54 protein-coding genes, 1 tRNA gene and 1 rRNA gene are annotated in these 56380 nt (G+C 62.6%); 39 read left to right on the top strand and 17 right to left on the bottom strand.

Annotated elements, in window-relative coordinates; genetic code table 11:
- From rrf to rfbA, 6 genes are all read left to right on the top strand, one after another.
- A 5S ribosomal RNA gene (gene rrf, locus HPQ62_RS21305) occupies positions 1-82 on the top strand; the annotation flags it as partial.
- A gap of 289 nt (positions 83-371) precedes the next feature.
- Positions 372-448: transfer RNA gene (locus HPQ62_RS17520), tRNA-Met, on the top strand.
- 201 nt (positions 449-649) lie between these two features.
- Positions 650-1207 carry a dTDP-4-dehydrorhamnose 3,5-epimerase gene (gene rfbC / locus HPQ62_RS17525; protein WP_174803883.1) on the top strand — a complete coding sequence of 186 codons (558 nt, stop codon included), beginning with the start codon at positions 650-652 and terminating at the stop codon, positions 1205-1207.
- A 9-nt stretch (positions 1208-1216) separates the two neighbouring features.
- Entirely contained in the window at positions 1217-2260 is a 1044-nt protein-coding gene (rfbB, locus tag HPQ62_RS17530; protein ID WP_174803884.1) for a dTDP-glucose 4,6-dehydratase, read from the top strand.
- The gene (rfbD, locus tag HPQ62_RS17535; protein WP_174803885.1) at positions 2257-3105 is read left to right on the top strand and encodes a dTDP-4-dehydrorhamnose reductase; all 849 of its coding nucleotides are present in this window, start codon (positions 2257-2259) and stop codon (positions 3103-3105) included. Before rfbB ends, rfbD begins: the two co-directional genes overlap by 4 nt.
- Positions 3102-3995: a glucose-1-phosphate thymidylyltransferase RfbA gene (rfbA, locus tag HPQ62_RS17540; RefSeq protein ID WP_174803886.1), complete on the top strand. Its 894-nt coding sequence runs from the start codon at positions 3102-3104 to the stop codon at positions 3993-3995. Before rfbD ends, rfbA begins: the two co-directional genes overlap by 4 nt.
- A gap of 114 nt (positions 3996-4109) precedes the next feature.
- Here rfbA and HPQ62_RS17545 read toward each other — a convergent pair whose 3' ends face one another.
- Positions 4110-4670, bottom strand: a complete 561-nt coding sequence (locus tag HPQ62_RS17545; protein ID WP_174803887.1) for a type 1 glutamine amidotransferase domain-containing protein — start codon at positions 4668-4670, stop codon at positions 4110-4112.
- A gap of 803 nt (positions 4671-5473) precedes the next feature.
- Here HPQ62_RS17545 and HPQ62_RS17550 point away from each other — a divergent pair.
- The 10 genes from HPQ62_RS17550 to HPQ62_RS17595 all read left to right on the top strand — a co-directional run bounded on the left by HPQ62_RS17550 (position 5474) and on the right by HPQ62_RS17595 (position 16054).
- Positions 5474-6976, top strand: coding sequence for a sugar ABC transporter ATP-binding protein (locus tag HPQ62_RS17550; protein WP_342343732.1), 1503 nt, complete (start codon positions 5474-5476; stop codon positions 6974-6976).
- Entirely contained in the window at positions 6973-7992 is a 1020-nt protein-coding gene (locus HPQ62_RS17555; protein WP_174803889.1) for an ABC transporter permease, read from the top strand. Before HPQ62_RS17550 ends, HPQ62_RS17555 begins: the two co-directional genes overlap by 4 nt.
- Positions 7989-9002 (top strand): ABC transporter permease, encoded by a 1014-nt coding sequence (locus tag HPQ62_RS17560; RefSeq protein WP_174803890.1) that lies wholly within the window; start codon positions 7989-7991, stop codon positions 9000-9002. Before HPQ62_RS17555 ends, HPQ62_RS17560 begins: the two co-directional genes overlap by 4 nt.
- A 46-nt stretch (positions 9003-9048) precedes the next feature.
- Positions 9049-10269, top strand: coding sequence for a sugar ABC transporter substrate-binding protein (locus HPQ62_RS17565; RefSeq protein ID WP_174803891.1), 1221 nt, complete (start codon positions 9049-9051; stop codon positions 10267-10269).
- A gap of 175 nt (positions 10270-10444) precedes the next feature.
- Positions 10445-11455 carry a substrate-binding domain-containing protein gene (locus HPQ62_RS17570; protein WP_174803892.1) on the top strand — a complete coding sequence of 337 codons (1011 nt, stop codon included), beginning with the start codon at positions 10445-10447 and terminating at the stop codon, positions 11453-11455.
- A complete protein-coding gene (locus HPQ62_RS17575; RefSeq protein ID WP_174803893.1) occupies positions 11452-12015 on the top strand; it encodes a hypothetical protein in 564 nt (187 codons plus the stop codon). The genes HPQ62_RS17570 and HPQ62_RS17575 overlap by 4 nt, the downstream gene beginning before the upstream one ends.
- Before the next feature lie 42 nt (positions 12016-12057).
- Positions 12058-12948, top strand: coding sequence for an N-acyl homoserine lactonase family protein (locus tag HPQ62_RS17580; protein ID WP_174803894.1), 891 nt, complete (start codon positions 12058-12060; stop codon positions 12946-12948).
- Positions 12948-13898, top strand: coding sequence for a 3-hydroxyacyl-CoA dehydrogenase (locus HPQ62_RS17585; protein ID WP_174803895.1), 951 nt, complete (start codon positions 12948-12950; stop codon positions 13896-13898). Before HPQ62_RS17580 ends, HPQ62_RS17585 begins: the two co-directional genes overlap by 1 nt.
- Positions 13899-13988: 90 nt before the next feature.
- Positions 13989-15299, top strand: a complete 1311-nt coding sequence (gene hisD / locus HPQ62_RS17590; RefSeq protein WP_174803896.1) for a histidinol dehydrogenase — start codon at positions 13989-13991, stop codon at positions 15297-15299.
- On the top strand, positions 15296-16054 hold the full coding sequence (locus tag HPQ62_RS17595) for an SDR family NAD(P)-dependent oxidoreductase (RefSeq protein WP_174803897.1): 759 nt from the start codon (positions 15296-15298) through the stop codon (positions 16052-16054). Before hisD ends, HPQ62_RS17595 begins: the two co-directional genes overlap by 4 nt.
- A gap of 225 nt (positions 16055-16279) precedes the next feature.
- On the opposite strand, the gene pdxY is transcribed toward HPQ62_RS17595, so the two are convergent.
- From pdxY to HPQ62_RS17610, 3 genes are all read right to left on the bottom strand, one after another.
- A complete protein-coding gene (gene pdxY / locus HPQ62_RS17600; RefSeq protein WP_174803898.1) occupies positions 16280-17125 on the bottom strand; it encodes a pyridoxal kinase in 846 nt (281 codons plus the stop codon).
- Positions 17122-17802: an MOSC domain-containing protein gene (locus HPQ62_RS17605; protein WP_174803899.1), complete on the bottom strand. Its 681-nt coding sequence runs from the start codon at positions 17800-17802 to the stop codon at positions 17122-17124. The genes pdxY and HPQ62_RS17605 overlap by 4 nt, the downstream gene beginning before the upstream one ends.
- A 244-nt stretch (positions 17803-18046) precedes the next feature.
- On the bottom strand, positions 18047-18595 hold the full coding sequence (locus HPQ62_RS17610; RefSeq protein WP_174803900.1) for a DUF4334 domain-containing protein: 549 nt from the start codon (positions 18593-18595) through the stop codon (positions 18047-18049).
- A gap of 322 nt (positions 18596-18917) precedes the next feature.
- Between HPQ62_RS17610 and tal the strand changes: the two genes are divergently transcribed.
- The 7 genes from tal (at position 18918) to mbfA (ending at position 23047) form a co-directional block, all read left to right on the top strand.
- On the top strand, positions 18918-19874 hold the full coding sequence (gene tal / locus HPQ62_RS17615) for a transaldolase (RefSeq protein WP_174803901.1): 957 nt from the start codon (positions 18918-18920) through the stop codon (positions 19872-19874).
- A 315-nt stretch (positions 19875-20189) separates the two neighbouring features.
- Positions 20190-20426 carry a hypothetical protein gene (locus HPQ62_RS17620; RefSeq protein ID WP_174803902.1) on the top strand — a complete coding sequence of 79 codons (237 nt, stop codon included), beginning with the start codon at positions 20190-20192 and terminating at the stop codon, positions 20424-20426.
- A gap of 64 nt (positions 20427-20490) precedes the next feature.
- Entirely contained in the window at positions 20491-20721 is a 231-nt protein-coding gene (locus HPQ62_RS17625) for a hypothetical protein (protein ID WP_174803903.1), read from the top strand.
- A gap of 117 nt (positions 20722-20838) precedes the next feature.
- A complete protein-coding gene (locus tag HPQ62_RS17630) occupies positions 20839-21069 on the top strand; it encodes a hypothetical protein (protein ID WP_174803904.1) in 231 nt (76 codons plus the stop codon).
- A gap of 117 nt (positions 21070-21186) precedes the next feature.
- Positions 21187-21417 carry a hypothetical protein gene (locus HPQ62_RS17635; RefSeq protein WP_174803905.1) on the top strand — a complete coding sequence of 77 codons (231 nt, stop codon included), beginning with the start codon at positions 21187-21189 and terminating at the stop codon, positions 21415-21417.
- A 55-nt stretch (positions 21418-21472) separates the two neighbouring features.
- The gene (locus HPQ62_RS17640; protein WP_174803906.1) at positions 21473-21691 is read left to right on the top strand and encodes a hypothetical protein; all 219 of its coding nucleotides are present in this window, start codon (positions 21473-21475) and stop codon (positions 21689-21691) included.
- Between the two features lie 372 nt (positions 21692-22063).
- Complete coding sequence (gene mbfA / locus HPQ62_RS17645) at positions 22064-23047, top strand: iron exporter MbfA (RefSeq protein WP_174803907.1); 984 nt, start codon at positions 22064-22066, stop codon at positions 23045-23047.
- Positions 23048-23049: 2 nt separating this feature from the next.
- On the opposite strand, the gene rocF is transcribed toward mbfA, so the two are convergent.
- Positions 23050-23973 (bottom strand): arginase, encoded by a 924-nt coding sequence (rocF, locus tag HPQ62_RS17650; RefSeq protein ID WP_174803908.1) that lies wholly within the window; start codon positions 23971-23973, stop codon positions 23050-23052.
- A gap of 311 nt (positions 23974-24284) precedes the next feature.
- Between rocF and HPQ62_RS17655 the strand changes: the two genes are divergently transcribed.
- On the top strand, positions 24285-27254 hold the full coding sequence (locus tag HPQ62_RS17655) for a transporter substrate-binding domain-containing diguanylate cyclase (RefSeq protein WP_244629757.1): 2970 nt from the start codon (positions 24285-24287) through the stop codon (positions 27252-27254).
- A gap of 7 nt (positions 27255-27261) precedes the next feature.
- On the opposite strand, the gene HPQ62_RS17660 is transcribed toward HPQ62_RS17655, so the two are convergent.
- Complete coding sequence (locus tag HPQ62_RS17660) at positions 27262-28170, bottom strand: polyprenyl synthetase family protein (protein WP_174803909.1); 909 nt, start codon at positions 28168-28170, stop codon at positions 27262-27264.
- 91 nt (positions 28171-28261) lie between these two features.
- Here HPQ62_RS17660 and HPQ62_RS17665 point away from each other — a divergent pair, with 91 nt between their 5' ends.
- The 8 genes from HPQ62_RS17665 (at position 28262) to HPQ62_RS17700 (ending at position 34638) form a co-directional block, all read left to right on the top strand.
- Positions 28262-29041, top strand: coding sequence for a biosynthetic peptidoglycan transglycosylase (locus HPQ62_RS17665; RefSeq protein WP_425312645.1), 780 nt, complete (start codon positions 28262-28264; stop codon positions 29039-29041).
- A gap of 77 nt (positions 29042-29118) precedes the next feature.
- On the top strand, positions 29119-29766 hold the full coding sequence (locus tag HPQ62_RS17670) for a glutathione S-transferase family protein (RefSeq protein WP_174803910.1): 648 nt from the start codon (positions 29119-29121) through the stop codon (positions 29764-29766).
- 157 nt (positions 29767-29923) lie between these two features.
- Entirely contained in the window at positions 29924-30109 is a 186-nt protein-coding gene (rpmF, locus tag HPQ62_RS17675; protein ID WP_174803911.1) for a 50S ribosomal protein L32, read from the top strand.
- A gap of 96 nt (positions 30110-30205) precedes the next feature.
- Complete coding sequence (locus HPQ62_RS17680) at positions 30206-30781, top strand: DUF3291 domain-containing protein (RefSeq protein ID WP_206678101.1); 576 nt, start codon at positions 30206-30208, stop codon at positions 30779-30781.
- Positions 30782-30978: 197 nt separating this feature from the next.
- Positions 30979-32367: an amidohydrolase family protein gene (locus HPQ62_RS17685; protein WP_174803912.1), complete on the top strand. Its 1389-nt coding sequence runs from the start codon at positions 30979-30981 to the stop codon at positions 32365-32367.
- Positions 32368-32369: 2 nt separating this feature from the next.
- Positions 32370-33344: a GTP-binding protein gene (locus HPQ62_RS17690; protein ID WP_174803913.1), complete on the top strand. Its 975-nt coding sequence runs from the start codon at positions 32370-32372 to the stop codon at positions 33342-33344.
- 5 nt (positions 33345-33349) lie between these two features.
- Positions 33350-33637: a YciI family protein gene (locus tag HPQ62_RS17695; protein WP_174803914.1), complete on the top strand. Its 288-nt coding sequence runs from the start codon at positions 33350-33352 to the stop codon at positions 33635-33637.
- Positions 33634-34638 carry a Gfo/Idh/MocA family protein gene (locus tag HPQ62_RS17700; RefSeq protein ID WP_174803915.1) on the top strand — a complete coding sequence of 335 codons (1005 nt, stop codon included), beginning with the start codon at positions 33634-33636 and terminating at the stop codon, positions 34636-34638. Before HPQ62_RS17695 ends, HPQ62_RS17700 begins: the two co-directional genes overlap by 4 nt.
- Positions 34639-34957: 319 nt before the next feature.
- Here the strand turns inward: HPQ62_RS17700 and HPQ62_RS17705 are convergent, their stop codons facing one another.
- The 4 genes from HPQ62_RS17705 to HPQ62_RS17720 all read right to left on the bottom strand — a co-directional run bounded on the left by HPQ62_RS17705 (position 34958) and on the right by HPQ62_RS17720 (position 40781).
- Positions 34958-36007 (bottom strand): ABC transporter permease, encoded by a 1050-nt coding sequence (locus HPQ62_RS17705; protein ID WP_174803916.1) that lies wholly within the window; start codon positions 36005-36007, stop codon positions 34958-34960.
- Positions 36007-38553 (bottom strand): ATP-binding cassette domain-containing protein, encoded by a 2547-nt coding sequence (locus HPQ62_RS17710; protein WP_174803917.1) that lies wholly within the window; start codon positions 38551-38553, stop codon positions 36007-36009. Before HPQ62_RS17710 ends, HPQ62_RS17705 begins: the two co-directional genes overlap by 1 nt.
- Before the next feature lie 62 nt (positions 38554-38615).
- Entirely contained in the window at positions 38616-39794 is a 1179-nt protein-coding gene (locus tag HPQ62_RS17715) for a substrate-binding domain-containing protein (protein ID WP_174803918.1), read from the bottom strand.
- A gap of 267 nt (positions 39795-40061) precedes the next feature.
- Positions 40062-40781, bottom strand: a complete 720-nt coding sequence (locus HPQ62_RS17720) for an SDR family NAD(P)-dependent oxidoreductase (protein ID WP_174803919.1) — start codon at positions 40779-40781, stop codon at positions 40062-40064.
- Between the two features lie 211 nt (positions 40782-40992).
- Between HPQ62_RS17720 and HPQ62_RS17725 the strand changes: the two genes are divergently transcribed.
- Genes HPQ62_RS17725 through HPQ62_RS17740 form a run of 4 tightly spaced genes read left to right on the top strand, consistent with a single transcriptional unit; the run spans position 40993 to position 45616 of the window.
- The gene (locus HPQ62_RS17725; protein WP_174803920.1) at positions 40993-41868 is read left to right on the top strand and encodes an NAD(P)-dependent oxidoreductase; all 876 of its coding nucleotides are present in this window, start codon (positions 40993-40995) and stop codon (positions 41866-41868) included.
- A 29-nt stretch (positions 41869-41897) separates the two neighbouring features.
- A complete protein-coding gene (locus HPQ62_RS17730; protein ID WP_174803921.1) occupies positions 41898-43616 on the top strand; it encodes an extracellular solute-binding protein in 1719 nt (572 codons plus the stop codon).
- Positions 43617-43637: 21 nt separating this feature from the next.
- The gene (locus HPQ62_RS17735) at positions 43638-44708 is read left to right on the top strand and encodes a maleylacetate reductase (RefSeq protein WP_174803922.1); all 1071 of its coding nucleotides are present in this window, start codon (positions 43638-43640) and stop codon (positions 44706-44708) included.
- Positions 44709-44719: 11 nt separating this feature from the next.
- Positions 44720-45616: an intradiol ring-cleavage dioxygenase gene (locus HPQ62_RS17740; protein ID WP_174803923.1), complete on the top strand. Its 897-nt coding sequence runs from the start codon at positions 44720-44722 to the stop codon at positions 45614-45616.
- 92 nt (positions 45617-45708) lie between these two features.
- On the opposite strand, the gene HPQ62_RS17745 is transcribed toward HPQ62_RS17740, so the two are convergent.
- Together HPQ62_RS17745 and HPQ62_RS17750 are read right to left on the bottom strand one after the other, a co-directional pair.
- Complete coding sequence (locus HPQ62_RS17745) at positions 45709-46431, bottom strand: SDR family NAD(P)-dependent oxidoreductase (RefSeq protein WP_174803924.1); 723 nt, start codon at positions 46429-46431, stop codon at positions 45709-45711.
- A gap of 9 nt (positions 46432-46440) precedes the next feature.
- Positions 46441-47349: an MBL fold metallo-hydrolase gene (locus HPQ62_RS17750; protein WP_174803925.1), complete on the bottom strand. Its 909-nt coding sequence runs from the start codon at positions 47347-47349 to the stop codon at positions 46441-46443.
- A gap of 319 nt (positions 47350-47668) precedes the next feature.
- Here HPQ62_RS17750 and HPQ62_RS17755 point away from each other — a divergent pair, with 319 nt between their 5' ends.
- Positions 47669-48364: a GntR family transcriptional regulator gene (locus HPQ62_RS17755; RefSeq protein WP_174803926.1), complete on the top strand. Its 696-nt coding sequence runs from the start codon at positions 47669-47671 to the stop codon at positions 48362-48364.
- Between the two features lie 243 nt (positions 48365-48607).
- On the opposite strand, the gene HPQ62_RS17760 is transcribed toward HPQ62_RS17755, so the two are convergent.
- Both HPQ62_RS17760 and HPQ62_RS17765 read right to left on the bottom strand, forming a co-directional pair.
- On the bottom strand, positions 48608-49840 hold the full coding sequence (locus HPQ62_RS17760; RefSeq protein ID WP_174803927.1) for an iron-containing alcohol dehydrogenase: 1233 nt from the start codon (positions 49838-49840) through the stop codon (positions 48608-48610).
- Positions 49840-51324 carry an NAD-dependent succinate-semialdehyde dehydrogenase gene (locus HPQ62_RS17765; protein WP_174803928.1) on the bottom strand — a complete coding sequence of 495 codons (1485 nt, stop codon included), beginning with the start codon at positions 51322-51324 and terminating at the stop codon, positions 49840-49842. Before HPQ62_RS17765 ends, HPQ62_RS17760 begins: the two co-directional genes overlap by 1 nt.
- A 246-nt stretch (positions 51325-51570) precedes the next feature.
- Here HPQ62_RS17765 and HPQ62_RS17770 point away from each other — a divergent pair, with 246 nt between their 5' ends.
- The gene (locus HPQ62_RS17770) at positions 51571-53175 is read left to right on the top strand and encodes a flavin-containing monooxygenase (RefSeq protein ID WP_174803929.1); all 1605 of its coding nucleotides are present in this window, start codon (positions 51571-51573) and stop codon (positions 53173-53175) included.
- Between the two features lie 101 nt (positions 53176-53276).
- On the opposite strand, the gene phaR is transcribed toward HPQ62_RS17770, so the two are convergent.
- Positions 53277-53819, bottom strand: coding sequence for a polyhydroxyalkanoate synthesis repressor PhaR (gene phaR, locus HPQ62_RS17775; RefSeq protein WP_174803930.1), 543 nt, complete (start codon positions 53817-53819; stop codon positions 53277-53279).
- A 201-nt stretch (positions 53820-54020) separates the two neighbouring features.
- Between phaR and HPQ62_RS17780 the strand changes: the two genes are divergently transcribed.
- Positions 54021-55202: an acetyl-CoA C-acetyltransferase gene (locus HPQ62_RS17780; protein ID WP_174803931.1), complete on the top strand. Its 1182-nt coding sequence runs from the start codon at positions 54021-54023 to the stop codon at positions 55200-55202.
- A gap of 173 nt (positions 55203-55375) precedes the next feature.
- Here HPQ62_RS17780 and HPQ62_RS17785 read toward each other — a convergent pair whose 3' ends face one another.
- Complete coding sequence (locus HPQ62_RS17785; protein WP_174803932.1) at positions 55376-55558, bottom strand: hypothetical protein; 183 nt, start codon at positions 55556-55558, stop codon at positions 55376-55378.
- Between the two features lie 22 nt (positions 55559-55580).
- A complete protein-coding gene (locus HPQ62_RS17790; RefSeq protein ID WP_174803933.1) occupies positions 55581-55736 on the bottom strand; it encodes a DUF3309 family protein in 156 nt (51 codons plus the stop codon).
- Between the last annotated feature and the right edge of the window lie 644 nt (positions 55737-56380).

Genomic DNA, 56380 nt, shown 5'->3' on the forward strand with positions numbered 1-56380 from the left:
CCCATTCCGAACACGGCCGTGAAATACCCCAGCGCCAATGGTACTTTGTCTTAAGACACGGGAGAGTAGGTCGCTGCCAGGTCTGCCAAATGCAACACAATCTTCTCAAATCATGCATCAGCGGCGACTGCCGATCAAAAGCCGCCATCAAGGCGGCTTTCTTCGTTCAGCCATAAAACGTCGCTCAGACATAACGCGGGGTGGAGCAGCCCCCGTCGAACCGCAGAAGGCGAAGCCTTCGAGGACCGACAAAACAAAGATGTCGAACCGCAGAAGGCCTAAGCCTTCGAGGACCGACAAAATACAAAATACCGGGCAACCCAATGGACAATCCGTCCAACGCAGGTCCCCCCCGGTCGCTCAAAGCATAACGCGGGGTGGAGCAGCCCGGTAGCTCGTCAGGCTCATAACCTGAAGGCCGCAGGTTCAAATCCTGCCCCCGCAACCAAATCAAAAAATATAGCCCCCTGACAAAGTCAGGGGGCTTTTTTGTGCAAGGAATAGCGGCACATTGCACGAAAACCTATGCTTTGCCCCCTGAAAACTGCAGGGAAGTCGGGGTTCAGCTCAGAAGGGCTCCCTTGTAGCAGCGCGCGAGGTCGTGTACTCCAATTTCGGTATAATTAACGCATCCGACGGAGACCAGCACGTGGATATTAAAAACCCTGGAATCGAGGGCCTTCTCCTCATCACGCCGAAGCGGTTCGGCGACGAGCGTGGGTTTTTCAGTGAGAGCTGGAGCCGGAAGGCGCTTGCCGGTCACGGCGTCGATATCGATTTCGTGCAGGACAATCATTCGCTGTCGAAGACGGTTGGCACCGTGCGTGGCCTGCATTTCCAGGCGCCGCCGCATGCGCAGGCAAAGCTTGTCCGCTGTGGCCGCGGCCGGCTTTTCGATGTGGCGGTCGATGCCCGCAAGGGATCGCCCACCTTCGGCAAATGGTACGGCGTCGAGCTCTCCTTCGAAAACGGCAAGCAGCTGCTGATCCCGGAAGGGTTCCTGCATGGCTTCATGACCCTCGAACCGGATACCGAGATCGTCTACAAGTGCTCGGATTATTATGCGCCCGAATGCGATGGCGGCGTGCGTTTCGATGATGCCGATATCGGCATCGACTGGCCGCTCAAGGATATCGATCCGGTGGTCTCGGCAAAAGACAGGGATGCGCCGTCCTTCGCGGCCTTCTCGAACCCCTTTACCTACTGAGGATCACACATGAAACTTCTGGTCACGGGTGGCGCAGGCTTCATTGGTTCGGCCGTCGTTCGTCTTGCGGTTCAGCGCGGTTTCGACGTCGTCAATGTCGATGCGCTCACCTATGCAGCCTGCCTCGACAACGTCGCAAGCGTAGCAGACAGCCCCCTCTACAGCTTTGAACAGGCCGATATCCGGAACCGCGCCGCGCTCGATGCGGTGTTCTCAAAGCACCAGCCCGACGCGGTCATGCATCTGGCCGCGGAAAGCCATGTCGACCGCTCGATCGACGGGCCGGGTGATTTCATCGAGACCAATATCAACGGCACCTACAACATGCTGGAGGCTGCGCGCGCCTACTGGGTCGCCCGCGGCCGGCCGGAGAGCTTCCGCTTCCACCATATCTCGACGGACGAGGTGTTCGGCTCGCTCGGGCCGGAGGGGATGTTCACCGAGGACACGCCCTACGATCCGCGTTCGCCCTATTCCTCGTCCAAGGCTGCCTCGGACCATCTGGTGCGCGCCTGGCACGAGACCTACGGCCTGCCGGTTCTGGTCACCAATTGCTCGAACAATTACGGGCCCTATCATTTCCCGGAAAAGCTCATTCCGGTGGTGATCCTGAACGCGCTCGCGGGCAAGGCCATCCCGGTCTATGGCAAGGGCGAGAATATTCGGGACTGGCTTTATGTCGAAGACCATGCCGAAGCGCTCCTGACCGTCATTACAAAGGGCGAGGTCGGCCGCAGCTACAATGTCGGCGGCGAAAACGAGCGCACCAATCTGGAGCTGGTGAAGACCATCTGCGCGATCCTCGACGAGAAGCGCCCGCGCGAAAGCGGCAGCTATGGCGACCTCATCACCTTCGTCACCGATCGGCCCGGCCATGACCTGCGCTATGCGATCGATCCGTCGCGCATCAGCGCGGAGCTTGGCTGGCGGCCTTCCGTGAGCGTCGAGGAGGGGCTTGCCAAGACCGTGCAGTGGTATCTCGACAATGAGGCCTGGTGGCAGGCGCTGCAGAACCGCAAGGGCGTCGGCGAGCGGCTTGGGGTGAAGGCATGATCCTGGTTTTCGGCCGTTCCGGCCAGGTGGCGACGGAGCTTCAACGGATATTGCCCGACGCGGTCTTCCTGTCGCGCGAAGAGGTGGATCTTTCCGATCCGCAAGCCTGCGCATCAGCCATTGCCGTGCACGCGCCCGATGCCGTCATCAATGCGGCCGCATATACGGCGGTCGACAAGGCGGAGAGTGACGAGGAGGCGGCGTTCAGGGTCAACGCCGCCGCGCCAGGTGCGATCGCGCAAGCTGCGGCAGAGCGCGGCGTGCCGTTTGTGCATATCTCTACCGATTACGTGTTTTCCGGCGATGGCGAAACGCCGTTCTCGCCGGGCGATGACACCGCTCCGCTGGGTGCCTACGGCCGCACCAAGCTCGAAGGCGAGAAGCGTGTGGCGGGCGCCGGCGGCGCCTATGCCATTCTCAGGACAAGCTGGGTGTTTTCCGCCCATGGCGGAAACTTCGTCAAGACCATGTTGCGGCTTTCCGAAAGCCGGGACAGCCTCAATGTCGTTGCCGATCAGATCGGCGGACCGACATCGGCGCGCGCCATTGCGCTTGCCTGTTATGTGATTTCAGGCCAGCTACGGGCTCATCCGGAAAAATCGGGCATTTATCATTTCTCCGGCGGGCCGGACACGAGCTGGGCGGATTTTGCCCGCACGATCTTCGATCTTGCCGGGAAGTCGGTCAGGGTCGAGGATATACCGACGTCCGCCTATCCGACACCGGCATCGCGACCGCTGAATTCGCGGCTCGACTGTTCATCGCTTGCCAATTTCGGTCTCGCGCGACCGGACTGGCGGGCAGATCTACTGGACGTATTGAAGGAATTGGGGGCGCAATCGTGAAGGCACGCAAGGGTATCATTCTGGCCGGCGGCTCCGGCACGCGGCTTTATCCGCTGACGATGGCGATCTCCAAGCAGCTGATGCCGATCTATGACAAGCCGATGATCTATTATCCGCTTTCGGTGCTGATGCTGACGGGGATCCGCGAAATCGCGATCATCACCACGCCGACCGATCAGGATCAGTTCAAGCGGCTTCTGGGCGATGGCAGCCAGTGGGGGATCGAACTCACCTTCATCACCCAGCCTTCGCCGGATGGGCTGGCCCAGGCCTATATTCTCGCAGAGGATTTCCTCGACGGGGCGCCGTCCGCGATGACCCTCGGCGACAACATCTTCTTCGGCCATGGCCTGCCGGAACTGCTGGCGGCCGCCGACGCGAAGACAAAGGGAGGCACCGTGTTCGGCTATCATGTTGCTGACCCGGAGCGCTACGGGGTTGTGGCGTTCGACAAGGATGGCAAGGCCAAGCAGATCATCGAAAAGCCCGAGGTTCCGCCGTCGCACTACGCTGTCACAGGTCTCTATTTTCTCGACAGCGAGGCGCCGCAGCGCGCGCGCGCGGTCAAACCATCGCATCGCGGCGAGCTTGAAATCGTGACCCTACTTGAAACCTATCTCGACGAAGGCAAGCTTGCGGTGGAGCGGATGGGGCGCGGTTATGCCTGGCTCGACACCGGAACCCATTCAAGCCTGCTCGACGCCGGCAATTTCGTGCGGACGTTGTCTGTCCGGCAAGGGATGCAGTCTGGTTGTCCGGAGGAGATCGCCTATCGTAGCGGCTGGATCGATGCTGCGATGCTGCGCCGGCATGCCGAAACCTTCCGGAAGACGGATTACGGCAGGTACCTCTCCGAACTTCTGGTCTCCACGCCCGAACACCCGGCTTAAACCCGACCCTGACCGGTCCCGCTCAATATCAGACTAAAAACCCGGGCATTGCCCGGGTTTTGCGTCAAGCGCTCACGCTTGCGCTTGTTCAGGAGCTCTGATCATGCGTCCAGATCAGGCAGCCTTGCGCGGATGGCGGCCCTCCTCGACTTCCTCGACGATCTTGTCGACGAAGGCCGGCAGATCGTTGGGGTTGCGCGAGGTGATGATGCCATTGTCGGTGACGACTTCCTGATCGACCCATTTAGCGCCGGCATTCTTCATGTCGGTGCTGATCGAAGGATAGGACGTCGCCTCGCGCCCCTTCAGAACGTCGGCTTCGACAAGCATCCACGGACCGTGGCAGATGGCTGCAACGATGCGGCCCGAGCTCACGAATTCCTTGACGATCGAGACAGCCTTCTTGTTGGTGCGCAGAATGTCCGGGTTGATCTGGCCGCCCGGAAGCACGATCGCATCGTAATCGGATACGGTCACGTCATCGACGGAAAGCTCCGCTTCGACGCTGTCACCCCAGTCCTTGTCGTCCCAGCTCTTGATCGGGCCCTTTTCGATCGAAGCGATCGTGACGGCCGCACCCTTTTCCTTGAGCTTGTCGAGCGGCACGCGCAGTTCGGAACGTTCGTAGCCATTGGTGGCGAGAATCAGAATCTTGGATTGAGCGATACCTGGCATGGTGTCCTCCTGTTCAATCTGTTTCGGCGGCGCGAGAAGCGCGCCGCCATTCCCCCGAATAACGCTCGGCCGGGATCAGCGTTCCCAAAAAAACGAACGATAGGAGCTGGCGCGCTAACGCGGGCTTTTCCTCTCGCGAAACCAGGCGACGGTCATCCTTTCCGTTTTGACCGGGGTCAGCGGTAGAGATCACGCAGCCCATTTTAGGTCTCAGAGCGGGTAAGATACCGCCAATGCAATGCTGGACTTTCGTGATTGTCAAAAGACACGCGGTAGTGATTTCCTGCATCTCCGTCTGTCAGCACAGGGCGCAAACCCACGTCTTCTGCACCATCATAAGCCCAAGCAACAGATCGGCGATGCTGCCGTTGTAGCCGCTGCGATGAGGCTCATCCCGATAAAAATTCTGGCTGACGCCAAACGCCTTGCATCAAAGCGCGATTTGCAGACTGGTCGCAGCGTTAGTGCTCTGACAGAACGATGAGCAAGCCATTGAACGATCTAGGGTCGTCGATGTCATTCCGCGACAAGACTTCATCCGAGCCTCGGCTCTCAAGCGCAAGCCTATGCATTATCGGTTCCGCGCGGAGGCCAGACCAACGCCGGCAAGGCAACCATCCCCAAGTGGCTGATATATCACGGATCTCCCACCAGAACGCGTTATTTTCCTGCTCGCCTCTTGACGGATAAGAAGAATTGCCGTGTTATGAGAACGTTCTCAGAGAACGTTCTCACTAAAGTTTTCTGGGCGGGAGGAGACTGTGCAGATTTCGAATATACAAACGGCGCCTGCAAGGGCGCTGGTGGCTGAGTCTGTCCGCAAGGCATATGGCGCAACGGTTGCGCTGGAGCATGCGGACATTGCGCTCGAGGGCGGTGAAGTTCATGCCGTGCTCGGCGAGAACGGTGCAGGCAAGTCGACGCTGGTGCGGATTCTCACCGGTGCGGTCGCGCCGGACGCGGGCACCATCCATGTCCACGGAAAGCCCTGCCGGGCGCAATCCATCGAGGATGCGCGGATGCAGGGCATCGCGACCGCCTTTCAGGAACTGAGCCTCGTTCCGAACCTGACCGTGGCACAGAACCTTCTGCTGCCGCATCTCAGCCGTGGCTTTGCCGGCATGGTCTCGGGTCGCCGCAATGTCGAGCGTGCCGCCCAGATCCTCGCCGAGCACGGGCTCGGCCGGCTCGATCCTCGCGTCGACGTCTCCACCTTGCCGCTCGCTGACCGCCAACGGCTGGAGATCGTGCGGGCGCTCAGCTACGCCGGCAGCGTGCTCATCCTTGACGAGCCGACCGCATCGCTTGCGGAGACGGACTGGCTCTTCGAGCAGATCGATCGGGCGACCGGGCGGAATGTGGCTGTGCTCTATATCTCCCATCGCCTTTCCGAAGTGCGCGAGATTTGCCGCTCGGCGACGGTGCTGCGCAACGGCGCGACGATCGCAAGCGTCAGCCTGGCAGAGGCGACCGATGGCGACATCTTCGAATTGATGGTCGGCAAGAAAGTGCGCGACGGCATCACCGGCGAGGGGCGGACGCCCACCGCCGGCGCTACAAGGCTGAAGGTGCGCAATCTCTCCGGCGGCGCGGTGAAGAAGGTCAGTTTCGAGCTGAATGCCGGTGAAGTGGTCGGCATTGCCGCGCTGGAAGGGCAGGGGCAGCGGGATGTCTTCCGCATGCTCGCCGGGCTGGAACAGGTCGCGGAAGGTTCGGTCGAACTCGACGGCAAACCCTACACCGCGCGCTCGCCGCGCGCCGCGCTGAAGGCCGGAAGCGGCGTCGCCTATCTTCCGGAGGAGCGCAAGACGGAGGGCATTCTTTCTGGCATGACGGCGGCATCCAACGTCGCCTTGCCGATCCTCGGCACCGTCGGCTTCCCGGCTTTCGTCAACGACCGCGTCGAGTTCGGGATGGCGAAGGCGGCCGGCGAACGCGTCGACATGGCGCCGCGCTATCTCGGTTTTGCAATCGGCGACCTGTCCGGCGGCAATCAGCAAAAGGCGCTCATCGCACGGGTGCTTGCCACCGGCGCGCGCACGCTCCTGCTCTTCGATCCGACGCGCGGGGTGGATGTCGGCACCAAAGCCTCGATCTATGCCGCGATCCGCGCCTTTACCGACGAAGGAGGCTCCGTGCTCTTCTATTCCTCGGAACTTCCCGAACTCGTTCAACTCGTTGACCGGTGCATGGTGCTCTACGGCGGAGAAATCGCAAAGACCTATTCGCGCCAAGAGATCGACGAGCGGCGTCTGGTGGCCGCGATGACGGGGCATGTCGATGCCCTGGAAGGGGCTGCCTCATGACCGGACTGAACCAGATCGCCACACGAACCGAGGTCGATCCGCCTCAGGGACGGCTTGCCGGACAGATGTTCGCGCGTCTGCTCCAGGGCGGCCTCATCATCGTCATTCTCTATTTCGCGCTCTACGCGCTCTATTTCTACCTGCAGCCGCGGGCATTGTCGTCATCATCGATCGCGGCGCTGATGAACAACACCGTGCCTCTGGCATTGGCAGCGGCCGGACAAACCTTCGTCATCATCAGCCGCGGGTTCGATCTGTCGGTCGCCGGCGTCATCTCGGTCTGCAACGTGGTCATGGCGGTCTATCCGCTCGATGGTCCCGGCGGCGCCGTGATGTCGATCCTCATTTGCGTGGCAATCGGCGGTTCTGTCGGCGCGATCAACGGGTTCCTCGTCGCCTATCTCCGGCTTCAGTCCATCGCCGCAACCCTTGCGACCATGATCATCTGCCAGGGGGTGGCGCTCGTCATTCTCAACGCGCCGGGCGGACGCGTCGCCGACTGGCTGTCCTACGAACTCACGGACCGCCTGTTCAAGACGATCCCGATCTCCGGGCTCTTCGTGCTCGCCGTGGTTCTCGCCTGGCTCTACATCCGGCGGACATCGTTCGGCATTTCAATCTACGCGATCGGCGCAGACGAGCATGCGTCGGGCCTGTCGGGCATCAACGTCAGGAAGGTGCGCTTCTTCACCTTCGTCAGCGCGGGCGTTTTATACGGGCTGGCCGGCTTCATGCTCTCGGCCCAAACCGCCACCGGCAATCCGACCTCCGGCACCCCCTTGCTGCTTCTCTCCTTCGCCGCCGTGGCGCTGGGCGGCACCTCCCTGTCGGGCGGCAAGGGCAGTCTCTTTGGCTCGGTGATGGGCGCCGCCACGCTGATGCTCCTCCAGAAGGTGCTGTTTTCGAGCGGTGTCTCGTCCTTTTACACCGGCGTTTTCCAGGGCTCGGTGCTCGTGATCGCCGTCGTCTTCAGCGGACTGATCGAAAAACTGGGTGAAAGGGCCGCAAAGCTATGAGCAACGAAAACGCCACCCTGTCGCAGACCGCCGACACACGCAAGGCCGCGCGCATCAGGCGCGAGACGGTTTCGACGATCGCCATCGCCATCATCTGCGTCGTCCTGTTGTTCCTGTCGCGCTTCATTTCGCCCGCGCTCGGTTCGTGGTCGCAGGTCGAAACGGTGCTGATCCTCGGCTCGTTCCTGGTCGTGGTTGCCTTCGGTCAGGGGCTGGTCATCCTCACCGGCGGTCTCGATCTTTCGATCCCCGCGCTCATCACGCTCGGCGGGGTGCTTTCCACGGCAATGGTGGGCGCCGGAAACCCCGACGCCTGGTTCCTGCTGCCTGCGGCACTTCTGGCCTGCGGCCTTGTCGGCCTGCTCTCGGCCGTCGGTGTCGTCTGGATGCGGGTGCCGCCCTTCATCATGACGATGGCAACATCGATCATCGTGACCTCGGCCGCGCTCGGCATCACCAAGGGCACGCCGCGCGGCTATGCGCCCGAGATTGCTGTGGCGCTGATGAAGTCTCACATCCTGGGGCTGCCGTCGCCGATCGTCTTTGTCATCGGGTTCGTCCTTCTGGGCTGGCTGCTGCAGGAGCGTTCGCCGCTCGGGCGCTACCTCTATGCGATCGGCACCAATCCGGAAGCCTCGCGGATCGCCGGCGTGCCGGTGGTCGCCATGCAGATCTTTCCCTATGTGATCAGCGCCATGTGCGCGGGCTTCGCCGGCTTCATGCTGGTGGGCTATTCCAGCGGCGCGACCCTTCGCATGGGCGACGACTATCTCCTGCCCTCCATTGCTGCCGTGGTCATCGGCGGATCCTCGATCCTTGGCGGGCAGGGCAGCTTTCTCGGCACCGTCGGCGGCGCGTTCCTGCTGACCATCCTGGGCACCATCATCTCCGCGATCGGCCTGGAGTTCGGTCTTCGGACCATCATCGAAGGCACCATCATCCTGATCGCGCTGCTGCTGCTTCGGGAGGAACTTTTCAACCGCATTCGCTCGATTCGGCGCAAGGCCTAGCGTCCCGAATGGAAATAATCTGGCCAATCTTGGAGGAGAAACGACAATGCTGAAACACAGACTGAAACTCGCAGCTTCGGCGATGGTCCTGGCCGCTGCCGCGCTTGGGGCAACGGCTCCGGCAAAGGCGCAGGGCGAAGACGGCAAGTACAAGATCTATCTGAGCCTGTCCTATTCCGGCAACGCCTGGCAGTCGGAAGCCGCAAATATCGTCAAGGCGCTGGCCGCGACACCGCCCTATGACGAAATGGTCGATCTCGTCGAGGTCATCTCCGGCACCGACCCGCAGGCCCAGATCTCGGCCTATGAAAGCATGATCGAGGACGGCGCCGATGGCATCGTCAGCTTCCCGATCTCTTCGTCCGCGCTCAACCGCACCATCCGTCGCGGCTGCGACGATGGCGTTCTGTTCTTCATGTACGATGCGACAGTGACAGAAAGCTGCGCCTATAATGTCAGCTACCTGTCATCGGGCTTCGGCGAGAACAGCGCCCAGGCGCTCGTCAACGAACTGGGCGGCAAGGGCAAGATCTTCCTGTCGCGCGGCGTGCCGGGCAACTCGGTCGACCAGCGTCATACCGACGGCGCCATGCACATCTTCAACCAGTATCCGGGCATCGAAATTGCTGGCGAGTATTATTCCTACTGGGATGATCGTACCACGCAGCAGGAAACCGCAAAGGCGCTCGCTGCGCATCCGGATGTCGACGGCATCTGGGCACAGGCTGGCGAATACGGCGCCGTCCAGGCCCTTCTCGACGCGGGCGACCGTCTCGTGCCGATGACGGGTGAGAACTCCGCCGGCTTCCGCCTCGCGCTCGCCGATCCCGCCATGCAGGAAAAAGGCCTGCGCGGTGTGTCTTCCGGTTCGCCGCCCGCCCAGGCCGGCTATGCGTTCAAGCTGATGATGGAAATCCTCACCGGCAAACGCGAACTCGAGCCGATGAACATCGAGTACCCGCTTCCATGGGTTCCCGCCGCCGACGTCAAGGTCTGCGAAGGCGACAGCTACGAAAACGGTTGCAACGTGTTCCCGGCAAGCCGGGTGCCGTCTTCCTTCGTCTCGGAAGTGCTGAATCCGGAACTGCTGCCGGAGATCAACGTCGATTCTGCCCTGGACGGCACACCGGTTGCCGGCGCAACCATCCAGCCGCTGCCGGAGGCCGTGCCGGAAGCCTCCAATCTTCCGGGCATCAACTGCGATGACTGCGAAGCGCCTGCAACGCTCTACAAGCTGACCAAGGTGGAAGCGACCGTTCAGCCTTAAGTGAGATCGAACCGGGACGCCGCGGTAAAATGTGGACTGCGGCGTTCCAAATCTGCGTTGTCTGTTGCGCAATGGACATTAGGATTGTCCATTGGCTTTGATCGAGCAAGTAACGCGAACAGTGGAATACGGGAACATGTCCTCGAAAACCAAGATACAAGCCGGCCGTAACCGAGTGACAGTCAAGGATCTCGCACGCGATCTCGGCATGTCCGTTTCGACGGTATCGAGGGCCTTCTATCCGGATGCGGTGATCGCTTCGGAAACCCGGCGCACAGTGCTCAAGCGCGCGGAGGAAATCGGCTACAGGGCCAATCCATTTGCCAAGAGCCTGGTGACCAAGAAGACGCAGATCGTGGGCATGGTCGTCTCCGATCTCGCCAACCCCTATTATCCCGAAGTGATGACGAACCTGACGGGCCTGCTGCAGGGCCACGGCATGAACACCATGCTCGTCGCGCCCGGACGGCCCGAGGAAATCGACCCGGCCGTCGACCTGTTGCTGACCTATCAGCCCGACCTCGTGATCATCCTGGCGACCAATTTCAAATCCTCGGCGCGCGAGAAATGCGAGGCCGCCGGCGCGCCCTGCATCTTCTTCAACCGGCTTTCTGCCGATGGTCTCGGCTTCGGGGTGACGTGCGACAATATCGAAGGGGGACGGAAGGCCGCCGATTTCCTGATCGACAGCGGCCATACCAAACTCGCCTATGTCTCGGCCTTTCCCGGCGCCTCGACTAATGTCGAGCGAGGCAAGGGCTTTTGCGACCGCGCCGTCGAGCGCGGCCTTTCGCCGCCTCGCATATTCGAGGCGGGCACCTTCAGCTACACGGATGGCTACAAAGCCTGGCGGCAGGTCTCGGAGGGAGAGGCGCCTGACGGGGTCTTTTGCGCCAACGACATCGTCGCAATCGGCTTCATCGAGGGCATTCAGGAAAACCTTGGCCTGAAGGTGCCGGACGATGTCTCTGTCGTGGGATATGACGACATCGCCATGGCCGGCTGGCCCTCGCATCGTCTGACGACGGTCGCCCAGCCGACCAGGGAGATGATGGAGACAACCGTCGAACTCGCCCGTGAGCTTGCCGGCCATCATAACCATTCAGACCATGAACCCCGCATCGTGCGCATACCGCCCGGCCCGATGGTGGAGCGTCAGACAACAATGAGGAGGAGTAAGCAATGAGCGCCCATGCCGAAAGCCAGACCTTCAACCGCATCGTCGGCATCCACAAGCCCGATTGCGCGATGCTGATGCGATGCGATCCGGTGCCGGAAGCCCTTCCGCCCGGCGAAGCCGAGCTCGTTGCCGCTCTCGGTTCGGAGCAGACCGGCGATTATGCGATGGCCTGCCGTGGCATCTACGAGGATCTGCGCCGGGTGATCGGCCAGCTTGCGGGTCTCATGATCCTGGCGCGCGTCACGCGCAAGATCGAGTTTGTCGAACTCGAGCAGGTCGACAACTGCACCAAGCGGTGGACGGATGCCGCTGACCGCATCGCGGCGCTAAAGGCGCCTGGGCCGCTCGCGCGGCACAAGCAGCAGATCCAGGCTGCGCATGATTTTTGCGGCAAGATTCTGAGAACGTTCCCACAGCTGAACGCTCGGACAGATCTCGACGTCACCTTCGATGAAATGGGGGAACATCTCGAACAGGCCTACCGCAGCCTTTCGCAGGCGAGTTCCCACGAGGCCGGACTGGTCATGGTCGACTTTTCAAACGCGTGCTGCAGCTGCGGCCGGTAATTCCGGTCATCACATTCAATCCGAACGGGAGGAGAAAGAAAGATGTCAGACTATTCGATCTGGGTTTGCGAATATTCCTATGTGAAGGACTATCACAAGAGCGGCGTGCTGTATGGCGCACACAACCAGGGCCATGTGAAGCTTCCCTATTGCTACGTCGTCATCAAGGGCCGCGATCATATCGCCATGGTCGATGTCGGTTACAACGACAAGGAGTACGGCAAGCATCTCGGCGACAAGTTCGGCGTGGAGAACTGGCGCAGCCCCAAGACGGTGCTCGGCGCGATCGGGATCACGCCGGAAGAGGTCGATACCTGCTTCATCACCCATGCGCATTTCGATCATTTCGGCAATGTCGAGGACTTTCCGAATGCGAAGTTCTACATCCAGGAACGCGAGATTGCGAAATGGGTCTGGGCCATGTCGCTGCCCGACCGCATGCGGTGGATGATGATCGCCGTTGATCCGGGCGACATCGTTCGCGGGGTCGGTCTGGCGCGCGACAAGCGTCTCGTCACCGTCGACGGCTCGGTGGAAAACGTTCTTCCGGGCATCGATCTGCATGCCGCCTTCGACAGCCACACCTACGGTTCGATGTGGGTCACGGTGCGCAACGACGGCAAGGAACAGTCCGACGACACATGGGTGCTGGCTGGCGACCTCGTCTACGTCTTCGAAAACATCTCCGGCCCGGGCGGGGCGGTCGATCTCGACAAGATCTACACGCCGGTCGGTCTGGCGGTCGGCAGCCAGACCAATCTCGTCATGGCCACGGAGGAGATGATGAAGCAGGCAAACTATGAAGCCAAGCGCGTCATTCCGGTCCATGAGGAGCGCATCAAGGACGTATTTCCGTCGTGCACCACGAGCGAGGGGCTGCGGATCACGGAAATCTGCCTCGCCGATGGCGAAACCTCGAAGGTGTCGGGCTGATGAGCACACGCGTCGTAGCCATTGTCGGAGCCGGTCTGGTCGGCTCGGGATGGGCGATCGTCTTTGCACGGGCCGGTCTGACGGTGCGCGTCTACGATCCCCAGCCGAAGATCCGTGACGGCTTTCATGCCTGGGCAGAGACCTCGCTGAAGGAACTGGAGGTCGCCTCCCTGGTCGTCAACGCCGCCGATACGCTCGCCCGCCTCAAGGTCTTCGACACGCTGGAAGAAGCGCTCGAAGGCGCGACCTACATCCAGGAATCGGTCTTCGAGCGCGTCGACGTGAAGACGGAGGCGTGTCTCGCCATCGACAAGGCGATGGATCCGTCGGCAATGGTCGGCTCGTCCTCGTCCGGCATTCCGGCCTCCGCCTTCACGCAGGCATGCGTCAACCGTGCGCGCTTCATGATCAACCATCCGGTCAATCCGCCTCATCTGGTGCCGGTGGTGGAGCTCGTGCCCGCCCCCTGGACCGATCCCGACTGTGTGGCAACAGTCCGCGAGCTGATGAAGGAAGTCGGTCAGGTGCCGGTTTCGCTCACCCGCGAGGTGGATGGTTTCGTGCTGAACCGGCTCCAGGGCGCGCTCCTCAATGAGGCCTGGGCGCTCTACGAGGAGGGCTACGCCTCGATCAAGGACATCGATGCGACCGTCCGCGAGGGGCTCGGTCTGCGCTGGTCCTTCATGGGACCTTTCGAGACGATCGATCTCAATGCCCCCGGCGGGATCGCCGACTATGCCGAACGGCTTGGCCCGCTCTATTTCGGGATGGGCAACGGCCGGATGGACCATCCCTGGCCGCACGACGTCATTGCCCGCGCGGAGGCCGAGCGCCGTTTGGAACTTCCCGCCGGATCGCTCGCCGACCGCCGAGCCTGGCGCGACGGCCAGCTGATGAAGCTCGCGGCATTCCGGCAGACCCATAAACCCAAACGTAGCCCGTCTTCCTGAGGCCGGGCTGATCCAGAAAGCTTCCGGCGCGCGGCCGCCAGACATGTCGCCACGGTGCCGGAACGAACCTGCAATGATCGGAGAAATATCGTGTCCATTACCCACCTCAAGCGCGGCAAGCCCGCAGATGAACGTTCTGAAGACGACGTGAAGGTCCGCACCATCGTCGAGGGCATTCTCGACGACATCCAGAAGGGCGGCGACACGGCTGTGCGTAGCCTGTCCGAGAAGTTCGACAAGTACTCGCCCCCTTCCTTCAAGCTGTCTAAGGGCGATATCGAAGGCCTGATGTCGCGGGTCTCCGATCGTGACATGGAAGACATCAAGTTTGCGCAGGCGCAGGTGCGCAACTTCGCCCGCGAACAGCGCAAGTCCATGCTCGACATCGAGGTCGAACCGATTCCCGGCGTGATCCTGGGCCACAAGAACATTCCGGTCCAGTCGGTGGGCTGCTACGTGCCCGCCGGCAAGTTCCCGATGGTGGCATCCGCGCACATGTCGGTGGCGACTGCCTCGGTTGCAGAAGTGCCGCGGATCATCGCCGCGACCCCGCCATTCAAGGGTGAACCCAACCCGGCTGTCGTCGCTGCCATGCATCTGGGCGGCGCCCATGACATCTACGTGCTGGGCGGGGTCCAGGCGATCGGCGCCATGGCGCTCGGGACGGAGACGATCAAGCCCGTCGACATGCTGGTGGGTCCGGGCAATGCCTATGTCGCGGAAGCCAAGCGCCAGCTCTATGGCCGCGTCGGCATCGATCTCTTCGCCGGCCCCACCGAAACCATGGTGATCGCCGATGATACGGTGGATGCGGAGATGTGCGCGACCGACCTGCTTGGCCAGGCCGAGCACGGCTACAACTCACCGGCGGTTCTGGTGACCAACAGCCGCAAGCTGGCCGAGGATACGCTTTCAGAGATCGCGAGGATCCTCGAAATCCTGCCGACGGCCGAGACGGCTTCCGTGTCGTGGCGCGACTATGGCGAGGTGATCCTGTGTGACACCCATGAGGAGATGCTTGCGGTTGCAAACGACATCGCCTCCGAGCATGTTCAGGTGATGACCGACCGTGACGACTGGTACCTCGAAAACATGCACAGCTACGGGGCCCTGTTCCTGGGGCCGCGCACGAATGTGGCCAATGGCGACAAGGTGATCGGCACCAACCATACGCTGCCGACCAAAAAGGCCGGCCGCTATACCGGCGGTCTCTGGGTGGGCAAATTCCTCAAGACCCACAGCTACCAGAAGGTCTTGACCGACGAGGCGGCCGCAATGATCGGCGCCTATGGTTCGCGGCTCTGCATGCTGGAAGGCTTCGTCGGCCATGCCGAGCAGTGCAACCTGCGTGTGCGCCGCTACGGCGGCAGAAATGTCGCCTACGGAGCGGCCGCAGAATGAGCGTGCTCGACCGTTTCTCGCTTGCCGGCAAGCGGGCCCTGGTCACGGGAGCGGGGCGCGGCATCGGCCGCGCCATCGCGATCGCCTTCGCCGAGGCCGGCGCGGACCTCGTCCTGTGTGCCCGCACCGCGGCCGATCTCAAAGCCGTTGCTTCCGACATTGAAGCCCTCGGCCGCAGGGCCGAGATCATGGTCTGCGACGTCACGGACATTGCCGATTTCGAGGCGAAGGTCCAGCACCTGCCGGATATCGACATCTTTTGCAACAATGCCGGTATCAACCGCCCCAAGCCGATCTTCGATGTGACGCCCGACGATTACGATGCCGTCATGGGGATCAATCTGCGCGCCGCCTTCTTCGCCGCGCGGGCAATGGCGATGCATATGCGGGATCGCAAGATCAAGGGATCGATCATCAACATGTCCTCCCAGATGGGGCATACGGGGGCGGCCAACAGAACGCTCTACTGCGCTTCCAAATGGGGTATCGAGGGATTGACCAAGTCGCTTTCGATCGAACTCGGCAGCTACGGAATAAGGATCAACACGATCTGCCCGACGTTTATCGAGACACCGATGACCGAACCCTATTTCAGGGATCCGGGTTTCAAGGACTATGCGTTGAGCAAGATCCAGCTCGGCCGCATCGGAAAGGTCGATGATCTCACCGGCGCCGCCGTCTATCTCGCCTCGGAAGCCTCGTCGCTGGTGACCGGAAGCGCCGTGATGATCGACGGCGGCTGGACCGCAAGCTGACGGGCTCGGAGAGGCCTGCACCTGCAGCATCCGGCGCACTGCGGATGGCTGGGGTTCTTGAAAAACGATGCGCAGACTTCTTCGCCTACGGGCAGGTTCGAGCGCTTGGCGGACGATAGCCGGGATGGCAATTCCGGGTGAGGTGGCCCCCCGTTTCACCTTCCGGAATTGCCTCGGAAGACGAGGGGCTGAGCCGTTTCGTGGCTCACGGAAACCGGACTGCCCTCACTGCCCGAGCGTCAGAAGCGCGCGGCGGAACGCGGGCTCGCTCAATACCACTTCGCCTGCGCCAAGCGCGCCTGCGTGGCGGAGGGCGCGGAGCGTGAGCAGTTGCGCGTTTTCAACGGCTTCCTCCAGCGGCATGCCGCGGGCGAAGCCCGCGACCACGAGGCCTGCGAAGAGGTCGCCGGTGCCTGGCAGCGCGAACGGCAGGTGCTCCACCGGATGGCGGCTCGTCTTGCCGGTGCCGAGAATGACGCTTTCGATGTGACCCGCAGGACTGTCGGAAAGCGCGCAGCCGGTGACGATCAGTCTTGCGTCCCCGGCCATCCGCAGCTCGGCCTTGGCCGCTTCCAGATCCTTGAGCGTCTCGATCTTGCTGCCGGTCAGCCAGCCGAGTTCGAAAGGGTTCGGCGTCGCGATGTCGGCCAGCGGCAGAAGACGGTCGCGCATGACATCGGCGATGGTCTCCGGCACGTAAAGGCCGGGACCGGCATCGCCCATGACCGGATCGCAGAGATAGACAAGGCGCGGATTGACGGCCTTCGCCTCGGCGACGAAATCGGCAACCATCAGCGCCACGTCGAGCGAGCCGATATAGCCGGTCATGATGACGTCCGCGCGTTCCGGCAGGCCGCGCTCGCGGGCGCCCTTCAGGAGATCGAGGAAGAAGTCCGGCGGCAGCGCCCGGCCGCGCAGGGTCGGATAGTCGGGCGTATTGGAAAAGACAACAGTCGGGATCGCCGCCACTTCGAGCCCCGCCGCCTGCATCGGAAACAGCGCCGCGGAATTGCCGACATGGCCGAAAACCACCTGGCTCTGGATCGATATCACGAAGGGAGGTCGGGTCATGTCTTGCCATCCAGTCTGTTGCGCCAGTCTTCCACGCGTCCGCTCTCAAGCCGCCGGACCGCATATTTGCGCCAGCCTTCGGCGAGAACGTCAAGCGCCGCCATGGCCCCAAGTTCATCGCGGTTCATCCGGTCGACATAAAGCGCATGCCACAGCCGGTGGAGCGTCCATGACGGCTGAAGGCGGTCGACAAGTTCAAGCCCGTCGCCGGCGTTGACGATGCCGGGCTCCAGCACGCGATAGTACCAGCCGGTCCGCCCTGTCGTTTGAACCTGCCGGGCCATGTCTTTCACGCCGAAGCGGTGGTTGAGCTTCCAGCAGGGCTGACGGCCCTGCGAGACCTGAAGGAGCGCGGTGCCAAGGCGAAAGATGTCGCCAACGGCGACGGTCTTCTCGGTAAGCCCGGATGCGGAGATGTTCTCGCCGAAGCCGCCCGGCGCCCGAAGCGCCTCGAGATTGCCGAGTTCGCTCAGCCAGATCGGGTAATGGTCAAAAGGGTAGTGATGCACTGCCTTTTCGGCGCCGCCATGGACGCGGCGATCGGCCTGTTCGTCGCCCGCCAAGCTTTCCGTGCCAAGCGCGATGGGCAGAGTGGCGGGGGTCTTGGCGATCCCGCTCAGGGCATCGCTTCCCGCAAGCGTGCAGGCTCGGCCGGTCAGAAGCGCGATCGCGGTCATTGCGGTCTGACCTGCAGCCCGCCGGTCGGGCGGTCGCGGGGGGTGCAGGCGCCGTATGCCGGGGGAATGGAAAATGTCGGCATTGGTGGTCTCTCCTCCCGTCCCCTGCCGATGCGTGCACTGCGAGCGATATGGCGAAACAGGGACAAACGTGCTTGCCAGTGCTGCCCGCGCGCCCCGCCTTCGGGAAAGGTTCGGCTTCACCTCGTCCCTACAGCCATTCGCGGCGCAAGGCAACGGAGGCTCAGGAGGGCTCGCGCCTCAAGGTGAACATGAAGGGCTGTTCCATGCCGCGCATATCCATGGCTCCGATCAGCGTGTCCGGCCCGACGGAGCGGAACACATCAATGATCGGAAGGCCGTCGTAGATCATCGAGGCCGAGACCACGCCGCGATATTCGGTCATCCGAAGGCGCGCCTGCGGCTTGCTGGTCGAGAGCACGGACGAGGAAGCCCGGAAAAGCGCGGCGGATATCGTGGAGCGGGCAAGGGCCGCATGGTCGAGAACCATGCCGATCGGCAGCCGCGACGGATTGACGCAAAACAGCGTACCGTCCTGTTGTTCGAAGACCAGGGGATGGCCGTCTTCCGCGCTCTCGAAGCGTTTGCCGTGCCAGCCGATCTGCTCCAGCATCCCGTCAAGCGCGTGACCCGTTGGAACGCCCGCTCCCCGCCAGGCGCCGATCATCTGGGCGATGGTTGCCGGCGGAAGGCCATCATAGAAGGCCAGTACCTCGGTGATCGGGGCGCCCGCTTCGAGCGTCCTCAGCCGCATTTCCTGATCGTCGGTCATTCTGATCTCCGTGGGTGTCCATCGGTGGCTGTCTTTGTAAACGCAGCAACCGTGCGAAAGGCGCGTCGCCGCGCGGAAAAAATCGGCTATGTTCAAAATGCGATCGGTGGCGACCAGAAACGGCATATCCTTCCTTGACTTTGAAAAACCGGTCTTGCGATAGTCACCGGAAAGCTGCCGCCCTTGCGCGGCGGGGCGATGTCTGCGAACAGTCGTCAACGCATGAGAGCGACCCGCAATCAGCGGTGAGCGCCCGCATGACATCGGCGGAACGGAATTGGGCGGGCCTTATGGCTGCGCCACAGAAGGAAGGATGAGGATAATGGCTTCCAAGCTGGATCAACTGCGCGAAATGACCACGGTCGTGGCCGACACCGGCGACATTCACGCGGTCGAAAAACTGAAACCGGTGGACTGCACGACCAACCCCTCGATCGTGCTGAAGGCGCTTTCGACGGACATGTTCGACGCGCAATTCGAAGAAGCGATCAAGTGGGGCAAGGAACAGGGCGGCGCCACGGACGAGGTGGTCGCAAAGATCGCCAGCCGTCTTGCCATCGATGTCGGCGCAGCGCTGGTGAACCTCGTGCCGGGCCGGGTCTCGACCGAAGTCGATGCCGACCTCTCCTTCGATACCGAGGCATCGGTTGCCAAGGCGCATGAAATCATCAAGGCGTATGAGGAGCGCGGCATCGGCCGGGATCGTATCCTGATCAAGCTCGCCTCCACCTGGGAAGGCATCCGCGCCTGCGAGATCCTGCAGAAGGAAGGCATTGACTGCAATCTGACGCTGCTGTTTGCCAAGTGCCAGGCCATCGCCTGCGCCGATGCCGGCGCTTTCCTGATCTCGCCCTTCGTCGGTCGCATTCTCGACTGGTACAAGAACGACACCGGCGAGACCTACACGTCCGAAACCGATCCGGGCGTTCTGTCCGTGCGCTCGATCTACAATTACTACAAGGCCAATGGCATCAAGACGGTGGTCATGGGCGCTTCGTTCCGCAACATCGGCGAAATCGAAGGCCTTGCCGGCTGCGACCGTCTGACGATCGCGCCGAACCTTCTCGAAGAGCTCGATGCCGATCAGGGCACGCTCGAGCGCAAGCTGACGCCCGACAGCTTCGAGGCCGAAGACAAGATCGAGATGGACGAAAAGACGTTCCGCTGGATGATGAACGAAGACCCGATGGCGACCGAAAAGCTTGCCGAAGGCATCCGCAATTTCGCCAAGGACCTCGGAAAACTGCGTAGCCTGATCGCGAAAAAGCTCGAAGCATAATTTTTTTTCGTCACGAATGAAAAAAATGACCCGGCCTTCTGGCCGGGTTTTTTGTTGCAATTCACGCCCCCGGCGGGTGTTGGAGCGATACTCCCTTCCTGTTTTAATCACTTGATTTATAATTGAAATTTGCTTCTTTTCTGCTGGTTTCGGCCATAAAAAATAAGTCGGATCAAAGGCTTCTGGAAATGGTTCCAGTATTGCCGTCAACGGATTCGCAACGCTGCGGGTCCAAAATGGATACTTGTTAATCATTCGATTAAACTCCATTTCCAGGTCATCGAACGACACTGTGATGACCAAAGGAGTTTCATCATGACCAAGTTTGCAGCAATGACCGCGCTGGTAGCAGCGCTTGCAACCGCACCTGCCGCTTTTGCAATCCAGCCCTCCGCTCTTCCGGACACCGGCACGCTGACCAAGGCTCCGGCCGGCAGCACCGTACAGATCGAGAGCACGGACAATTTCGGCGATCGCTACGTCAACTTCTACCGCGTTTCAAACGACGGTTCGCTGACATTCGTCGACCAGGTTCGCCAGAGCGACGACTAAGAAACACAAACAAGATGAAGCGCTTTCAAACAGCGCCAACGGAAACACCCCAGGAGTATTTGAAATGACCAAGATTGCAGTAACCGCAGCCCTCGCAGCCATCCTCGCCGCCCCGGCCGCCTTCGCCATCCAGCCGTCCGCCATCCCGGAAACCGGCTCGCTTTCCAAGGCACCCGCCGGCAGCACGGTCGAGATCCGCACCTCCGACAAAGGCGACAGCTTCGTGAACTATTACCGTGTTGGCGAAAATGGATCGCTCAACTTCGTCGATCAGGTTCGCCAGAGCAACGACTAACGATTTCCGGTCCGGACGAGACCGTCCGGACGCCGCCGGAGGCGGCAGCGAAATCAGACAAATAACAATATGCGCGCCCCAGACCGGCGCTGCACCCCAAGGAAGAGAGAAACCAAAATGAACAAGATCGCAGCAACCGCAGCCCTCGCAGCCATCCTCGCCGCCCCGGCCGCCTTCGCCATCCAGCCGTCCGCCATCCCGGAAACCGGCTCGCTCTCCAAGGCACCCGCCGGAAGCACGGTTGAAATCCGCACCTCCGACAAGGGCGACAGCTTCGTGAACTATTACCGTGTTGGCGAAAATGGATCGCTCAACTTCGTCGATCAGGTTCGCCAGAGCAACGACTAACGATTTCCGGTCCGGACGAGACCGTCCGGACGCCGCCGAAGGCGGCAGGGAAATCAGACAATCAATCATATGCGCGCCCCAGACCGGCGCTGCACCCCAAGGAAGAGAGAAACCAAAATGAACAAGATCGCAGCAACCGCAGCCCTCGCCGCCATCCTCGCCGCCCCGGCCGCCTTCGCCATCCAGCCGTCCGCTGTTCCGGAAACCGGCAAGCTCACCAAGGCCCCGGCCGGCAGCACGGTTGAAATCCGCACCTCCGACAAGGGCGACAGCTTCGTGAACTACTACCGCGTCGGCAATGACGGTTCGCTGAACCTCGTCGACCAGGTCCGCCAGAGCAACAACTGATTTCGGATTCGCGCTGCGGGCGCCGGCCTCCGGCGCCACACAGGGAGTGTTTGATATGACCCGGATTGCATCCTTCTCTGCCCTGCTGCTTTTCTTGGCGGCAGCACCCGCAGCGCTTGCGCTGCAGCCGTCGACAGTGATGGCAACCGGGCTCAAGGCAAGCCTTTCGCTGTACAGTCAGCTCGGAAACGGCGCCGGGTTCAATGCGGCGACCGACAGCAGCGCTGCCGGTGAAAACCGGGATGGCGCTGATGCGGGTGACCGCACCGATTGATCTTCCCGGGCGAATGCGGCGCATGATCGCTTGACGCAAGATACGTCGCTCCCATCGTCAAAGGCCCCGGCTCGTCCGGGGCTTTTTTGTGTGCACCATCCCATATTGCCTGGTTTGTCGGTGACGTGCCTTCAGCGGTCCAGGCTGCCGGGCCGCGACGACTGTCCCGCCGGTTTCGGATGCCGGTCTGAGGTCAACGTCGCGCCAACTGTAATACGCCTGTCACCAGCGGCATTGATGCTTCCCATGTCTGCCGGATCTGGCGCCGCCTCGATCCTCATGGAAGCGCTGCCGGTTTTCCCAGGCTTTGCAATTGACCATCCCGGAATGTTGATTTAGAATAATTCTAAATTAAATTTCGGAAATCGGGTCATGGTGCTGAAACTCTTTGGCCGCTCCAAGCGTGCCTTTTCCTCATTGAGCGAGCCGGAAATGCTCGCCCTCGCCATCTCTTCGGAAGAGGATGATGCGCGTATTTACAAGGCTTATGCCGCGCATCTGCGCGCCGACTATCCGGCGAGCGCGAAGATATTCGACGATATGGCCGAGATCGAGGACGGGCACAGGCGCGTGCTGATCGACATGTTCAAGCGCCGCTTCGGAGATGACATCCCGCTGATCCGGCGCGAGCATGTGCGCGAATTCATCGAGCGCCGGCCGGACTGGCTGATGCAGTCGCTGTCGCTCGACAGGATCCGCGAGCAGACCGTTCTGATGGAGGAGCAGGCGCAGCGCTTCTACCGGGCGGCGATGGCTGAAGTCTCCGATGCCGATACCCGCAAGCTTCTGGGCGATCTCGCCATGGCCGAAGAGGCGCATGAGGAGATGGCCGAAACGCTCGGGGAAAAGCACGCGCCCGAAGATGTGCGCTCCGAAGAGGCGCAGAAGGAGCATCGCCAGTTCATCCTGACATGGGTGCAGCCGGGTCTTGCCGGGCTGATGGACGGCTCGGTCTCGACGCTTGCGCCGATCTTTGCCGCGGCCTTTGCCACCCAGGACACCTGGCAGACCTTTCTGATCGGCCTGTCCGCTGCCGTCGGCGCCGGCATCTCGATGGGCTTCACCGAGGCCGCCCATGACGACGGCAAGCTGTCAGGCCGCGGCTCGCCAATCAAGCGCGGCATTGCATCGGGCGTCATGACCATGCTTGGTGGCCTTGGCCACGCGCTGCCCTATCTGATCCCCGAATTCTGGACCGCCACGGTGATTGCCATCATCGTTGTGTTCTTCGAACTCTGGGCGATCGCCTTCATCCAGAACAAATACATGGAAACGCCGTTCATGCGCGCCGCCTTCCAGGTCGTGCTCGGCGGCGGCCTTGTTCTGGCGGCTGGCATGATCATCGGCAGCGGCTGATGTCAGCCATAGCTGCGGGTCGGGCGGTCCATCACCCGCCTGCCGAACAGGCTTGCCGTCAGATCCGTCATCAAGGTCGCGGCCTTGCCGCGCTCATCGAGAAACGGATTGAGCTCGACGAGGTCGAGACTGGTCACGCGCCCGCTGTCATGCAGCATTTCCATGACGAGATGCGCCTCCCGGAATGTTGCGCCGCCGGGAACCGTGGTGCCGACGCCGGGGGCGACGGAAGGGTCTAGAAAGTCGACGTCGAAGCTGACATGCAGCATGCCGTCTGCCGCCTCCACCCGCTCCAGAAAGGCCTTCAGCAGCACCGCGATCCCGTTCTCGTCGATCGCGCGCATATCGTGAACCGTGACGCCGGTGGCGCCGATCGTCTCGCGCTCGGCGGGGTCGACGCTGCGGATGCCGATCATGCAGACATTTGCCGGGTCCACCGGTGCCTGAAGCGGCGGGAACACGCCCTCAAAACCCGGCTGGCCGGTAAAATAGGCGGCGGGCGTTCCGTGCAGATTGCCGCTTTCGGTGCTGTCGAGCGTATGAAAGTCGGTATGGGCATCGAGCCAGAGCACGAATAGCGGCCGCCCGTCTTCCCGAGAGCGCCGCGAAACGCCCGCCACGCTTGCCGCCGCCATCACATGGTCGCCGCCCATGAAGATCGGCAGGCCCTTTCCGGCGATGTCGTAGGCGGCATCCACCAGCGCATCGAGCCAGGAGACGGTTTCGCCGAGCGCTTTCAGCTTGGCATTGGGATGCGACACCGACCGCTGCGGAGCGGGGCTGAGGTCTCCGAGATCCAGCACCCTATGGCCAAGGCCCGTCAGCGCCTCGGCAAGGCCCGCTGCCCTCAGACCGTTCGGCCCCATGTTGCAGCCCCGGCGCCCCGAGCCGCACTCGACCGGAACACCCAGCAATACACAATCCATCTTCGTCTCCATAAGGCGGCTTGATCAAAGCATCGGGCGAAAACGGAGATCCCGCTTATCGACCACCCAATGCGGCAAAACGAGACGCCCGGGCGGGCGCGGCAACCATGCAAGCACGAATAGCGGCAAAAGAGAACCTGCGTCTGCGCATGATTTCTGGCGGACGCTGTTTGCAGAGCGCAGATTTTTCGCCGATCGACAAGCAAAGGGTGTTTTTTACGTCCATGGAATGCAAGAAAGACTGGTCACAACTTGATCTCTTGCTATGGGCTTGGGAAGCTGGAACGATACAAGAAAGATGGACAGGCAGAATGGCCGAGGCGCAACAGGCTGTCATATGCATTCCGGCAGGGCTGACCGGCACCATGCGCAAGGTGACGGCTCTGCTGGTCGGCTTGATGTTGCTGCTGGCTCTCGCAGCACCGCTCAGGGCGAAGCCGCTTGAGCTGACCGAGGAAGAGCGCGCCTTCATCGCCGCGCATCCCGCTGTTACCATCGGACTTGTCTCCGATAACGAGCCCTACTCCTTCTTCCTCAATGGCAGGATCATGGGCTGGTCCGTGGATGTCATGAAAGCGCTATCCTCGCTGACAGGCCTGGACTTCGATATCCGTCTCGGCTCGTGGCCTGAGATCTATGGACGGTTCAGGGCAGGCGGTCTCGATGCGATCGGCGACATTTCCTATACCGAGGAACGGGCGCGCTTCATCGATTTCAGCGAACCCTATCATCTGCGCCGGACCATGCTGTTTGAAAACATCGATCATCCGGCAAATGACCCCGAGGATCTCGCGGCGTTGAAAGCGCGGCGGATCGGCGTTATCCGCGACATCTATTACGCCAATGCGCTAAGTGCGCAGGGTTTTGAACTTCAGGACTATGCGACCTATCGCGATCTGATGGCCGCGGTGGCGTTCGGCTGGGTCGATGCGGCGCTCGCCGCCGAACTGACCGGCAATTTCTTCATTCGCGAAAATGGTTTCACCAATGTAGTCTCGACCGGCGCATTGCCGCTTTCGGCGGTGCCGCTCGAAGATTTCCGGCTGGGCGTACTCAAGGCCCCGGACGGCGATGCGGATGCGGCTCTTCTTGCCTCTATCCTGGAAAAGGGCGTGGAGGCCCTTCCCGAGGCGACGCTCGACGAGATCACCGGGCGCTGGCTTGCCTATCGCACCGGACGCGCCGTGAATGCCGGGCCGCTGAGGCTGTCACCGGAAGAGCAGCTGTTCGTCGAGGAGGCGCCGCCGCTTTCGATCGGCTTCATCATCGACTACCAACCCTTCAGCTCCCTCGAAAACGGGCGCGGGCAGGGGCTTGCGGTCGATCTCACCCAATATGTCGCCTCCAGCACCGGCCTCGTGTTCGAGCCGGTCTACGACAATTGGGCAAGGCTCCTGCAGCGCTTCAGAGCGGGCGAACTCGACGTCATCACCAATATCTCCCGCACCGATGAACGCGCCGATTTCACGCTGTTTTCCGAGGAATACCACCGCATCCCGAATGCGGTCTTCATGCGCTCCGGTTTCGGGCCTTACCGCGAGCTTGCCGATCTCGATGGCAAACGCATAGGGATCGGGCGTGATATCTATTATGCCGATGCGGTATCGGCGCGGTTTGACGATGTGCGTCAGTATGATGGGCAGGAGGCGCTGATCCATGCGCTTGCCGATGGCGAGATCGACGCCGCCATCGCCTCGCTCAGCAACGGCAATGCCATTATCCGCCGGGACGGGCTGATCAATATCGAGATCGGCGGCGAATTCCTGATGGATGGCGTCGAGCGCGAGGACCTGCGCTTCGGGGTCTCGCCGCGCTATCCCTATCTTGCAAAGATCATCGACCACGCGCTGGAATCGATCCCGGTTTCGCGCTGGCAGGAAATGGAAAGCCGCTGGCTCGGTCCGCCGGTCGCCGATATCAGCCGCCAACGGCTGGTTCTGGATGCGGCCGAGCGCGCCTATCTGCGTGATCGTGGACCACTTCGTGTGTGCGTGGACCCGATGTCGCCCCCCTATACCGTGATCGGGCGGGATGGCGATTTTTCCGGCGCGGTCGCCGATCTGATCGGGCTCTTGAGCCGGAACGGAAAGTTTTCCTGGCAGATCCAGCCCGTGCCGCTCACCGGCGACAGCGAACAGGATGCAGCCAGCGCGGACTGCGACGTGCTTCCCTTCGTGGTCGAAAGCGAATTTACAGAAAACCTGTTCGAGTTCGCGCCCTCCTATCTCGAAATGGCGCTTGCCGTGGCAAGCCCGCTGCAGGCACCCTTCGTGGAGAGCATGCGGTCGCTTTCCGGCCAGCGGGTCGGCGTGGTGGCGAGCCATGTGCCTTTTCAGCTTTTGCAGACGCGCTACCGCGATGTGACGCTCATTCCCATCGAAGGCGAAAAGCAGGGGCTGGAGGCCGTGCTGGACGGCACGCTGGATGCCGTGGTCGGACCGCTCGACACGCTTGCCTATCTGATTGCCGTCATGGATACCAATGACGTCAAGATATCGGGCCGTATCGCGGAGAACGTGCAGGTTGTTGCCGCCACGGCAGCCGATGAACCGGCGCTCGGCGACATATTCGAGAAGCTGATCGCCACGCTCGATCCCGCCGAGATCCAGACGATCCTCAGCCGTCAGAAACTCGCTCCCTTCAAGCGGACCATCGACTACCGGGTGCTGATTGTCACGGCCGTCGTGATTGTGGTCGTGCTGCTGATCTTTCTTTACTGGGTGCGCAAGCTCCGCCTGCTCAATCTGGCGCTCAACCGGGCCAACGAACTTCTGCACGAATCATCGATTACCGACGGCCTGACGGGGCTCTACAACCGCACCCATTTCATCGCGCTTGCGGAAACCGCCTTCGAGACGTGCCGGCACAGCGGCGAACGCTTCACGCTTTCGATGCTGGATGTCGATCATTTCAAGCCGATCAATGACGAGATGGGCCATGTCTTCGGCGATGCCTGCCTGAAGCAGCTGGCCGCCATCCTGCAGGCTCATTTCACCCGTGCCACAGATGTCGTGGCGCGGTATGGCGGGGAGGAGTTCATCGCCTTCCACGTGGCCGGAACGCCTCAGGATGCGCGCGCCTTCAACGATGCGCTCAGGGAAAAGGTCGCGAACGCGCCGGTGCCGCATGCCAATGGCAAGAAGCCGGTCACGGTGAGCATAGGATTTTATTCCGCCGTGCCGGGCCCGGGCGATACGCTCGACCGCTTCATAGCCGAGGCCGATGCGCGCCTCTATGCGGCCAAGGACAGCGGCCGGAACCGCGTGGTCGGCAATGATTGAGGTCCGTTCAGCTGTCGCGCGAGGCGACGAAGCGGGCGGCGGCGATCAGCGTTTCCGCCCTTCCGGCGAAGGGCGCCAGCAGGGTCTCCGCTTCCGATACAAGGTCTGACAGGCGTCTTTCCGCCCACGCCTCGCCGTGAAGCGAAACCAGCGTGCCCTTGCCGCGGCCCGCATCCTTGCCGGTGGCCTTGCCCATCGTTTCTGCATCCGCTCTCAGGTCCAGCAGGTCGTCTGCAAGCTGGAAGGCAAGCCCGATCACCGCGCCGAAGCGTGAAAGGCGTGCGCGTTCCTCGTTGCCGGCGCCTGCGATGATCGGACCCGCCTCGCAGGCGAACCGGATCAGCGCGCCGGTCTTCATGGCCTGAAGCGTGACGATCCCGCCCTCGTCGGGGGGCGTTTTTTCGGCTGCAAGATCAAGCGCCTGTCCGCCCGCCATGCCGCCAAGGCCGGCCGCGCGCGCCAAGGTGCTGATGAGGGTGAGCCGGGCGGTTGCATCAAGCGGGGTGGCATCGTCGGCGATGATGTCGAAGGCAAGCGTCAGCAGGCTGTCCCCGGCCAGAATGGCGGCCGCCTCGTCGAAGGCCTTGTGCACCGTCGGCCGTCCGCGGCGCAGATCGTCGTCATCCATGGCCGGCAGGTCGTCATGGATCAGCGAGTAGCAATGGATGCATTCAAGCGCTGCGCCGACCCTTTGCGCGGCCTTGTCCGAGCCGTCGAAAAGCCTTGTGCTCTCGATCACGAGAAACGGGCGGAACCGCTTGCCACCGTTCAGCACGCCGTGGCGGATCGCCGCCATCAGCGCGTCGGGGCGTGCAGTCTCGCCTGGAAGCGGTTCGGGACCGAGAAGCCCGTCAAGGCAGGCCTCGACGTCCTGTCTGGCGTTTGAAAGGCGTGTGGAGAATTCGGCATCTGACATGGGCCTGTCTTGGCATGGGGGATGAGCCGGTTCAAGCTGATTTTATGCCCGGTGGCGGCCGGTATTCGGCGGCGGCGCTGGTGGCTTTCCAATGAGGCCGCTTCAGGCTATGGATGGGGCCCGTTTCAACAGAGCCTATGGATCGATGCGCGACGACGAACTGCCGGACGAGGATGAGGATGACACCCCGCGCCGGTCGCTGTTTCGCCGCCTCGTCCGCTACGGGCTCCTTGCGGTCGCGGTGATCGTCGTCCTGCCCTATGTGCTGCTGCCCTTCTACAGGCCATCCTTCGTCCATCCCGTCTCGGTGCCGATGATGGCGCGGTTCTTTACCGGCTATGAGCGCCAATGGGTGCCGTTCGAGGAGATCGCGCCGGTGCTGGTGCAGTCGGTGATGATGTCGGAAGACGGACAGTTCTGCCGCCATGACGGCGTCGACTGGGGCGAGTACAAGGCGGTGGTCGAGGATGCGCTTGCCGGCAAGCCCGCGCGTGGGGCGAGCACGATCCCGATGCAGACGGTCAAGAACCTCTATCTCTGGAACAGCCGCTCCTATCTGCGCAAGGGGCTCGAACTGCCGCTTGCCATCAGCGCCGATGTCGTCTGGCCGAAGAAGCGGATCATGGAGATCTATCTCAATATTGCCCAGTGGGGTCCCGAAACCTTCGGTATCGAGGCGGCGGCGCAGGAGCAGTTCGGCGTGTCGGCCGCAAAGCTCTCCGCGCGCCAGGCGGCGCTCCTTGCCGTCTCCCTGCCGGACCCGGTGGGCCGTCAGGCTGCGGCCCCCAGCCGCCACATGCAGAACCTCGCCGCACGGGTGGAGCGGCTTGCCGCGCGCTCCGGCGCTTACATCACCTGCCTTTATGAATGACATTCGACAATTGTGTTGGTGCTCGCAGGCGAAATCGGGTTAAATCGCGCGCGGCAAATGACCGGAAAGGATCGGGCATGAGTGATCTGACGCTTTACATCGGCAACAAGAAATATTCCTCCTGGTCACTGCGGCCATGGCTTGCAATGGAAGCCGCGGGCATTCCGTTCAAGGAAGTTCTGATCCCGTTCGATTTTCCCGCCGGCAATCCGCGGTTCCGCGAAGTGTCGCCCGTCGGTCTTGTTCCGGTCCTGCATCACGGCAAGTTCCGGGTCTGGGAATCGCTTGCGATCATCGAATATGTCGCAGAGCTTTACCCTGAAGCGAAGCTCTGGCCGGCCGACCGCATCGAGCGCGCCGAAGCCCGTGCGATTTCGGCGGAAATGCATGCCGGTTTCAGGGCGCTGCGGGCTGCCTGCCCGATGAATTTCGGACGCAAGCCTGCCCCGCTTGCCGTCGATGATGCGGTCAGGGCCGATGTGCGGCGGATCGAAACGATCTGGGCCGAAGCGCTCGAAACCTCCGGCGGGCCGTTCCTGTTCGGCAGCTTTTCGGCGGCGGATGCGATGTATGCGCCGGTGGTCAACCGCTTCGAAATCTACCAGTTGACCGACAACGAACGGTCGCTTGCCTATATGAACGCGATCAGGAGCGTTCCGGCCTTCCAGCGCTGGCGCGATGGCGCGCTGGCTGAAAGCTGGGTGGTGCCGGAAGACGAAGTTTGAGACGGAATCGCCGTATCGGACAAAAAAATGCCCGGGGGACTGGTCAAGTCCCGGTTTCCCCTGTATAAGCGCGCCAAATTTCAAGCATTCCAAGGGCAATCTTGCGGTGGTATCACCCGCCGATGATTGAGCCTTGCGCCCTAAGTGGAGTAGTCCAATGGCTGTACCGAAAAGAAAAACGACCCCGTCCAAGCGCGGTATGCGCCGTGCTGCCGACGCTCTCAGCGCTCCGACCTATGTCGAAGACAAGAACTCCGGCGAACTGCGCCGTCCGCACCATATCGATCTGAAGACCGGTATGTATCGCGGCCGCCAGGTTCTGACGCCGAAGGAAAACGCCTGATCCTTCAGGCGCTTCTCCGCTGAACTTCAAAAAGCCGTCCCTCGGGGCGGTTTTTTGTGTTTTGGTGGTGACAGGCGGCACCCACAGGATCATCCTTTGAGGCGACTGAAGGGAACCGTCTGCTGCGATCAGGCTTTTCAGGCGATGCTTCTTGCCCTTTACACATTTGGCCAGTTCATCAGGCCTGCGGATGATCCCTCCAATGACGGTTTCCGGGCGCCGAACGATCCGGTCTTTTCGACGGCCGATGCCGCCGTGGGGCTGGTCGCGCGGTCCGGATATGCTTCGGATCCCGGTCCGCTTCCCTGGGGAGCGGAAGTCTATCCGCGGTTTTACGATGAGCGCGGCGATGGCTGGTCGCCGGCGACGCTGTCTCTCTGGACGGATATCGAGGCGCTGTTTGCCTTCACCTATTCCGGACTGCACGCCGACGCTGTCCGGCGTGGCCGGGAGTGGTTCAGGCAGGGCGACTGGCCGCCGCTGGTGATGTGGTGGCATGCGGAGACCGCCCGCCGGCCGACCTGGGCGGAGGGCGTCGAACGATACGAGTTTCTCCATGATCACGGCCCGTCGCCATTCGGCTTCACCTTCAGGGATGCCTTCGATCATCACGGCGAACGCAAGACGCTGGACAGGTCAAGGATCACGCAGTTGCGCGCTGCGGCCACTTGAAAAGGCAAAGGCGGGTCGCCCGCTTTAGTGCCGCGTGCATCTGCGAAACCGTGCTTTCTCCATCAAATTTTCATTTCGGGAATTTTTTCGGGCAGTATCGCCGCCGGAGACGCCATTGATGGTGGGAGAGAGGCTGGCCGTTGCGAAGAGGATCGCGGCGGCGGCTCAAGAAAGATTCGGCTATGGAGGAGGCCACCATGTCACGCAAGATCATCAGGAATGCCCATATCATCTCGATCGACCCCAGGATCGGCGTGATTCCGCGCGGCGATATCCTGATCGAGGGTTCGAAGATTGCCGCGATCGGCCCGGCGCTCGATGCAGGCGACGCAGAGGTGATCGAGGGCGAAGGCCGGATCGCGATTCCCGGTTTCGTCGATACCCACCGCCATACCTGGCAGGCGCTGTTGCGCGCGACCGGCGCCGACTGGACGCTCGCCCAGTATTTTGCCGGCGTGCGCGGCGTCATGGGTGACCTCTACACGCCCGACGACATGAAGATCGGCAATCATCTTGGCGCGATTGCAGCGCTCGATGCCGGCATCACCACGCTTTACGACTGGTCGCACAACAACAATACGCCCGATCATGCCTCCGCCGCCGTCGAGGGCCTGATGGCTGCCGGCATGCGCGCCGTGTTCGGCTATGGCAACTCAAACGCCGAATGGGTGCCGGTCAGCGACAAGCCGAGTGATTTCGAAGATGTCGCGCGCATCCGCCGCGAATATTTCTCCTCCGAAGACCAGCTCGTCACCATGGGCTTTGCTGCGCGCGGCAACCAGTTTGCCACCATGCGGGTCACGCGGGAGGACTTCATCAAGGCCCGCGATCTGGGCCTCAGGATCAGCGTCCACATGGGCGATGGGCTGTGGGGCATGAACAAGCCGGTGGTCGAACTCCACGGCGAGGGGCTTGCCGGTCCCGACGTTACCTATGTCCATTGCAACTCGCTGCATCCGGAAGATTTCCGCATCATCGGCGATACCGGCGGAACGGCGTCGATCGCGCCGGAACTCGAGCTCCACATGGGCCACGGCTTCCCGCCGACGCTCGCGCTCCTTGCCGTCGGCGTCCGCCCGTCGATCTCGATCGATGTGGTGACGACCGTGCCGGACGACATGTTCTCCGCCATGCGCGCGCTGCTTTCGGGCACGCGCGCCGTCGTCAACAACCAGGCGCTGATCGACAAGGTGATCGTCGACCCGCTGCCGCTGATGGCGACCGATGTCTTGGAATTCGCAACGCTCCAGGGGGCGATTGCCTGTGGGCTCGGCGATCGGACCGGCTCGCTCACCGTCGGCAAGGAAGCCGATATCGTGCTGGTCAACTGCAATGCGCTCAACACCATGCCGATGAACAATGCCTATGGCATCGTCGTCGAGGCCGCCCATGCCGGCAATGTCGAAACCGTGCTGGTCGGCGGCAAGGTCAGAAAGCGCGATTTCAAGCTGGTCGATTTCGACCACGCGGCGTTCAAGACCAAGGTTGAAGCTGCCCGCGACCGCCTGTTCGAGCGCGCCGGCATTCCCGCAGACGGCTCCTGGCTGCCGCGCCCGTTCGAGGCTTCAACCGACAGCGAGTTCTAGCCGTGACGCGCGATCGTCCCGCGCTCTCCGTCATCGGCGGCGGGCTCGGCGCCGGCAAGACCACACTGATCGCCGGTCTCGTTTCCCGCCCCGACATGGCGGGAACGGGCGTGGTGGTGAACGAGTTCGGCGCGCTCGGCATCGATGATCTGCTGATCTCGGAGGCAGCGCCCGGCGCCCGTGTGGCACTCCTCAAGAATGGCTGCGTCTGCTGCCGGCCGGGCAATGATCTTTCGGAGGCCGTCAGGGCGATGATCGCGGCGCAGTCGACACCGCTGCAGCGCATCCTGGTGGAGACCTCCGGCGTTGCCGATCTCTCCGCCGTCATCGCCCGGATCGGCGCCGATCACGTGTTGCGCGCGCTGGTGCGCCTTGATGCGGCGATTGCCGTGGTGGATGCCACCGCGCCCGGCGAAGCGCGCCCGGAACATATCGCCTGCGCCGACCGGATCGTGATCTCCAAGGCCGATCTCGTCGGCCAGGCGGCGGCAGAACGCATCCGCCGCCAGCTTGCCGACATGAACCCGACCGCCCCGATCTTCGACGCGCAGGCCTTGCCGGACCCCGACGCGCTCTTCAATGCCGGCCTGATTGATTCCAGGAGCGGTGCCGCCCAGCCGAACCGCTGGCTGCGCGCCACCGGCACGCTGCATGTCAGCGACGATGAAGCGATCCGTTCCTTCGTGATCGCCTTCGGCCCACAGCGCTGGACGGCGCTCAGCGAGCAGATCGCCCGCATGAGCCGCTCCGCCGGCAGCGCGCTTCTGCGCCTCAAGGGGATTGTCGAGGATATCGACGATCCGCGCCCGCTCGCCATCCAGATGGTGCGCGACCAGATCTACCGGCCCGTTCGGCTCGCGCCGGCGGCCAGCGGCGGAAAGAGCCGCATCGTCGTCATCGCCCGCGCGACCGCTGCACCGGCGGTCGAAGCCTTTGCCGCCCGTCTCGGCGCGGCCGATCTTCATGAAAGGGAGTGATCTACATGCACTACATCGTCCATTGTCTCGATTATGAGGGCAAGGTCCAGGACCGGCTGGATCATTACGAAGCCCACAAGGCCTATCTCTCCAGCAATCCGATCAAGATGGTGATCTCCGGTCCGCTTCTCGCCGAAGACGAGACCACCATGATCGGCTCCTGTTTCCTGGTGGAAGCCGACAGTATCGAAGAGGTGGTGAAGTACCACGAGAACGACCCGTTCTACCGGGCCGGCATCTGGGAAAAGGTCTCGATCCATCCCTTCAACAAGCGTGTGGACAACCGCTCATGAGTGGCCCTGTCCGCGTTGCACTTGTCGGGCTCGGCTGGTGGGGACAGAAGATCGCGGCAGTGCTGAAGGCCGCGCCCGAAGACGTTACCATCGTCCGCGCTGTCGAGCCGAACGGCGAAATCGCGCGCAGCTTTGCCGACGCCAACGGCGTGCCGGTGACCGCCGATCTCGAGACGGCGCTTGCCGATCCGGATGTCGAGGCGGTGCTGCTGGTCACCCCGCACAAGCTCCATGCCCGCCAGATCGAAGCGGCTGCTGGCGCCGGCAAACATGTGTTCTGCGAAAAGCCCGTGGCGATGACCCGCGCCGGTGCGGAGGCCGCCGTCAAGGCGGTGACATCTGCAGGGCTGATCCTCGCCACCGGTCACGAACGGCGTTACGAGCCGCCGATCGCGGAGATGATCGCCGCGGCCGATTCCGGCGCGCTCGGGCGATTGATGCAGTTCGATGCCACGTTCAGCCATGACAAGTTCCTGAGCCTTGATCCGACCAATTGGCGGCTCGGTGCAGAGGACGCGCCGGCGGCCGGCATGACGGCGACGGGCATCCATCTCCTCGATCTTGCCGTGCGCCTGATGGGGCCTGCGAAAAGCGTGGTTTCCGCCTGCGAGACGCTCGCCTCGAACCTGCCGCAGGGCGATACGATCGCAAGCTTCGTCTGCTTCGAAGGCGGCGGCACGGCGACGATTTCCGCCAATCTCGCCATGCCCTTCGTGTCGCGCGCCTCGCTGTTCGGATCGGCCGGCTGGGTGGATGTCCGCGACAAGGCCCATGTCGAGGCGCCGGATGGCTGGATCGTCACCCGTGCCAGCACCGGCAGCAAGATCTCGGTCGAGGAAGTGGCGCCCGCCGAACCGGTGCGCGACAATATCGTCGCCTTTGCCCGCGCCATTCGCGGAGAGGCCGCCTATCCGATCACGCCGACCGAGATGATCCACACCGCAGCCCTGCTGGAGGCGGTGATCGAGAGCAGCCGAACCGGCGAACGGGTGATGCTGTAAGGGCAAGCCTGCAAAGCTTCGAGACGATGAAAGGGGCGCCACGAGCGCCCCTTTGGCTTGGGAGAGCCCCGGCTTCAGAGCCCTTCTTGCGCGCCAAGCTCACCCACAGGTGTCAGACTTGGACGTAATCAGGGCATCGAGGCGCGCGATCGCATTTTCCGGGTCCTATTGCGGGCCTTTCCATGTTGCCTGGATCCTCGGATCAAGTCCGAGGATGACACCGAATTGAAGGACAGGGTTTTCAACAAACCAAGGGGCGCTCACGGCGCCCCTTTCCACTTTGCTGGTATTGACCGGGTGCCGGTAGGACCGCGCTACCTCAACCGCCCCGGCGCTTTCTGCTCTGGACTTCCGAGAGGAACATGCCGAGCGCGATGGCGACGCCCTGGAACATCATCTGCCACGAGGTTTCGAGCCCCAGCACCTTCAGCGCCTGGCCGAGCTGGGTCAGGAACAGGGCCGCCCCCGCCACGGCAATCATCGAGCCGATGCCGCCGGAGATCGCCGTGCCGCCCAGAACGGCGGCGGCGATTGGTGCCAGCAGATAGGGGTTGCCGACATCGAGCGTCGGGTTGCGGATGAAGGCTGAGAGCAGCACGCCGACAATGCCGTAAAGCAGCGAGGCGGCGACAAAGGCGCCCGCCTGGTAGCGGCGGATCTCGACGCCGGTCGCATAGGCCGCGCGCGGATTGGCGCCCACCGCTTCGAACCGCCGGCCGAGCTGGGTGCGCCGCAGCAGCACAGTCAGCACGATGGTCAGCGCGATGGTGATCCAGACCGTGGTGTTGAGGCCGAGGAAGCGGGCTTCGCCGAATTCCGCAAGCACGGTCGGCACGCCGGATTCGGCCGGCAGCGAGCCGCGATACCAGAGCGTGAGGCCGGCAACGATGGCGCCGGTTGCAAGCGTCACGATCAGCGCGTTGAGCTTCAGCCAGGCAACCAGTATGCCATTGACGAGGCCGACGGACATGGCAAAGGCGAGCGCCATCGCCGTGCCGATGACGGCAGAGCCGTCCGCGCCGCCGGAAGTGCCGAGCAGCACCGTGCTCGAGAGCGTCACGATTGCCGGTACCGACAGGTCGATGCCGCGCGCCATCAGCACCAGCGCCTGCCCCATGGCCGCAATTGCGAGGAAGCTTGCGAAGGGCAGTATGCTGGTGATCGAGGTGCCGGAAATGCTGCGGGGCAGGAACAGCGCGCACAGTGCCACGAGCACGCCAAGCGCAATCCAGATGGCCGCGAACTGCATCTGGATCACCGGCACGCGGCCCTTGCCGCCCCGGCCCTTCCGCGAGGTGGGGGTGTAGGTTGCGATGGCGCTTGTCTCGGTCATGTTGCCCTCGTCGCTGTTGGAGATACGGGCCGGCATCACGCCGCCCTCCTGGCGCCCGGCGTCATCACCCGGCGCCGGCGCATGGCGGAAAGAAGCAGAGCCTCAAGCTCGCCGAGACCCGAATAAAGGAAGATCGCAAGCAGCGTCATGACCCCGCCGGCGATGATGCCGAAAGCGGTCGAGAGCCCGAGCAGGGTGATCACATTGACCATCAGCGCGAAGAACAGCGCGCCGCAGAGTGCGCCGACGAACGAGCCGCGCCCGCCCGAAAGGGCCGCACCGCCGAGCACGGCCGCCGCGATCGAGGTGAGGGCATAATTGGCGCCAACTGTCGGCGCGCCGACGCCCACTTCCGAACCGAGGAAGAAGCCCGCCACCGTCGCCATCAGCGCCGCAAACACATAGGCGCGGATATGCACGAGATTGACCCGCACGCCGTTCCTCTGGGCCGCCACCTCGCGGAAGCCCACGGCCTTGGCCTCGAGCCCCGAGCGGGTGCGGTGCAGCCAGTAGTCGAGCGCGATGGCAACGGCGACCAGCACGAAGATCGAGGCCGGCAGGACGCCGATGCGTTCCTTCATCAGCCCGGTGAACTCCTGCGAGATCATGCCGCCGGGGATCGGACGCGCCAGAAGGGCAGCGCCCTGCAGCACGGAGAGCATGGCGATGGTGGTGATCACCGCGTTGATATTGGCAAAGCGGATCAGGCTGCCATTCACGAGCCCGACAACGACGCCGATGGCAAGGCAGGCGCCTACGCCGATGATCTGCGTCGAGATCGGCATCTGGAATGCGATCATGTAGGAGGCGGCGACCACGGTGACGCTCATCATCGAGCCCACCGAAACATCGAGCCCGCGCACCAGCAGGACGTGGAGCTGCGCCATCGCAGCCAGGGCGGCCGGTGCGGTGGCAAGCAGGATGTATCGGATATTGACGCTGCGCAGGAAGACCTTGCTTTCCATCGCCGCGTAGGTGCCGACGATCAGGGTGAGGGCGGCGAGAAAGAGAAGCGGCACCCACCAGATGTTCGAGCCGGAAATCAGCGTGCGGAAGACCTGCGCGATCGCGCCCGGGGCTTCCTCGCTCGCCTGCTTGGCATCGCGCGCGCGCAGGAAGCCGGAGACGATGTTTTCCTCGGTCACGTCGGCGCCCGAAAGCTCGGCGACGATCCGCCCGCGTGAAAAGACCAGCACCCGGTCGCAAATGCCGGCCAGTTCCTGCGCATCGGAGGAGTTGACGACGAGCGTGCCGCTGTTCTTCAGATTGGAGCGGATGGCCTGATAGATGTCATGGCGCGCGCCGGCATCCACCCCTTGGGTCGGCTCGTCGATCAGCACGGCGTCGGCCTCGGCGCTGAATGAGCGCGCCAGCACCGCCTTCTGCTGGTTGCCGCCGGAAAGGCCGCTGATGGGGGTCTCGAGCGTTGCCGCGACGACGCCGAAGCCATCGCGCATGTCTTCCGCCCGGCGCTGTTCCTCGGCTTTCGACACCAGCCCGTTGCGGACGAAATCCTTGAGGCGCGGCAGCGTCATGTTCTTGCGCACGCCGAGATCGGGGAAGATGGATTCGCCGGCGCGGTCGGCCGACAGGCAGAGCACGCCGGATTTCAATGCATGGCGGGGTTCGGTCACATCCACGGGCCGCCCGAGACAGGTCACGGTTCCGGCATGGCTTGCGTTGAGGCCGGCAATGGCGCGCAGCGCCTCGCGCTGGCCGTTGCCCTCGGCACCCGCAAAGCCGATGATTTCGCCGCGATGGGCGGTGAAGGAAATGTCGTCGAAACCGGCGCCGCTCAGCCCTTCAACGACCAGTACCGGTTCATGCACGTTTGCGCCTGTTTTCGCCGGATATTCGCTTTCGACATCGCGGCCGATCATCCGCGAAACCAGCTCGTGCTCGGAGGTTTCGGGGGTTACTTCGAAGGTGCCCTCATGCACGCCGTCGCGCAGGATGGTGACCCGGTCGGCGAGATCGAGGATTTCCGGCAGGCGATGGCTGACATAGACGATCCCGGTGCCCTGGCTTGCGAGGTCGCGCACGATGCGGCTGAGATGCACGACGCCGTCATGGTCGAGCGTGGAGGTCGGCTCGTCGAGGAGCAGCACCCGCGGGCGCGACAGCAGCGCCTTGACGATCTCTACGAACTGGCGATGGGCGGGCGTGAGATCGCCGACCAGGCTTTTCGGGGAAATGGAAAGGCCGAAGGGCGCAAGCTTTTCCTCCGCCCAGCGGGTCATGTCGCCATAGGCGACCGTTCCTGGGGCAGTTGCGAGATAAAGGTTCTGGGCAACCGTCAGTTCGCGCACAAGGCTGTCGTCCTGGTAGACGGTGGCAAGGCCGAAGGTCAGCGCCTTGCGGGGATCGGCGCGGTCGAGCTTCTGACCCGCGATCTCGACAGTGCCCTCGTTCTGGGCGATCGCGCCGGAGGCGATCTTCATCAGGGTGGACTTGCCTGAACCGTTTTCCCCGAGAATGGCGTGAACCTCGCCCGCGCGGCAATCAAAGCTGAACCGATCCAGCGCCTTGACGCCCGGATAGGTCTTGGAGACGTCGCGCATCGCCAGAACGATTTCGGACATGAATTTCCCTCCTCCCGATAAAAGAGGCATGGCGGACGCGCCGCCATGCCGGTAGCGCGAAATCAGTTGAACATTGCGCGCAGCGTGTCAGGATCGACCATGGTCGAGACCGAAACCTCGTCCGGCAGGGTCGGGTCGCACTGGTCGACGGAGGCCTGCTTCATCGAGAACGGCACGTCGAGATTGGCGGGGATGTCCTCGCCCGCAAGCGACATCATCGCCGCCGTCAGCGCCAGGCGTGCCTGGTAGTTCTGGCCGGAGGAGTAGAAGATCTTGAAGTTCGGATTGTTGGCCGCCTTCATGTCGCAGAACAGACCCTGTTCGTCGGTGCGTAGCGCCACGACGATGTCGAGCGGCTTGTTTGCCGACTGATAGGCACGCACGCCGCCGCGGAAGCCGTCGGCATAATCGTAGATGTAGCCGTCGATATTGTCGAAGCGCGACAGGATCGCGGAAACGGCCGAGAACGTGCCTTCCTGGGTCCAGTTTGTGTCTTCCGTCGCAACGATGTCGAGACCGCCGATTGCGGCGGCTTCTTCCTTGGCGCAGCCCTGCCAGGTGGAAGACAGCGGGTTGCCGGGCGTGCCGCCGAGCGCTGCGATATTGGCAGCATCGGGATTGCCGGTGCGGATCGCCTTGACGAATTCCTTGCCCAGCTCGCAGATGTTTTCCGAGATATTGGTGACGTAGTCCTCGCCCGGCGTGCCGGCGACGGTGCCGTTATGGAGCACGACGGTGATGCCGGATTCGGTGGCTTCGCGGATCGACGGCGCGAGCGCCTCGCCATGGTCGGCAAAGGTCACGATCACGTCGACGCCCTGGGCGATATAGGCGCGGAAATCCGAGAGTGCCTTGGCGGCGTCACCGCGCGCCGAGGTGTAGGAAATCTTGCCGATTTCCGGATAGGTGAGCGCCTGCATGATGAATTCCATCTTGGTGACTTCACGCCAGACATTCTCGCCGAAGCCATCGGCATAGGCGACCGTCAGTTCGCCGCCGGTGCCGGTGTCGCACTGGTTGTTCTTCCAGCATTCGATCGCCTTGGCGCGCATCTCGTCGCTGACGGGAAGCGCTGCCCGGTCGAAGGTCTCGATGAAGACCGGACCGACATCGGTGGTGCCGAGGCGCGATTGCAGCAGCTCTTCCGCCGTCTGGGCGCTTGCCGCCATCGGTGCGCCAAATGAAAGCAGAGCGAGCGCCGTTGCGCAGGCAGGCCCCTTCAGGCCGTTGAAAATGGTCATTGCAGTTCCTCTCCCTTGTTTGCAGGCCGGCTCGAACCGGCCGGACGGATCGCCACCCGCTTTGCCTGTCTGGCATCAGCGGACAATCGATCCCGCGGCCGCGTTCCTCCGTCGGCCGCTCGTGATCACGAATACTATATTATGGTATTACGGTCATACGTCAATATGATTCAGATCCTCCCGCCCATGGCGATGGTCTGAATGTGCCAACGCCGCCGGCATTGCGGCGGCGTAAGATTCCCATTCCGGAAATTTTTGCCTCCGGCGCTACTGCGCCAGATAGCCGCCATCGATCACGAGTTCGGAACCGGTGATGAAACTCGCCTCGTCGGATGCCAGGAACAGGCAGCCATTGGCGATCTCGCGTGGCGTGCCGGCCCGGCCCATCGGCGTCAAGCCGATCACATAGGCATTGATTTCCGGGGCCTGCGCCTGGGTCAGCGGGGTATCGATGAAGCCCGGATGCACCGAATTGACGCGGATGCCGTCACCGACATAGGTGATCGCGGCATTCTTGGTCATCATGATCACGGCACCCTTGGAGGCGTGATAGGCGTGCGCCCCCGGCACGGCGCCCTTGCCCCAGATCGAGGAGATATTGATGATCGAGCCGGATTTCTTCTCCTGCATGTGCGGAATGACCGCCCGCATGCCGAAGAACACGCCGTCCTGGTTGACGCCCAGCACCTTGCGCCAGTTCTCGGTCGAGCCGTCCGCGACCCCGTCATAAACGGCAATCCCGGCATTGTTCACCAGGCAGTCGATCCTGCCGTGCTCGGCGATGATCTGCCCCACCACCGACGTCCAGTCGTCTTCGTTCGCCACATCGAGCTTCACGCCGGAAACGCCTTCAGGATAAACCCCCTCAGGATTGCTGGTGCTCCCGGCATAGACGATGGCGCCTTCCTCGTGGAACCGCTCGACAATGCCGAGCCCGATCCCGCGTGAGGCGCCGGTCACCAGCGCAACTTTTCCTTCAAGCCTCATATCTTTTCCTCCCAATGAAATAATCCGCGCCCTCCGCGCCATAATCCGGTATTACAGTATTATGATCGCATGCGAAAGCCCTGCCCGTGAGGAGTTCAGCCGAAGTTTGGAAGCTGCTGTGACGAAAATTTTCCAGAATGGTCGAAACTGCTTGCCCCGCGATTTCGGCAAGGTCCTAGGGTCTGAGAAAATCAATCCTGGGAGGAAAGCCATGTCTGCCAAAATCGGCTGGATCGGTGTGGGGAAAATGGGCGCGCCGATGGCGGGCCATCTGCTTGCGGCCGGCCACGACCTCACCGTCTTCGATACCAATGCCGTCAATGTCGCCGTCATGGAACACGCGGGTGCGCAGGTCGGCGATACGATCGAGGCGGTCGGACAAGCCTCTGAACTGGTGTTTACCTCAATCCCGGACGACAACGCCCTTCAGGGCGTGATCAAGGCACTGGCCCCGGCGATGGCAAGTGGCACGATCCTGATCGATACCAGCACCGTCAGCCCGGACGCCTCGCGCAGCGCGGCGGAGGTGTTATCGGCACATGGCATTCGTTATCTGCGCGCGCCGGTTTCAGGCAGCACCACCATTGCCGCCGCAGCAGGCCTGACCGTGCTGGCCTCGGGCGACCGCAGCGCCTGGGAGGAAGCGGAGCCGCTGATCGCCCGCTTCTCCGGCGAGCGCTTCTATCTCGGTCCCGCCGATGAGGCGCGGTTCATGAAGCTGGTGCTGAACACGCTGGTGGGCGGAGCTGCGTCGCTGCTGGGCGAGGCGATCCTGCTCGGCGAGCGCGGCGGGCTTGACCGCGCCGCCATGATGGACGTCATACTGAAAAGCGCCGTTGCCTCGCCTTTGCTCGGCTACAAGCGCGAGACCGTGGTGGTGGATGCGACCGTGCCTGCCTTCAGGCTCGACCAGATGGTCAAGGACTTCTCGCTGATCCTCGATGCGGCGCATACCGAGAAGATTGATATGGACGTGAGCGCCCTTATCCTGAAACAGTACCGGGCGGCGGTGGAAGCAGGCTGGCAGGGGCGCGATTTCTTCGCGCTGGTCGACTGGATCAGGGATACGTCGTCGCAACCCGGCTGATACGCCGGTCTTTGGGAGGAGACCGCGGAATGACCGAATATGAGATGCTGCGCATCATCGATTTCCTGAACAGCCTCACCAGGCCGTTCGGAACGGTCGTGGCCGACAGCAGGGGCGACCCGGTCTTCCAGCTGACGCTTTCCCTGATGCAGGCGCATCTGACCGGCCGCGACATCACCAAGAGCGCGCTTGCCGAAAGCGGCGGCGTGCCGTTCGTCACCGCCATGCGCCATGTCACCCAGATGATCGAGGACGGAAACATCGTGCTCGATCCGCGCACGGCCACGGGCCGCAGCTTCTATGTCCGTCCGAGCGAGCAGTTGCAGCAGCGCTTCATGGATTACTGCCGCAGCGTCAAGGCCACGATCGGGCGTACCTTCGGCACCATCACCTCGGATGAGGACGTCGACGAGTTCTATTTCGGCGGCTCCAACTTCTCGCGCGTGGTGATCCCGCCGCCGCGGCTGCAGAGCCACCACGCCTCCGGCGCCAAGGAATTGCGGTTCCTGTTCCGGAAGGACAATTATTTCGAGGCGCTGCGCAACACCTGGGCGGATCTGCGCGCCAATATCGGCTCGATCCAGAATGTCGACCTGTTGCCGCTGCCGCAACTTTACGACCGGATCATCGAAAACGGCGCCCGCAAGAGCTCCGAATTCGATGTCATCTGCGTCAACAAGCCATGGGTCGGCGATCTGGTCGATCGCGGTCTGGTGCGCCCACTCGATCCGCTGATTGCCGAAAGCCGGATCCAGCCGCTCGATTTCTCGCCGATGGTGTGGGATTCGGGCGCCTGGCAGGGCACGCAATATGGCGTGCCGATCTACACCACGGTCGAGCTGTTCCTGGCGCGACAGGACATTTTCGAACGCGCCGGCCATGCCTATCCGCGCACCTTCGACCAGGTCATCGATGCGGCGAAGGCGCTGCAGCGCCCGTCCGAGGGGCTTTATGGCGTCGCCTGGAATGCGGCGAAGGGGATGCCGATCGCCAGCACCTTCATGGTTCTGCTCGGCTCCTGCAACACCGCCTGCCTCAACCTGCCGCGCCGGCGCATCCACATGCCGATGCATGATCTGGTCTCCGACAGGCTGCGCGGCCAGGTGCTGACCGATCAGGCCTTCGAGGTGCTGGACTACATGCACCGCCTCGTCGGCGTGTCGGAGCCGAACATTCTGACCATGGACTGGGACCGCCGCGTGGACGCGCTTCTGACCGGCAAGGCGGTCATGGGCTATTGCTGGTCGATGCATGCAGCCCTGATGGAATATCACGTCAAATCCGTGGTGTCCCGGCGCATGCGCTATCTCGAACAGCCGAAGGGCAGGGCCGGCATGCACGCGAACCCCGTTGGCGGCTTCCATCTGATGATCCCGTCCAATCTCGATGAAGAGCGCGTGGCGCTCGCCTTCGATGCGATCAGCTGGATGTGTTCTCCGGAAGTGATGAAGGAGCATGTCTCGGAAGGCTTTCCGGTGGCGCCGCGCTTTTCGGTCGCAGCCGACCCGGAAGCGGCGGCAAGCTCGCCGGTCATGGGCGTCGTCGCAAGGCTGCTCAAATCCAACTCGGTCTGCACCTGGTCGCGCCCGGCCGTGCCCGAATATCACGGGATCGAGGCCGTGCTCGGCCGCGAGATCCATGCCGCATTGCGCGGCGACATATCCGACCGCGAGGCGCTGGAGCGCGCCCAGCGCGCGATCGATGGCCTGCTTTCGACCCGTCAGCTCGCCGCCGAAAACTATGCCTGATCACCTGCTGAAAGAGATACAATGACCATCAATGATGACTTCGTCTTCAAGGGAATTCCGACCCGCGTGCTGTTCGGCGCCGGCACGCTCGCCCGCGCCCGCGACGAGGTGGAAAAGCTCGGCGGCAAGGCCGCGCTCGTGCTCTCCACGGAACATCAGAGTGCCGAAGCCGAACGCATGGTGGACGATCTCGGCGCTCTTGCCGCCGGCCGTTTCTGCGAGGCGGCGATGCACACGCCGACGGATGTGACGGAAAAGGCGCTCGGCGTCGCCACATCGGTTGGCGCCGATTGCGTGGTCTCGATCGGCGGCGGCTCCACGATTGGTCTCGGCAAGGCGATCGCGATCCGCACCGGCATGCCGCATCTTGCGATCCCCACCACCTATGCCGGATCGGAAATGACCGACATTCTCGGCGAGACCAAGGATGGCAGAAAGACGACGCGGCGCGATCCGGCGATCCGGCCGAACACCGTGATCTATGACGTGTCGCTGACGCTTTCGCTGCCGAAGGCGCTCACCGTCACCTCGGCGCTGAATGCCGCCGCCCATGCGGTGGAAGCCCTTTATGCGCCGGATGGCAATCCGATCGTCTCCCAGATGGCGGCTTCGGCACTGGAGGCCCTCAATCGCGGCCTGCCGCTGATCATGAAGGACGGAGCTGACCTCGAGGGCCGGCGCCAGACATTCTACGGCGCCTGGCTCTCGGCGATCGTGCTGGGTCAGGCGGCCATGGGCCTTCACCACAAGCTCTGCCATGTGCTCGGCGGCTCGTTCAACCTGCCCCATTCCGAAACCCATGCAATCCTGCTGCCGCATACGGCCGGCTTCAATGCCGGCGCGGCGCGCGCGGCGCTCGCTCCCGCAACCGATCTCTTTGGCGATGATCTCGGCGGCGGTCTCTGGGATTTCGCGCAATCTGTCGGCGCGCCACTCCGGCTGGCCGATTACGGCTTTACCGAGGCCGATATTCCCCGCGCTGCCGAGATCGCCGGAACCGACCGCTACGACAATCCCCGCGATTTCGATGCCGCCGACATGACACGCATCCTGACGGCGGCGCTCAATGGCGACCGCCCCGAGACATTCTGAAAGGCCGAGACATGCACGACCAGACAAGCGAAAGCGGATATTTCACCGAGGCGGAATCCGCCGATGTGGTGATTGCCCGCAATCAGAAAGCCACGGACCAGCGCCTTGCCGAGGTGATGGCGGTGATCACCCGCCACCTCCACGCGGCGGTCAAGGAGATCGAACCCACGGAAGAGGAGTGGATGAAGGCGATCCAGTTCCTGACGGCGACGGGACAGATCTGCAATGAATGGCGACAGGAATATATTCTCCTGTCCGATATTCTCGGCGTCTCCATGCTCGTCGATGCCATCAACAACCGCAAGCCATCGGGGGCGAGCGAATCGACCGTTCTCGGCCCCTTCCATGTCGACGATGCACCGCTGATGGAGATGGGCGCGGATATCTGCCTTGATGGCAAGGGCGAGCAGATGGAGGTGCGCGGCACGATCCGCGATCTCGACGGAAATCCGCTGCCGAACGTGCTGATCGATGTCTGGCAGGCCAATGACGAGGGGTTCTACGACGTCCAGCAGCAGGGCATACAGCCGGAATTCAACCTGCGCGGCCGGTTTCGCACCGGACCGGATGGCACCTACCGCTTCTGGGGCGTCCGGCCGAAATATTACGCGATCCCCGATGACGGGCCGGTGGGCAAGCTTCTCGGCGCGCTCGGCCGTCATCCCTATCGTCCGGCCCATCTCCACTACATTCTGTCGGCTGCGGGCTACAAGACGCTGACCACCCATATCTTCGATCCCGATGATCCCTACATCCATTCCGATGCGGTGTTCGGGGTGAAGGAAAGTCTGATGGCAGCCTTTCAGAAGGTCGACAGTCCGGATGAGATGGCCGCATCAGAGCGCGAGGGCTGGTTCTGGCGCGTCGAGCACGATTTCATCCTCGAGGACGCAGGCCGGAACGGATAGCGAGAGCAGCGGTTCCGGCTTTCACGGAAAGGCGGAACCGCGCTCTGTTTACACGACATGCCGGGCGGCGGATCGCGTCGCCCGGAGCAGCATCAGCCGACGGTGACGCCGCCGCAGACGAACAGCGTCTGGCCGGTGACGAAGCCCGCGCGGTCGTCGCAGAAGAAGCTCACCGCATTGGCGACATCCTCCGGCGTGCCCATGCGGCCGACCGGTATGGCATCGGTGATCGCCTTGGTCTTCGGCGCGCCGGGCGGGTTGTTCTGCCAGAAGGCGGTGGTCGCGATCGGCCCCGGGGCGACGCAGTTGACGGTGATGCCTGCGCTGCCAAGCTCCAGCGCCCAGGTGCGCGCCATCGATTGCGCCGCGCCCTTGGTGGCGCTGTAGAGCGTGCGGTCGAGTTTGCCCTTGGTGACGCGGCTGGTGTTGAAGACGATCCGGCCGAAGCCGTGCTCGCGCATGCCGGGCGCAACCGCCTGGGCGCAGATGATCGATGTCCTGAGATTGAGGTTCATCAGCCGGTCGAAATCTTCGAGCCGGACCTCATCGAGCGGGGCCGGAGCGACGATGCCGACATTGTTGACGAGGCAGGCAATCGGATGGCGACCGACGATGGCGTTGACCGCCGCCTTCGCTGCCTCGGCGTCGAGCAGATCAACCTCGGTCGCGTCGGCCTGAAGCGTTTCGGCCTCGGGGGCGGCGACATCGAGCACGAAAACGCGAAACCCGTCCTGCTGCAGTCTGAGCGCAATCGCCTGGCCGATATTGCGACCGCCGCCGGTGACGATCGCGCATTTCTGTTCATGGGTGGACATGTTCATTTCTCAGGGAAGGAGGCGCGGATTGACCGGCTCGGCGTGGAAACGGAAGGTGCCGTCCTCGGCCCGCACCATGCGGCCAAGCCCCGGATAGGGAAAGTGATAGCCGTGATAGCGGATGTTCTCGTCGGCCACCCTGGCGAAGATCGCGGCCTTGGCATCGGCGCCCATTTGGGGGTCGCTGTCGTAATCCATGTGGAAGAACCATTCGGGATGGTAGGGGTCGTAGATCTGGTGATGGGCGAGATCGCCCGTGAAGATCACCTTCTCGCCCTCGCTTTCGAACAGGAAGGCGGTCTGGCCGGCGCTGTGGCCTGCGGCAGACAGCGTGGTTACCCCTGGCAGGATGGTGTCGCCGATCTCGAACAGATGCAGCCTCTCCCTGTAAGGTTCGACCGCCTCGATCGTGCCTGCCGTCCAGTCCTTGCGGAAATCATTGCGGGAAAGGTTCTCCTTGTCGGTCCATTCGTCCCAGTCGGTCTTCGAGACATAAAGCGCGGCATTGGGAAAGGCCGGTTTGCCATCCGGGAGAAGCAGGCCGAAGGAATGGTCGGGGTGAAGATGGGTCATCAGCACCACGTCGATATCCGCGGCATCGATGCCTGCGGCCTTCATGTTTTCCTGAAGCCGGCCCATCTTGTCACCGAACATCACCGATGTCTGGCCCATGCCGGCATCGATCAGGATCAGCTTTTCGCCGGTATTGACGACGACCGGGTTGAGGTCCATCGGAATGTGATCGGCAGGCAGGAGGTGTTCCCGCTGCAGCGCGGCCATGCGTTCGGGCGGCGCGTTCGGAAAGATGCCTTCATAGCCGTGATGGATGTAGCCATCCCAGAGGGCGGTGCATTCCAGTCCGCCGATATTGAACCTGTGCCAACCCGCATTTTGGGTCTTTTGTTGCCTCGCAGCCATTCTTTTCCTCCCGTATGCTTCACCGTTCCGACAGACGCCGGAGCTGTTAGGCGTCATACCGTAATACGGTATTAATGTACAGAGGTGGCGCCAATGAAAGGCAAGTCTGTCGGTCTGCAAGACCTTAGGCAATTGACGGTATTACGGTCATATCATATCAGTGATGGTAAGACGAAAGACGCCGGGCCGTCCCTCGCATCCCCGGCGAAATCTTGTTAGACCCGTTTTGGGCCTGCCTGCGGGGAGGCAGATCATTTTCGGGCGGGGTGCGTCCCTTCCGGCAGCCGGACCCGGTCCGGAACCAGTATCGGAGAGTTTTATGGCAGGTTCCACAGTCATCGCACGCCAGGCGGCGCCGCTTCGCCAGCAGGTCGTGCGGCTTGTCCGCGAGGATATTCTCGAAGGCGCGCTGGTGCCCGGCCAGCGGCTGATCGAAAGTGCGCTTTGCGAGGCTTATGGCGTGTCGCGCACCGTCATCCGCGAGGCGCTGCGCCAGCTCGAATCCGAGCACCTGATCAGCGTCGTGCCCAATCTCGGCCCGATCGTGACCGTGCTGACCGAGAAGGAAATCCGTTCGATCTATGTCGTCCGGGCAGCCCTCGAAGGCCTTGCCGGACGGCTTTTCGCGCAGAATGCCACGGACAGCCAGTGCGCCAAGCTCAAGAACCTCTCGAAGCGCCTCGACAAGGACTATCGCAAGGGCAATGTCGAAAGCCGCGAGCAGATCAAGGCCGAGTTCTACACGCTGTTGACCGAGGGTACGGACAATCTCGTGCTCGCCGAAAACCTCGCCAGCATGCATGCCCGCATCGCGATGTTCCGCCGCTTCGCCTTTGTCGACGAAAGCCGCATCGAACCGTCGATTGCCGAGCTTGAGGCAATCATCGAGGCCGCTGCCGTCACCCGCGACGGCGATGCCGCCGCTGCCGCCTGCGAGCATCACATCACCCTTGCAGGGGAACTCGCGATCGCCGAATACATGAAGCGCAACAAGGCGATCCTCGGCGAGGACTAAGGCGGGCCGTTTGGTCCGTCGTCGGCCTCAGCCGATCTGCGGGGCTGTGGGTGGGCATGCGCGCGCTTGTGAATTCAATGGATAATCTTCAAGCGCAGGGCGGTCTGCCTGGATCCTCGGGACAAGCCCGAGGATGACCCTTTGGGGGAAGCGGGGCCCGTCGGCGATACCGGTTGGGCCAGTTCACTGACCCACCCTTTCGCGGTGGGAGCCGTCACATGGCGTCTGCCGCCAGCGAGGCTTCTATTCCCAGAAGCTTCTGTCGCCGGCAACGCCGCGGGCGAGCACCTTGCGCACGGCCTCTTCCGTCAATGGCGCCGGATTGTTGAGCACGAGGCGGCTCGCCTTGATGGCCGATCCGGCGATCCTGTCGAAATGGCTCTCATCAATGCCGAGTGCCGTCAGCTCCAGCGGCGTTCCGGTGGCTTCGAGCAGCGCCTCGATGCGGATGATTGCGGCGCGGGCCTGTTCTTCCTGCGAACTGCCCGGTGCGGCAACATCGAGCGCCTGTGCAATGCCTGCAAATTCTGCCGTGGCATAGGGCAGGTTCAGCCGCATCACATAAGGCAGAAGCGCGCCGACGCCGAAGCCGTGCGGCGTGTGGCCGATCGCGGCCATCGGGCTCTGGATCGCATGGGCGGCCGCCGTGCCGGTGGTGTTGATCGCCATGCCGGCGCAATAGGCGGCAAACATCACATCGGCGCGCGCTTCAAGGTCGGACGGCGTTGCGACGACCCGTTCCAGCGAACGGTTCATCAGCTTCAGCCCGTTCTCGCAGAACATGTCGGTGATGCGGTTCTTGCCGACATAGATCTGGGTCGCGATCTGCTCCGGCGTCGGGTTCTTGGGGCGCGCGGTGTAGGCTTCGACCAGGTGCGACAGCGCATCGGCAGCGGTTGCCGCCGTCAATCCCTTCGGGCAGGTCAGCGTCAGTTCCGGATCGATGATGGCGATTGCCGGCTCGATATGGGCATCCGCCACGGCCATCTTCATGCCGGTCTCCTCGTCGAAGACGATGGCAAGGCTCGTCACTTCCGCGCCGGTGCCGCCGGTGGTCGGGATGGTGATCACCGGAATGCAGGGGCCGGGCACGGCGAATTCGCCGAAATAATCGCGCACATCGCCGCCATGGGCCAGCACGGCGGAAGAGGCCTTGGCGAGATCCATGCAGGAGCCGCCGCCGACGCCGATGATGACATCCACCGCCCCGGCCATCGACGCCACGTCCATGACATTGCGGCGCGGCAGGTCGGGCTCGGCCCGGTCGAAGACCGTGACGGCGAGCCCGCTGTCACGCAGGTCTTTTGCCAGCGCCTCGAACTCCGGCGTGGTTGCCATGCGCGCATCGGTAACCACCAGCGCGCGCGTGCCGAAGCCCTTGGCATAGCGGCCAAGCTGGCGCCGCTGGCCGGGGCCGAACAGCACCGTTTTTGGCTGGCGCACGAGGCCCAGCCCAAGCGCATTCTCCATGCCCATCAGATCAGCGCCTCATCAACCGTTACCGCCATGTATTTCGCTTCCATGAACTCGTAGATGCCATCCTGTCCGGCCTCGCGTCCGACGCCCGATGCCTTGGTGCCGCCGAACGGCGCCTTGGGATCGGCCATGATGCCGCGATTGATGCCGACCATGCCGAATTCGAGTTTCTCCCCGAAGGTGAGCGCACGCGAGAGGTTTTTCGTGAATACGTAGGATGCGAGCCCGAAATCGCTTTCATTGGCAAAGGCCAGCGCTGCTTCCGGTCCATCGATGGCGAAGATCGTCGCGATCGGCGCAAACAGCTCGTTCGAGCACATCACCGCGTTGCGGCCTTCATAGCGCACCACGGTCGGTTCGAAGAAGAAGCCGTCGCCTTCGACCGCATGCCCGCCGGCAAGAAGCGTGCCGCCGGCATCGGTCAACTGTTTCAGCGTCTCGCTCAGCCGGTCGCGCTGCTTTGCCGAGATCATCGGGCCGACATCGACGGCGCCCATGCCGTCGCCGACGGTCAGCGCCTTGACCTTGGCCACGAACTTCTCCGTGAATTCGGCCTCGACCTTGCTGTCGACGATGATCCGGTTGGCGGCAACGCAGGCCTGGCCGGCATTGCGGAACTTGCAGATGATCGCCTGCTCGACCGCGAGATCGATATCGGCATCGTCAAGCACGATGAACGGGCCGTCCCCGCCAAGCTCCATCGAACAGCTCAAGATGTTGCGCGCGCCCTGTTCCATCAAGAGGCTGCCGACGCGGGTCGAGCCGGTGAAGGATACCTTGCGAAGCCGCTTGTCCTTCAAGAGCGGCTCGGACACGCCGGATGAACTGGTGGTATGCAGCAGGTTGGCAACGCCTGCCGGGAAGCCTGCATCGTGCAGAACCTGGGTAAACAGCGCGCCGGTCAGCGGCGTTTCCTGCGCGGTCTTGGTGATCGTGGTGCAGCCGGCGGCAAGGGCGGCGCCCGCCTTGCGCACGATCATCAGCAGCGGGAAGTTCCACGGCGTGATCAGCAGGCAGGGGCCGATCGGCTGGTGCTTGACCACCACCCGGAAACCGCCATTGGAACTGTCGGAATAGGAGCCGTGGATATGCGCGCTCTGTTCGGCAAACCACAGCAGGAAATCCGCTGAAAGCAGGAATTCGGCGCGCGATTCCGTCAGCGGCTTGCCGCTTTCAAGCGTCATGACCTTGGTGAAGGCTTCCTCGCGCTCGAGCATCAGCCGGTAGGCCGCGTGCATCAGCTTCGCGCGGGCGCGCGGCGCGACCGATGCCCATTGGGGCTGGGCCTTCGCCGCCGCATCGAGCGCTTTGATCGCGTCTTCGGAGCCTGCATGGGAGACGGTCGCAAACGGCTTGCCATTGGCCGGGTTCGTCACTGAAAAGGTGGACGGCCCCTCGACCCAGGCGCCATTGATATAGAGCCTTGTATCCGGCATCAGGGCGGCGTCGGCCGCGTCGATCCGGCCCGGACTTTGTGTGTTCATGTCATGCGATCCTTCGTGCAAGCGCGCAACAGCGGCTACTCCTCAATATCGTAATACGGTATTATAGGAATATGATGATGACAAGGCCGATTTCGTCAAATGCCGCGATTGACGATAATACCGTAATACCATATGAGTGTCCCGACAAGATCGCCGGGACGGAGGCCGCGAGGGAGTGCGGACCCGACAATACGCCCCGGCGGCGGCCTTGCGCCGCAGGTTTTTACGAGAATGGGAGGTTCCATCATGAACGCGGTATCGCACAATCATCACGAGCTCGATGTGGCCATCATCGGCACGGGCGTCGGAGGCCTTTACGCGCTCCACCGCATGCGCAATGTGCTCGGCATGAACGCCGAGGCCTTCGACGATGCGGATGGCGTCGGCGGCACATGGTACTGGAACCGCTATCCCGGCTGCAGGGTCGATACCGAATCGACCGTCTATACCTATTCCTTCGACCTCGACATGTTCCAGAACTGGGAATGGTCGGAGCGCTATGCCAAGCAGCCGGAAGTGCTGAACTATCTCAACGCCGTTGCCGACAAGCACGATCTGAAGCGCTCGATCCATTTCCGCACCCGCATCACCCGGGCCGAATGGCAGGAAGACGAGAAGCGCTGGCTTCTGACCACCGCAAACGGCGATACCGTGAAGGCGAAATATGTGATCGAGGCCGTCGGCCTGCTGTCGTCTTCCTACGCGCCGCAATTTCCCGATCAGGACAAGTTCAAGGGCGAAGTGCTGCTCGCCTCCAAATGGCCGAAGGACGCGCCGGATCTTGCCGGAAAGCGCGTCGGCGTGGTCGGGACCGGGTCCACAGGCATTCAGATCATCACGGCGCTTGCCGACAAGGTCGGCCATCTCCACGTGCTGCAGCGCACCGCGCAATGGGTGGTTCCGCTCGGCATCGGCCCGTTTCCTGCCGAAACCCGCGAAAAGATCAAGTCCGATCCCCATGGCTTCCGCGACTGGGCGCTCAGCACCGCTGCGGTTTTCGGCTTCGATGAAAGCACGGTCTCGGCGTTGGAGGTCGACGAGGAAGAACGCAGGCGCGTCTATGAAAAGGCATGGCAGAAGGGCAATGGCTTCAGCTTCCTGCTCGAGACCTTCTCCGACATTCCGGTGACGGCGGAAGCCAACAAGACGGCCACGGACTTCATCAAGTCGAAGATCGACGCGATCGTCGATGACCCCGAGGTTGCCGACCGGCTGACGCCGCGCGACTATTACGCCAAGCGCCCGCTTGCGGCTGACAATTATTACGAGACCTATAACCGCGACAATGTCACGCTCCACGACGTCAAGGCCCATCCGATCGAGCGCTTTACCGAAAACGGGCTGATGATCGACGGCAAGGAACTCGCCCTCGACGTGGTGATCATGGCGACCGGGTTCGACGCGATGACCGGCAATTACCTGAAGATCGACACGATCGGCCGCGATGGCGTGCGCCTCAAGGATGCCTGGAAGGACGGTCCGCGCGCCTATGCCGGCATGTCGATTGCCGATTTCCCGAACCTCCTGATGGTCTTCGGCCCCTTCAGCCCGTTCACCAGCCAGCCGCTGGTCCATGAATGGCAGGTCGACTTCCTGAGCGACATGATCAGGCGGGCAGAAGACGGCAACGGCATCATCGAGACCAGCAAGGAGGCGCAGGATGGCTGGGTGCGCATCTGCCAGGAGGGCATGGCCGGAACCCTGTTCCAGGTCACCGACAGCTGGATCAACGGCGCAAACATTCCCGGAAAGCCCCGCACCTCGATGTGGTACATGGGCGGCATGGGCAATTACATGAGCGAGATGAACGAGATCCGCGATGATGGCTATCGCGGCTTCCGGATCGGCTGAAACGCAGGCCACAAAACAACACCGCCTCCCGAAAAGGAGGCGGTGTTTTGCGTTTTGCGCGGTGACCGGCCTTTAGCGCGAGGCCGGGCCGGTCGCCAGCGTCACATGTTGTCGATGCGGTCCTGCAGCAGGCGGAGCTGCTGCCTCAGATCGTCGAGATCGCCGGTGACGGTGTGGATCGCGGCCATCTCGTCGTCCTCATCTGGGGCGCGGTAGCTGGTGGCGCCGAGGGCGCGGGACGCCTCTTCCTTGCGGTAATATTCCCGCTTCAGCGGGTTGGCGTAGAGCGCCTTGTCCATCTGCTCGCGCATATGGGCCTGCTGCTCGGAGAACGCCTTCATGGCGTTGTCGAGAAAGCCCGGCAGCATCGCCTGCATCTGGTCGCCGTAATAGCCGATGATCTCGCGCAGGAACGACACTGGCAGGATCGCCTGGTCGGATTTCGCTTCCTGTTCGAAAATGATCTGCGTCAGCACGGTATGGGTGATGTCGTCGCCGGCCCTGGCGTCCTTGACGGTGAAATCCTCTCCCTTTTTCACCATGTCGGCCAGGTCCTCCAGCGTGACGTAGCTGCTGGTGCCGGTGTTGTAGAGCCGGCGGTTGGCATATTTCTTGATGATGGTCGGTCCGTCGCTTACGGGCATAGTGCCTCCTCCCCGCGATCTGTTTCCTCTTCCCGTCCTGATGTAACTCCAAAAAAGCCCCCGATACAATGATTTTGTCGCATTGCAGCGATGGCGGCGGGCCGGTCGGCCGCGGGGTGGCAATCGTGCCGCCGCACCGCGTTTGACTTCCCTTCCGCGCTTTTGCACAGTGCCGGAAAACAACAACCGCGGGAGGGCGGCATGGCCGGTTCAGGGATCGTTATTGCAGGTGCGGCGCGCACGCCGATCGGGGTCATGGGCGGGGCGCTTTCAGGTGTTCCGGCCCACGAACTGGGCGCGGTCGCCATCGCCGAAGCGCTTGCGCGTGCTGGAGTTTCGCCAAATGCGGTCGATGAGGTGATCCTCGGGCAGGTGCTGACGGCGGGCTGCGGGCAGAACCCGGCGCGCCAGGCGGCGATGGCGGTCGGCATGCCGCAGGAAAAGACCGCTTTCGTCATCAACCAGCTCTGCGGATCGGGCCTGCGCGCTGTGGCGCTCGGCATGCAGCAGATTGCAGCGGGCGATGCGGAGATCGTCGTTGCCGGCGGCCAGGAGTCGATGTCGCTGTCGCCACACTGCACCCATCTTCGCAGCGCAACGCGCATGGGCAATGCCGAACTGGTCGACACCATGCTGAAGGACGGGCTGCTAGATGCGTTCTATGGCTATCACATGGGCATCACCGCGGAAAACGTCGCCGAGCGTTGGGAGCTTTCGCGCCAAGCGCTGGATGAATATGCCGCGCGCTCGCAAAACCGCGCCGAGGCAGCGCGTACCGCAGGCCGATTTGAAGACGAGATCGTGCCGGTGACGGTCGCGAGCGGCAAATCGGAGACCGTGATTGCGCAGGATGAGGGCATTCGCGAGGGCATGACGCCGGAAGCGCTGGAGCGGCTTCGCCCCGCCTTCATGGATGGCGGCCGCGTGACCGCCGGCAATGCCTCCGGCATCAATGATGGTGCGGCGGCACTGGTGCTGATGGACGAGGCCAATGCGGAACGGCGCGGCGTCGCGCCGCTTGCACGGATCGCGTCCTGGGCAACGGCGGGTGTCGATCCGCAGATCATGGGCACTGGACCGATCCCGGCATCGCGCAAGGCGCTCGCAAAGGCCGGCTGGCAGTTCGCCGATCTCGATCTCGTCGAAGCCAACGAGGCCTTCGCGGCGCAGGCGCTCGCCATCACCCGCGATCTGGAGCTCGACCCGGACAAGGTCAATGTCAATGGCGGCGCGATTGCGCTCGGCCACCCGATCGGGGCGTCCGGTGCGCGTGTGCTGACAACGCTGGTCTATGAAATGCAGCGCTGCGGCGCGAGAAAGGGCCTGGCAACGCTCTGCATCGGCGGCGGCATGGGGGTTGCGATGTGCGTGGAGCGCTTCTGAGCGTTCTAAGAGCAAAAAAATAAAAGGCGTCGCGCGAGGGCGACGCCTGGATCGACGAGCGGGGTTGAACGCTTCGAGCCGATCTTGACGCGACATCCAGATGACGCGCGCCGCTTGAATGAGCACCGGCAGAATTCGCTCTGCCGGCGCAATCAGTTTTGAATCAGTCTCAATTAGCGGACGGCAGCGCCAACGCCAGCGCCGATCAGGCCGCCGGCAACAGCGCCCGTCGCATTGCCGGTCACGGCAGCGCCGGTGGCGGCACCAAGACCACCGCCAATGGTGGCGTTGCGCTGCTGCGTGGTGCAGGCTGCAAGCGGAATGAGAAGGGCGAGGGCGAGTACAGTCTTTTTCATATTCTCAGATCTCCGTGATGTATCAGATGTAGCCGACAAGCAGCAGGATGATGACGATCAGCAGCACGAGGCCAAGACCGCCCGACGGACCATAGCCCCAGTTGGCGGAATATCCCCAACGCGGCAATGCGCCGATCAGAAGCAATATCAGAATAATAAGAAGAATGGTGCCCAGCATTGAATTCCCTCTCGATCAGAATGATTGGACGCTAAACGCGGCCTTTCGCCGGTTTGTTCCCCCGGTCTCCGCATTTAATTGGTGCGACAAATGGTTAACGGTCATCGCCGTTGAGGGCCGGCAAATACCTGAAAAATATGGTTAAAGAAGTCTTACTCCACCAGATGTAGCGGTGAACAAAACGGGAAAACGGGCAGGTAAGCGATTCGTCGCCGATTCGTTCCGGCTTTGACCTGAAGGTTAACGCCAGCCCGACTCGGGGCCTTGTCCGGGGTATCCGCCCACTCAGAAAATGCGTGCGTCAAAGGTTAACGTCGCCGGGCGCAATTCGGCCTTTGCCGGCGATGACTGGAAATTGCGAATCCAGATATGGGCGCATGAACGCGCATCTGCGCAACATCTAGCCGTGAACAAAAAGGGAAGACGGGCGAGTCAGCGATTCGTCTGTGATTCGTTCGCATCTGTTCCAGATCTTAACGCAGCAGCGTTTTTTGACCTCTAAATCCTGCACGGGCCTTGCTTGTGGCCCGCGCACAGGCCATCTATAGAAAAAGCGGTCGCAGCCGGCACGATGAAGCCGACAGGCGCGACGATTGGAGACAGGCCGGGGGCGAGGATTTGGCCCTGACCACACGATTTGGGAC

This window comes from Martelella limonii, from assembly GCF_013344475.1.
Classification (GTDB): Bacteria; Pseudomonadota; Alphaproteobacteria; order Rhizobiales; family Rhizobiaceae; genus Martelella; species Martelella limonii.

Excerpts from the sequence above, each read along its gene's own strand:
- HPQ62_RS17725 (WP_174803920.1), top strand. The coding sequence starts at position 40,993 with ATGTCTGCCAAAATCGGCTGGATCGGTGTGGGGAAAATGGGCGCGCCG.
- HPQ62_RS17760 (WP_174803927.1), bottom strand. The coding sequence starts at position 49,840 with ATGGGCATGGAGAATGCGCTTGGGCTGGGCCTCGTGCGCCAGCCAAAA.
- HPQ62_RS17755 (WP_174803926.1), top strand. The coding sequence starts at position 47,669 with ATGGCAGGTTCCACAGTCATCGCACGCCAGGCGGCGCCGCTTCGCCAG.
- HPQ62_RS17720 (WP_174803919.1), bottom strand. The coding sequence starts at position 40,781 with ATGAGGCTTGAAGGAAAAGTTGCGCTGGTGACCGGCGCCTCACGCGGG.
- HPQ62_RS17785 (WP_174803932.1), bottom strand. The coding sequence starts at position 55,558 with ATGAAAAAGACTGTACTCGCCCTCGCCCTTCTCATTCCGCTTGCAGCC.
- HPQ62_RS17640 (WP_174803906.1), top strand. The coding sequence starts at position 21,473 with ATGACCCGGATTGCATCCTTCTCTGCCCTGCTGCTTTTCTTGGCGGCA.
- rfbB (WP_174803884.1), top strand. The coding sequence starts at position 1,217 with ATGAAACTTCTGGTCACGGGTGGCGCAGGCTTCATTGGTTCGGCCGTC.
- mbfA (WP_174803907.1), top strand. The coding sequence starts at position 22,064 with ATGGTGCTGAAACTCTTTGGCCGCTCCAAGCGTGCCTTTTCCTCATTG.
- HPQ62_RS17665 (WP_425312645.1), top strand. The coding sequence starts at position 28,262 with ATGAGGCCGCTTCAGGCTATGGATGGGGCCCGTTTCAACAGAGCCTAT.
- HPQ62_RS17610 (WP_174803900.1), bottom strand. The coding sequence starts at position 18,595 with ATGACCGACGATCAGGAAATGCGGCTGAGGACGCTCGAAGCGGGCGCC.
- HPQ62_RS17565 (WP_174803891.1), top strand. The coding sequence starts at position 9,049 with ATGCTGAAACACAGACTGAAACTCGCAGCTTCGGCGATGGTCCTGGCC.
- pdxY (WP_174803898.1), bottom strand. The coding sequence starts at position 17,125 with ATGACCCGACCTCCCTTCGTGATATCGATCCAGAGCCAGGTGGTTTTC.
- HPQ62_RS17780 (WP_174803931.1), top strand. The coding sequence starts at position 54,021 with ATGGCCGGTTCAGGGATCGTTATTGCAGGTGCGGCGCGCACGCCGATC.
- HPQ62_RS17765 (WP_174803928.1), bottom strand. The coding sequence starts at position 51,324 with ATGAACACACAAAGTCCGGGCCGGATCGACGCGGCCGACGCCGCCCTG.
- HPQ62_RS17635 (WP_174803905.1), top strand. The coding sequence starts at position 21,187 with ATGAACAAGATCGCAGCAACCGCAGCCCTCGCCGCCATCCTCGCCGCC.
- HPQ62_RS17545 (WP_174803887.1), bottom strand. The coding sequence starts at position 4,670 with ATGCCAGGTATCGCTCAATCCAAGATTCTGATTCTCGCCACCAATGGC.
- HPQ62_RS17660 (WP_174803909.1), bottom strand. The coding sequence starts at position 28,170 with ATGTCAGATGCCGAATTCTCCACACGCCTTTCAAACGCCAGACAGGAC.
- rfbD (WP_174803885.1), top strand. The coding sequence starts at position 2,257 with ATGATCCTGGTTTTCGGCCGTTCCGGCCAGGTGGCGACGGAGCTTCAA.
- HPQ62_RS17625 (WP_174803903.1), top strand. The coding sequence starts at position 20,491 with ATGACCAAGATTGCAGTAACCGCAGCCCTCGCAGCCATCCTCGCCGCC.
- HPQ62_RS17560 (WP_174803890.1), top strand. The coding sequence starts at position 7,989 with ATGAGCAACGAAAACGCCACCCTGTCGCAGACCGCCGACACACGCAAG.
- HPQ62_RS17745 (WP_174803924.1), bottom strand. The coding sequence starts at position 46,431 with ATGTCCACCCATGAACAGAAATGCGCGATCGTCACCGGCGGCGGTCGC.
- HPQ62_RS17620 (WP_174803902.1), top strand. The coding sequence starts at position 20,190 with ATGACCAAGTTTGCAGCAATGACCGCGCTGGTAGCAGCGCTTGCAACC.
- HPQ62_RS17700 (WP_174803915.1), top strand. The coding sequence starts at position 33,634 with ATGAGTGGCCCTGTCCGCGTTGCACTTGTCGGGCTCGGCTGGTGGGGA.
- HPQ62_RS17630 (WP_174803904.1), top strand. The coding sequence starts at position 20,839 with ATGAACAAGATCGCAGCAACCGCAGCCCTCGCAGCCATCCTCGCCGCC.
- HPQ62_RS17715 (WP_174803918.1), bottom strand. The coding sequence starts at position 39,794 with ATGACCATTTTCAACGGCCTGAAGGGGCCTGCCTGCGCAACGGCGCTC.
- tal (WP_174803901.1), top strand. The coding sequence starts at position 18,918 with ATGGCTTCCAAGCTGGATCAACTGCGCGAAATGACCACGGTCGTGGCC.
- HPQ62_RS17695 (WP_174803914.1), top strand. The coding sequence starts at position 33,350 with ATGCACTACATCGTCCATTGTCTCGATTATGAGGGCAAGGTCCAGGAC.
- HPQ62_RS17555 (WP_174803889.1), top strand. The coding sequence starts at position 6,973 with ATGACCGGACTGAACCAGATCGCCACACGAACCGAGGTCGATCCGCCT.
- HPQ62_RS17670 (WP_174803910.1), top strand. The coding sequence starts at position 29,119 with ATGAGTGATCTGACGCTTTACATCGGCAACAAGAAATATTCCTCCTGG.
- HPQ62_RS17605 (WP_174803899.1), bottom strand. The coding sequence starts at position 17,802 with ATGACCGCGATCGCGCTTCTGACCGGCCGAGCCTGCACGCTTGCGGGA.
- rocF (WP_174803908.1), bottom strand. The coding sequence starts at position 23,973 with ATGGATTGTGTATTGCTGGGTGTTCCGGTCGAGTGCGGCTCGGGGCGC.
- HPQ62_RS17770 (WP_174803929.1), top strand. The coding sequence starts at position 51,571 with ATGAACGCGGTATCGCACAATCATCACGAGCTCGATGTGGCCATCATC.
- HPQ62_RS17730 (WP_174803921.1), top strand. The coding sequence starts at position 41,898 with ATGACCGAATATGAGATGCTGCGCATCATCGATTTCCTGAACAGCCTC.
- HPQ62_RS17740 (WP_174803923.1), top strand. The coding sequence starts at position 44,720 with ATGCACGACCAGACAAGCGAAAGCGGATATTTCACCGAGGCGGAATCC.
- HPQ62_RS17580 (WP_174803894.1), top strand. The coding sequence starts at position 12,058 with ATGTCAGACTATTCGATCTGGGTTTGCGAATATTCCTATGTGAAGGAC.
- HPQ62_RS17685 (WP_174803912.1), top strand. The coding sequence starts at position 30,979 with ATGTCACGCAAGATCATCAGGAATGCCCATATCATCTCGATCGACCCC.
- HPQ62_RS17575 (WP_174803893.1), top strand. The coding sequence starts at position 11,452 with ATGAGCGCCCATGCCGAAAGCCAGACCTTCAACCGCATCGTCGGCATC.
- phaR (WP_174803930.1), bottom strand. The coding sequence starts at position 53,819 with ATGCCCGTAAGCGACGGACCGACCATCATCAAGAAATATGCCAACCGC.
- HPQ62_RS17595 (WP_174803897.1), top strand. The coding sequence starts at position 15,296 with ATGAGCGTGCTCGACCGTTTCTCGCTTGCCGGCAAGCGGGCCCTGGTC.
- HPQ62_RS17705 (WP_174803916.1), bottom strand. The coding sequence starts at position 36,007 with ATGCCGGCCCGTATCTCCAACAGCGACGAGGGCAACATGACCGAGACA.
- HPQ62_RS17750 (WP_174803925.1), bottom strand. The coding sequence starts at position 47,349 with ATGGCTGCGAGGCAACAAAAGACCCAAAATGCGGGTTGGCACAGGTTC.
- HPQ62_RS17790 (WP_174803933.1), bottom strand. The coding sequence starts at position 55,736 with ATGCTGGGCACCATTCTTCTTATTATTCTGATATTGCTTCTGATCGGC.
- HPQ62_RS17655 (WP_244629757.1), top strand. The coding sequence starts at position 24,285 with ATGGCCGAGGCGCAACAGGCTGTCATATGCATTCCGGCAGGGCTGACC.
- HPQ62_RS17710 (WP_174803917.1), bottom strand. The coding sequence starts at position 38,553 with ATGTCCGAAATCGTTCTGGCGATGCGCGACGTCTCCAAGACCTATCCG.
- HPQ62_RS17735 (WP_174803922.1), top strand. The coding sequence starts at position 43,638 with ATGACCATCAATGATGACTTCGTCTTCAAGGGAATTCCGACCCGCGTG.
- rpmF (WP_174803911.1), top strand. The coding sequence starts at position 29,924 with ATGGCTGTACCGAAAAGAAAAACGACCCCGTCCAAGCGCGGTATGCGC.
- HPQ62_RS17585 (WP_174803895.1), top strand. The coding sequence starts at position 12,948 with ATGAGCACACGCGTCGTAGCCATTGTCGGAGCCGGTCTGGTCGGCTCG.